The 56,995-nt window shown below is 73.6% G+C and carries 49 protein-coding genes and 1 pseudogene (2 of these 50 running past the window's edge); 29 read left to right on the top strand and 21 right to left on the bottom strand.

Going from position 1 to position 56,995, the window contains the following annotated elements; all coding sequences use genetic code 11:
- Together J421_RS06290 and J421_RS06285 are read right to left on the bottom strand one after the other, a co-directional pair.
- Nucleotides 1-520: the beginning of a M16 family metallopeptidase gene (locus tag J421_RS06290; RefSeq protein WP_025410323.1), read on the bottom strand. The gene continues 866 nt to the left of window position 1, outside the view; 520 of the gene's 1,386 nt are visible here — the first part of the coding sequence; it begins with the start codon at nt 518-520; the stop codon falls past the left edge of the window.
- On the bottom strand, nt 517-1,935 hold the full coding sequence (locus J421_RS06285) for a M16 family metallopeptidase (protein ID WP_025410322.1): 1,419 nt from the start codon (nt 1,933-1,935) through the stop codon (nt 517-519). Before J421_RS06285 ends, J421_RS06290 begins: the two co-directional genes overlap by 4 nt.
- Before the next feature lie 56 nt (nt 1,936-1,991).
- Here J421_RS06285 and murB point away from each other — a divergent pair, with 56 nt between their 5' ends.
- The gene (murB, locus tag J421_RS06280; protein ID WP_025410321.1) at nt 1,992-2,969 is read left to right on the top strand and encodes a UDP-N-acetylmuramate dehydrogenase; all 978 of its coding nucleotides are present in this window, start codon (nt 1,992-1,994) and stop codon (nt 2,967-2,969) included.
- A gap of 280 nt (nt 2,970-3,249) precedes the next feature.
- Nucleotides 3,250-3,903 carry a DUF4142 domain-containing protein gene (locus J421_RS06275; RefSeq protein ID WP_025410320.1) on the top strand — a complete coding sequence of 218 codons (654 nt, stop codon included), beginning with the start codon at nt 3,250-3,252 and terminating at the stop codon, nt 3,901-3,903.
- An 86-nt stretch (nt 3,904-3,989) separates the two neighbouring features.
- Here the strand turns inward: J421_RS06275 and J421_RS06270 are convergent, their stop codons facing one another.
- Nucleotides 3,990-4,556: a hypothetical protein gene (locus tag J421_RS06270; protein WP_025410319.1), complete on the bottom strand. Its 567-nt coding sequence runs from the start codon at nt 4,554-4,556 to the stop codon at nt 3,990-3,992.
- Nucleotides 4,557-4,728: 172 nt separating this feature from the next.
- On the opposite strand from J421_RS06270, the gene J421_RS06265 reads away from it, so the two are divergent.
- The 5 genes from J421_RS06265 (at nt 4,729) to J421_RS06245 (ending at nt 8,519) form a co-directional block, all read left to right on the top strand.
- Entirely contained in the window at nt 4,729-5,376 is a 648-nt protein-coding gene (locus tag J421_RS06265; RefSeq protein WP_025410318.1) for a HoxN/HupN/NixA family nickel/cobalt transporter, read from the top strand.
- Nucleotides 5,377-5,773: 397 nt separating this feature from the next.
- A complete protein-coding gene (locus J421_RS06260) occupies nt 5,774-6,214 on the top strand; it encodes a YciI family protein (RefSeq protein ID WP_025410317.1) in 441 nt (146 codons plus the stop codon).
- 17 nt (nt 6,215-6,231) lie between these two features.
- Nucleotides 6,232-6,594, top strand: a complete 363-nt coding sequence (locus tag J421_RS06255; RefSeq protein WP_025410316.1) for a YciI family protein — start codon at nt 6,232-6,234, stop codon at nt 6,592-6,594.
- Nucleotides 6,595-6,616: 22 nt separating this feature from the next.
- Nucleotides 6,617-7,072 carry a DoxX family protein gene (locus tag J421_RS06250; RefSeq protein WP_025410315.1) on the top strand — a complete coding sequence of 152 codons (456 nt, stop codon included), beginning with the start codon at nt 6,617-6,619 and terminating at the stop codon, nt 7,070-7,072.
- Between the two features lie 163 nt (nt 7,073-7,235).
- Complete coding sequence (locus J421_RS06245; protein WP_025410314.1) at nt 7,236-8,519, top strand: RNA polymerase sigma factor; 1,284 nt, start codon at nt 7,236-7,238, stop codon at nt 8,517-8,519.
- 9 nt (nt 8,520-8,528) lie between these two features.
- Here the strand turns inward: J421_RS06245 and J421_RS06240 are convergent, their stop codons facing one another.
- Nucleotides 8,529-9,239, bottom strand: a complete 711-nt coding sequence (locus J421_RS06240; protein WP_025410313.1) for a PEP-CTERM sorting domain-containing protein — start codon at nt 9,237-9,239, stop codon at nt 8,529-8,531.
- Nucleotides 9,240-9,434: 195 nt separating this feature from the next.
- On the opposite strand from J421_RS06240, the gene J421_RS06235 reads away from it, so the two are divergent.
- From J421_RS06235 to J421_RS06190, 10 genes are all read left to right on the top strand, one after another.
- Nucleotides 9,435-10,283, top strand: a complete 849-nt coding sequence (locus J421_RS06235) for a VOC family protein (RefSeq protein WP_025410312.1) — start codon at nt 9,435-9,437, stop codon at nt 10,281-10,283.
- Nucleotides 10,280-10,780, top strand: a complete 501-nt coding sequence (locus J421_RS06230; RefSeq protein ID WP_025410311.1) for a hypothetical protein — start codon at nt 10,280-10,282, stop codon at nt 10,778-10,780. Before J421_RS06235 ends, J421_RS06230 begins: the two co-directional genes overlap by 4 nt.
- A 36-nt stretch (nt 10,781-10,816) precedes the next feature.
- Nucleotides 10,817-11,818 carry a hypothetical protein gene (locus tag J421_RS06225; protein WP_025410310.1) on the top strand — a complete coding sequence of 334 codons (1,002 nt, stop codon included), beginning with the start codon at nt 10,817-10,819 and terminating at the stop codon, nt 11,816-11,818.
- A gap of 4 nt (nt 11,819-11,822) precedes the next feature.
- A complete protein-coding gene (locus J421_RS06220; protein ID WP_025410309.1) occupies nt 11,823-12,416 on the top strand; it encodes an SGNH/GDSL hydrolase family protein in 594 nt (197 codons plus the stop codon).
- Between the two features lie 5 nt (nt 12,417-12,421).
- On the top strand, nt 12,422-12,775 hold the full coding sequence (locus tag J421_RS06215) for a DUF4186 domain-containing protein (protein ID WP_025410308.1): 354 nt from the start codon (nt 12,422-12,424) through the stop codon (nt 12,773-12,775).
- Nucleotides 12,776-12,882: 107 nt separating this feature from the next.
- The gene (locus J421_RS06210; RefSeq protein WP_025410307.1) at nt 12,883-13,086 is read left to right on the top strand and encodes a hypothetical protein; all 204 of its coding nucleotides are present in this window, start codon (nt 12,883-12,885) and stop codon (nt 13,084-13,086) included.
- 6 nt (nt 13,087-13,092) lie between these two features.
- Nucleotides 13,093-13,662 carry a DinB family protein gene (locus tag J421_RS06205; RefSeq protein ID WP_025410306.1) on the top strand — a complete coding sequence of 190 codons (570 nt, stop codon included), beginning with the start codon at nt 13,093-13,095 and terminating at the stop codon, nt 13,660-13,662.
- A 38-nt stretch (nt 13,663-13,700) separates the two neighbouring features.
- On the top strand, nt 13,701-14,174 hold the full coding sequence (locus J421_RS06200) for a GNAT family N-acetyltransferase (RefSeq protein ID WP_148306180.1): 474 nt from the start codon (nt 13,701-13,703) through the stop codon (nt 14,172-14,174).
- A gap of 76 nt (nt 14,175-14,250) precedes the next feature.
- Nucleotides 14,251-14,550: a hypothetical protein gene (locus tag J421_RS06195; RefSeq protein WP_025410304.1), complete on the top strand. Its 300-nt coding sequence runs from the start codon at nt 14,251-14,253 to the stop codon at nt 14,548-14,550.
- 37 nt (nt 14,551-14,587) lie between these two features.
- On the top strand, nt 14,588-15,112 hold the full coding sequence (locus J421_RS06190) for a hypothetical protein (RefSeq protein WP_025410303.1): 525 nt from the start codon (nt 14,588-14,590) through the stop codon (nt 15,110-15,112).
- A gap of 4 nt (nt 15,113-15,116) precedes the next feature.
- Here J421_RS06190 and J421_RS06185 read toward each other — a convergent pair whose 3' ends face one another.
- A complete protein-coding gene (locus J421_RS06185) occupies nt 15,117-17,960 on the bottom strand; it encodes a serine/threonine-protein kinase (RefSeq protein ID WP_025410302.1) in 2,844 nt (947 codons plus the stop codon).
- Between the two features lie 19 nt (nt 17,961-17,979).
- Entirely contained in the window at nt 17,980-18,495 is a 516-nt protein-coding gene (locus tag J421_RS06180; RefSeq protein WP_025410301.1) for an ECF-type sigma factor, read from the bottom strand.
- Nucleotides 18,496-18,585: 90 nt separating this feature from the next.
- Between J421_RS06180 and J421_RS06175 the strand changes: the two genes are divergently transcribed.
- Nucleotides 18,586-19,665 (top strand): hypothetical protein, encoded by a 1,080-nt coding sequence (locus J421_RS06175; RefSeq protein ID WP_025410300.1) that lies wholly within the window; start codon nt 18,586-18,588, stop codon nt 19,663-19,665.
- 55 nt (nt 19,666-19,720) lie between these two features.
- On the opposite strand, the gene J421_RS06170 is transcribed toward J421_RS06175, so the two are convergent.
- Nucleotides 19,721-20,164: a hypothetical protein gene (locus tag J421_RS06170; RefSeq protein ID WP_148306179.1), complete on the bottom strand. Its 444-nt coding sequence runs from the start codon at nt 20,162-20,164 to the stop codon at nt 19,721-19,723.
- Nucleotides 20,164-22,209 carry a ribosomal protection-like ABC-F family protein gene (gene abc-f, locus J421_RS06165; protein ID WP_025410298.1) on the bottom strand — a complete coding sequence of 682 codons (2,046 nt, stop codon included), beginning with the start codon at nt 22,207-22,209 and terminating at the stop codon, nt 20,164-20,166. Before abc-f ends, J421_RS06170 begins: the two co-directional genes overlap by 1 nt.
- A gap of 102 nt (nt 22,210-22,311) precedes the next feature.
- Here abc-f and J421_RS06160 point away from each other — a divergent pair, with 102 nt between their 5' ends.
- The 3 genes from J421_RS06160 to thiO all read left to right on the top strand — a co-directional run bounded on the left by J421_RS06160 (nt 22,312) and on the right by thiO (nt 25,951).
- Entirely contained in the window at nt 22,312-23,007 is a 696-nt protein-coding gene (locus J421_RS06160; RefSeq protein ID WP_025410297.1) for an HAD family hydrolase, read from the top strand.
- Between the two features lie 108 nt (nt 23,008-23,115).
- Nucleotides 23,116-24,768: an ABC-F family ATP-binding cassette domain-containing protein gene (locus J421_RS06155; protein WP_025410296.1), complete on the top strand. Its 1,653-nt coding sequence runs from the start codon at nt 23,116-23,118 to the stop codon at nt 24,766-24,768.
- Nucleotides 24,725-25,951 (top strand): glycine oxidase ThiO, encoded by a 1,227-nt coding sequence (gene thiO / locus J421_RS06150; RefSeq protein WP_148306178.1) that lies wholly within the window; start codon nt 24,725-24,727, stop codon nt 25,949-25,951. The genes J421_RS06155 and thiO overlap by 44 nt, the downstream gene beginning before the upstream one ends.
- 239 nt (nt 25,952-26,190) lie before the next feature.
- On the opposite strand, the gene J421_RS06145 is transcribed toward thiO, so the two are convergent.
- The 4 genes from J421_RS06145 to J421_RS06130 all read right to left on the bottom strand — a co-directional run bounded on the left by J421_RS06145 (nt 26,191) and on the right by J421_RS06130 (nt 35,021).
- Nucleotides 26,191-28,104 carry a pyrroloquinoline quinone-dependent dehydrogenase gene (locus J421_RS06145; RefSeq protein ID WP_104023041.1) on the bottom strand — a complete coding sequence of 638 codons (1,914 nt, stop codon included), beginning with the start codon at nt 28,102-28,104 and terminating at the stop codon, nt 26,191-26,193.
- A gap of 117 nt (nt 28,105-28,221) precedes the next feature.
- Complete coding sequence (locus tag J421_RS06140) at nt 28,222-31,299, bottom strand: serine/threonine-protein kinase (RefSeq protein WP_025410293.1); 3,078 nt, start codon at nt 31,297-31,299, stop codon at nt 28,222-28,224.
- A gap of 11 nt (nt 31,300-31,310) precedes the next feature.
- The gene (locus J421_RS06135; RefSeq protein ID WP_025410292.1) at nt 31,311-34,466 is read right to left on the bottom strand and encodes a serine/threonine-protein kinase; all 3,156 of its coding nucleotides are present in this window, start codon (nt 34,464-34,466) and stop codon (nt 31,311-31,313) included.
- Between the two features lie 18 nt (nt 34,467-34,484).
- Nucleotides 34,485-35,021, bottom strand: coding sequence for an ECF-type sigma factor (locus J421_RS06130; protein ID WP_025410291.1), 537 nt, complete (start codon nt 35,019-35,021; stop codon nt 34,485-34,487).
- Nucleotides 35,022-35,109: 88 nt separating this feature from the next.
- On the opposite strand from J421_RS06130, the gene J421_RS06125 reads away from it, so the two are divergent.
- From J421_RS06125 to J421_RS06105, 5 genes are all read left to right on the top strand, one after another.
- Complete coding sequence (locus J421_RS06125) at nt 35,110-35,364, top strand: hypothetical protein (protein WP_025410290.1); 255 nt, start codon at nt 35,110-35,112, stop codon at nt 35,362-35,364.
- Nucleotides 35,357-35,755, top strand: coding sequence for a hypothetical protein (locus tag J421_RS06120; RefSeq protein ID WP_148306177.1), 399 nt, complete (start codon nt 35,357-35,359; stop codon nt 35,753-35,755). The genes J421_RS06125 and J421_RS06120 overlap by 8 nt, the downstream gene beginning before the upstream one ends.
- 80 nt (nt 35,756-35,835) lie before the next feature.
- Nucleotides 35,836-36,999, top strand: coding sequence for a sensor histidine kinase (locus tag J421_RS06115; protein WP_025410288.1), 1,164 nt, complete (start codon nt 35,836-35,838; stop codon nt 36,997-36,999).
- A complete protein-coding gene (locus tag J421_RS06110) occupies nt 36,996-37,736 on the top strand; it encodes a LytR/AlgR family response regulator transcription factor (RefSeq protein WP_025410287.1) in 741 nt (246 codons plus the stop codon). The genes J421_RS06115 and J421_RS06110 overlap by 4 nt, the downstream gene beginning before the upstream one ends.
- A gap of 37 nt (nt 37,737-37,773) precedes the next feature.
- Nucleotides 37,774-40,047, top strand: a complete 2,274-nt coding sequence (locus tag J421_RS06105) for a TonB-dependent receptor plug domain-containing protein (RefSeq protein ID WP_025410286.1) — start codon at nt 37,774-37,776, stop codon at nt 40,045-40,047.
- A 238-nt stretch (nt 40,048-40,285) separates the two neighbouring features.
- Here the strand turns inward: J421_RS06105 and J421_RS06100 are convergent, their stop codons facing one another.
- Nucleotides 40,286-41,701: a M20/M25/M40 family metallo-hydrolase gene (locus tag J421_RS06100; RefSeq protein WP_025410285.1), complete on the bottom strand. Its 1,416-nt coding sequence runs from the start codon at nt 41,699-41,701 to the stop codon at nt 40,286-40,288.
- 128 nt (nt 41,702-41,829) lie between these two features.
- Entirely contained in the window at nt 41,830-42,177 is a 348-nt protein-coding gene (locus J421_RS06095) for an arsenate reductase family protein (RefSeq protein ID WP_025410284.1), read from the bottom strand.
- Between the two features lie 98 nt (nt 42,178-42,275).
- On the opposite strand from J421_RS06095, the gene J421_RS06090 reads away from it, so the two are divergent.
- Nucleotides 42,276-44,069 (top strand): gamma-glutamyltransferase family protein, encoded by a 1,794-nt coding sequence (locus J421_RS06090; protein WP_025410283.1) that lies wholly within the window; start codon nt 42,276-42,278, stop codon nt 44,067-44,069.
- A gap of 113 nt (nt 44,070-44,182) precedes the next feature.
- Here J421_RS06090 and J421_RS06085 read toward each other — a convergent pair whose 3' ends face one another.
- From J421_RS06085 to J421_RS06060, 6 genes are all read right to left on the bottom strand, one after another.
- The gene (locus J421_RS06085) at nt 44,183-45,706 is read right to left on the bottom strand and encodes a RagB/SusD family nutrient uptake outer membrane protein (RefSeq protein ID WP_025410282.1); all 1,524 of its coding nucleotides are present in this window, start codon (nt 45,704-45,706) and stop codon (nt 44,183-44,185) included.
- A gap of 134 nt (nt 45,707-45,840) precedes the next feature.
- Nucleotides 45,841-49,011, bottom strand: coding sequence for a SusC/RagA family TonB-linked outer membrane protein (locus tag J421_RS06080; RefSeq protein WP_025410281.1), 3,171 nt, complete (start codon nt 49,009-49,011; stop codon nt 45,841-45,843).
- Between the two features lie 228 nt (nt 49,012-49,239).
- Entirely contained in the window at nt 49,240-50,307 is a 1,068-nt protein-coding gene (locus J421_RS06075) for an alpha-hydroxy acid oxidase (protein WP_025410280.1), read from the bottom strand.
- Nucleotides 50,308-50,406: 99 nt separating this feature from the next.
- Entirely contained in the window at nt 50,407-51,702 is a 1,296-nt protein-coding gene (locus J421_RS06070) for a dicarboxylate/amino acid:cation symporter (protein ID WP_025410279.1), read from the bottom strand.
- Nucleotides 51,703-51,835: 133 nt separating this feature from the next.
- Nucleotides 51,836-54,037 (bottom strand): ATP-binding protein, encoded by a 2,202-nt coding sequence (locus tag J421_RS06065; RefSeq protein WP_025410278.1) that lies wholly within the window; start codon nt 54,035-54,037, stop codon nt 51,836-51,838.
- 713 nt (nt 54,038-54,750) lie between these two features.
- Nucleotides 54,751-55,200, bottom strand: coding sequence for a hypothetical protein (locus tag J421_RS06060; RefSeq protein ID WP_025410277.1), 450 nt, complete (start codon nt 55,198-55,200; stop codon nt 54,751-54,753).
- A gap of 100 nt (nt 55,201-55,300) precedes the next feature.
- On the opposite strand from J421_RS06060, the gene J421_RS06055 reads away from it, so the two are divergent.
- A complete protein-coding gene (locus J421_RS06055) occupies nt 55,301-55,885 on the top strand; it encodes an RNA polymerase sigma factor (RefSeq protein WP_025410276.1) in 585 nt (194 codons plus the stop codon).
- The gene (locus tag J421_RS06050; RefSeq protein WP_025410275.1) at nt 55,882-56,553 is read left to right on the top strand and encodes a hypothetical protein; all 672 of its coding nucleotides are present in this window, start codon (nt 55,882-55,884) and stop codon (nt 56,551-56,553) included. The genes J421_RS06055 and J421_RS06050 overlap by 4 nt, the downstream gene beginning before the upstream one ends.
- Here J421_RS06050 and J421_RS34750 read toward each other — a convergent pair.
- A pseudogene (locus J421_RS34750) lies at nt 56,508-56,995 on the bottom strand (CHAT domain-containing protein) (it continues 1,086 nt past the right edge of the window). The gene J421_RS06050 and the pseudogene J421_RS34750 overlap by 46 nt on opposite strands.

Below are 56,995 nucleotides of genomic sequence, written 5' to 3'. Positions count from 1 at the left end.
GCTGCGACCGCACGAGCTCCACCTCGCCCGAGTCGAGCGTCGGGCGCATGACGCGGTCGGCGAAGATCGCCCACGTGGAATCGAACGTCTCGCCCGTGGCGCGGAGCGCGAACGTGGTCCAGTCCTGGTCCGCCGAGGGCCCCACCTGCGTCCCGAGCTCCGCCATGCGGCGGCGCAGCAGGTCGCGCGGATAGCCCGTCGTCCCGCGCTCGCTCGCCAGCAGCAGGAACGGCTCGATCCCCGCCTTGTCGAACCCGACGAGCCGCGTGCCGCCTAACAGATAGAGGTTCGCCGCGACGACGTCGTTCGCCGTGACGCGGCGGAGGATGACGTTCACGCCGCCGACGTCGAACGACTGCGTGCTCGTATCGGCCGCGACGGCCGAGCGTGGAGCGTGGAGCGTGGAGCGTGGAGCGCTTTCGCGAACCTGCCACGCTCCACGCTCCACGCTCCACGCTCGCTGCGCGTGCGCGACGGAGCCCGTCAGCGCGATGAGGGCGGCGAGTAGATGGCGCGTCACGGCGTCGTCCTCGACGTGGAGGCCGGCCCCACGAGGTCCGTCTCCTTCAGGCCTAACGACGCGCGCGCCTGCGGCGACAGGAGCACGCCGGCGATGCGCGGCTTGCCGACGATGTAGCGCGCCGCGTACCGGCGCAGATCCTCCGGCGTCTGCATCGCCATGTTGTCCACGTACCCCATGAAGTAGTCGAGATCCGCCACCGCCCACCAGAAGCCGACGGTGTGCGTCAGCCCGCTCGTGCGCTCCGCGCCGAACGCGCTCTCCACCGCGCGCTGCGCCTTCACGCGCTTCAGCTCATCGGCCGAGAAGTATCCGGGGTCGTCCGTCTTCGCGATCTCGTCGTAGAGCGCGGCGAGCGCGCGGCGCAGCTTGTCGGGGCTCGTCTGGCCGCTGATCGAGATGGGACCGTTCTGGTCGAGCGTGTAGTAGTTCACGACGACGCCCTGCCACAGCCCACTGTCGACGAGCCGCTTCTGGAAGCGCGAGTCCTCGCTGTTCAACGCGTCGCTGAACACGTCGGCCGCATACGTGCTCGCCGGATCCTTCCGCACGCTCGGCCCCTGCCACTGGATCAGCACCGTCACCGCGCTCACCGGCGCTTCGCTGATGACGCCCTGGCTCTGCGGGATCGCGGGGATCGGCGGAATCGGGTTCGCCACGAACGGATCGGGGCCCTTCTCCCAGTCGCCGTAGAACGCCCGCGCCCACGCGAACACCGAGTCGGGCGTGACGTCGCCGGTCACGACGAGCGCGGAGTTGTTCGGCAGGTAGTAGCGCGTCTGGATCTCGCGCATCTTCGCCGGCGTCACGGTGCGCAGCACCTCGCGGTCGCCGATGGTGTTCTTGCGGCTGAACTGCCCCGGGTAGAGCAGCTCGGTCATCTTCTGCGAGAAGGCGAACCCCGGCCCCGCCTCGTTGCGGTCGTACTCGCCGAGCACGACTTCCTTCTCCGCCGCCAGCTCGTCGTCGCGGAAGAGCGGTGCGCGCAGCGACGACGCGAGAAAGCGCATGCCGGCCTTCGCCGAGTCGGCGGGGAGCGTGAGGTAGTAGTTCACCACCTCTTCCTTGGTCGACCCGTTGAACTGCGCGCCGAGCTCCGTGGCGCGCTGGGTGAACTGCTCGGGGTCGGGGTAGTCCTTGCTCGCCTTGAAGAACATGTGCTCGTACATGTGCGCGAGCCCCGCGTAGTCCGGCGACTGGGTGAACGCGCCGTTCTTCACGTCGATCTCCACGGTGGCGATCGGCACGCCGTGGTTCTCGACGACGATGACCTCGAGCCCGTTGGGCAGCACCTGCCGACGGATCACTTTCTCGAGCTCCGCGCGCGTCTGCGCGAACGCCGGCGCGGCGAGCAGCGTGAGGGCCGCGGCGGCGAGCCGCGCGACGGCGAGCCGGCGGATGACTGACTTCCTCATGACGTGTGGATCGGACTTTGAAAGGGACCGGCCGCCGATTTCCTTACGCCGACCATATGGCCACTACAGTAGCGACACACACGATCGACGAGCTGGTCGTACGCCTCGGGCCCGCCCTCGGCGGACGCATCCGCCGAGCCGAGCCGCTCGCGCAATACACCACCTTCAGGATCGGGGGTCCGGCGGACGCGTTCGTCGACGTCACCACCGCCGACGAGCTGGCGGACGCGGTCCTCGCCGCCCGGGCATTGCAGGTCCCGTACTTCGTCCTCGGACTCGGCGCCAACATCCTGGTCGGCGACAAGGGGTACCGCGGCCTCGTCATCCACAACGTCGCCCGCCGCCACCGCTTCCTTCCCGATGCCGCGAAGACCACGTGCGAGCTCTGGACGGAGAGCGGCGCCGTCATGCAGGACCTCATCCTCGAGGCGGTCGAGCGCGGGTGGAGCGGGCTCGAACATTACATCGGGATCCCGAGCACCGTTGGCGGGGCGGTCTGGCAGAACCTGCACTTCCTGTCGCCGGCGCCCGAGCGCGAGCGGACGATGTTCATCGCCGAGGTGTTCGAGCGGTGCGACATCCTCAGCGAGGAGAACGAGCGGAAGACGGTCGACGCGGACTACGTGCAGTTCGGCTACGACGACACCGTGTTCCATCACCGGCGCGACATCGTGCTGACCGCGACGTTCCGCCTCGAGCGGGGCGACCCCGACCGGATGAACCGCATCCTCCACGAGAACCTGTCGTGGCGCGGCGCGCGGCATCCATGGCTGCAGGTCCACCCGAGCGCGGGATCGATCTTCAAGAAGATCGAGGGCGTCGGCGCCGGGCGGCTCATCGACCAGGCCGGCCTGAAGGGCTTCCGCCACGGCGGCGCCCAGATCTCGCCGATGCACGCGAACATCATCGTGAACCGCGCCGGCACGGCCACGGCGACCGATGTGCGCGAGCTGATCGCGATCGCCCAGCGAGCGGTCGAGGAGAAGTTCGGGCAGCGGCTGGAGACCGAGATCGGGATGATCGGGGAATTCTGAGGCGTGTAACGGCGCCGCGCGCGGCGCGGGCGATACGGCGCTGGCGGTACGGCGCGATGCCGCGCTAGCGACGCTCACATCGCTGAACCGCGCAGTACGGCGCCGTACCGCGGGGTGAGACGCCGTTTGCGCTTCACGGCGCAGCATCGTCAGCGCCGCATCGCCGGCGCCGCCCCGAGCGCCGTCGGATGTGCAAGCGTCTCTGTGCGAAGCGTCACAGCAGAGGGCATGGCGATTGCGCCCCGCGCGACGATGCAACACCCCCTCACAGGAGGACGAGATGCACGATCGGAACTCGATGATAGGGCGGATCCCCCGCCTCTCCACGACGGCGCTACTGCTCGTCGGGCTCGCCTGCGCGAAGGGCGACCGCGCGGCGGATAGCGCACAGGCCCGCGCGGACTCGGCCGCGGCGGTTCGCAGCGATTCGGCGGCCGGTACCGTGGCCCGGACGGACTCGGCGGCGGCGACCGGCGGCTGGACCGAGCCGTCGATCTTCGGCTACACGACGGCCGCGAACTCGAGCGAGATCGCCGAGGCGCGCCTGGCCGAGAAGAAGGCGACGAACCCCACCGTGAAGGCGTTCGCGCGTCAGCTCGTCGCCGACCACGAGGCGATGCTGAAGGACGGTCAGGCGCTCGCCGGCAAGCTGAACGCGACCGCCGACACGGCGACCGGCGCCGCGCACGACCTGCTGAACGATGCGCGCGACCACATGAAGGACCTCACCGACAAGGCCGCCGGCGCCGACTGGGACGAGGACTTCATCGAGCACGAGATCGACGGTCACCAGAAGGTGCTCGACAAGCTGCAGGACGCGGCGAAGAACACGACCAACGCCGACCTCCGCGCCGCGCTCGAGAAGGCGACCGGCAAGGTTCAGCAGCACCTCACGAAGGCGAAGGACATCAAGGAGAAGACGCTGAAGAAGTAAGAGGGCAAGAGGGCAGGAGGGCAGGAGAGCCTAACGGTTCTCCTGCCCTCCTGCCCTCCTGCCCTCCTGCCCTCGCTCCTCGCGTTCTACCGCCGCAGCGACCGCATCTCCCAGGCTTGCGCCTGCTGGTCGGGCGTGAGGACGGACAGCGCGTCGCGCAGATCGGCGCGGGCCTGGTCGCGCATGCGCTGCAGGTCGGCGGCGAGTGGGCCGCCGGCTGCGCCAGGGAAACCCGGGCCACCGGGCCGGAAGCCGCGTCGGCGGGCCGTCGTGTCGGCGCGGAGCGTGGTGCGGAGCGAGTCCATCCGCGTGCGCAGGGCGCGGCGGCGGTCGTCGGCGCGACGGGCGATCGCGGCGAGCCGCACCACCTGCTGGTCGGTGAGCCGCAGCTCGCCCGTCTGGCCGAGCAGCCGCTCGGCGAGCGACGAGGCGCCCCCCATCGGGAAGCCCATCATCCCGCCACGGGCGCCACGGCCGCCGGGGCCGCCGAAGCCCGGCCGATCCGCGGCCCGGTCGAGGCGGCGCGGCATCGGGCGCCGTTGGCGGGCGGGCGGCTGCGTGGCCGGTGGTGAACCGGCGGGCGGCTGCGCGTCGAGCGTGGGCGCCGCCGCGAGGAGACCGGCGAGTGCGAGAGCGAGCGTCGTGCGTGACATGTCGTGCTCCTGTGATGTAGCTCCAACGATGTGAACACCGCGCGGCACGCGGGCCCCGACGCGAGCCGCCCCGGTATCGTGGATGACGCCGGAGCCACGCGTTCGTGAAGGCCGGTCGGCGGCGCCCGCGTATATTCCGCGGCCCTTCGCCCGCGCCGCGCACCCTGCCCCGATGCCCGCGTTCACGCTGCTCGCCGCGTTCGTCACGAGTCTCCTGCTCGGCATGCGCCACGCGACCGATCCGGACCACGTCGTGGCGGTGACGACGATCGTGAGCCGCGAGCGCTCGGTGCGACGGGCGTGCGGGATCGGCGTGCTGTGGGGGCTCGGCCACACGGTCACGCTCCTCGGCGTGGGGGGCGCGATCATCCTGTTCCGCCTCGCGCTGACACCGCGGCTCGGCCTCTCGCTGGAGCTGGCAGTCGCGGCGATGCTCGTGCTGCTCGGCGCGATGAACCTGCTCGACGTGCGGCCGACGCCGGGACGGCTCACGGAGCTGCGGCCGCTGCTCGTCGGCGTGGTGCACGGCCTCGCCGGCTCCGCGGGCGCGACGCTGCTCGTGCTGCCCCTCATCGACGACCCGCGGTGGGCGGTGGTCTACCTGCTCGTGTTCGGCGCGGGGACGGTGGTGGGCATGGCGCTCGTGACGCTGCTCGTCGCAGCGCCGGCGGTGCTCGCGGCGCCGCGCATCCACGGGCTGCAGCGCGGGCTGCGCATGGCCTCGGGCGCGGTGAGCGTGGCGTTCGGCGTGTGGCTCGCGCACCGGGTGGGCGTGGTGGACGGGCTGTTCACGGGGGTGCCGCGCTGGACGCCGGACTGACGATCTCACGGCGGGACGTCTAGGGCGGGACGACTGACGGCGGGACGATCCACGGCGGGACGATCCACGGCGGGACGATCCACGGCGGGACGATCCACGGCGGGACGATCCACGGCGGGATGACCGGCCCGTACCTAGGTGCCAGGGGGGCTCCCCCCCCTTCGCCCAAGGTGCTATGCGCGTGAACGGCCGCGGTACCAATCCGACGCCGACCGGATCCCTCTGAACGCATCCAGATCCCGCCGTCGAACGTCCCGCCGTTGTCCGTCCCGCCGTCAGTCGTCCCGCCGTGAGATCGTCCCGCCGTAGAATTCGCCCTCCCGTGTCGATCCCGCCGTCCCCCGTTCGTCGTGTCAGTGGAAGCCACGACGAACCACCCCGATCCGAGGACCGAACGATGCGCGTCATGGTCATTGTGAAGGCGTCGGCCGACAGCGAGGCCGGCAACATGCCGAGCACCGAGCTGCTCGCGGCGATGGGCCAGTACAACGAGGAGCTCGTGAAGGCCGGCGTCATGCTCGCCGGCGAGGGACTGCAGCCGAGCAGCAAGGGCGCCCGCGTACGCTTCACCAGCGGCGAGCGCACGGTGATCGACGGGCCGTTCGCCGAGACGAAGGAGCTCGTCGCCGGCTTCTGGCTGTGGCAGGTGCGGTCGATGGCGGAGGCGATCGAGTGGGCGAAGCGCTGCCCGAACCCGATGCCGGGGACCGAGGCGGAGCTCGAGATCCGCCCCGTGTTCGAGGCCGAGGACTTCGGCGCCGAATTCACGCCCGAGCTGCGCGAGCAGGAAGAGCGGCTCCGCGCGCAGATCGAGTCGCAGCAGCCCACGAACCGCTGACCGCGAGGACCCACGCCATGCGATTCCTGTCGATCTACAAGCACGCCGAGCGCAACACGCCGCCCACGGCCGAGGAGATGGCGACGATGGGCGCCCTCATCGAGGAGGGGTTCAAGTCGGGCTGGCTGCTCGGCACCGAGGGATGCCTGCCGAGCGCGTTAGGCGCGCGCGTGCGGAAGACGAACGGCCGGGTGACGGTGAGCGACGGCCCGTTCACCGAGGCGAAGGAAGTCGTCGGCGGCTTCGCGCTCATCCGGGCGGGCAGCAAGGAGGAAGCGGTGGAGCTGTGCCGGCGCTTCCTGTCCGTGGCCGGCGACGGGGAGTGCGAGCTGCGGCAGCTCTACGAGATGCCCGCATCCGACGCGGCGCAGCCCGCCTAACGCCTTCATCGGAGATCCGACCATGACGTCCATCGGCCTCCACGCGGCCGGCGCGGCCGGCGCGGCCACCGCGAGCCGGCGGTGGGTGGGACGCGTGCTGAGCGCGCTCGCGGTGTCGTTCCTCGCGTTCGACGCGGTCATCAAGCTGGTCGTGATCGCGCCGGTGGTGCAGTCGTTCGCGCAGCTCGGCTGGCCGGTGCACCTCGCGACGACGGTGGGCGTGCTGGAGCTCGCGTGTCTCGCCGTCTACCTGGTGCCGCGCACGTCGGTGATCGGCGCGGTGCTGCTTACCGGCTACCTCGGCGGCGCGATCGCGACGCACGTGCGCGTGGAGAACCCGCTGTTCAGCCACGTGCTGTTCCCCACGTACGTCGCGGCGCTGCTGTGGGGCGGGCTGTGGCTGCGCGACGCGCGAGTGCGCGCGGTGCTCGCGTCGCGCCGGTCCTGGACTCCACGTACGAATTCCGTGGAGGACTGAAGGAGGACTGAAGAGCGACTGAAGAAGGACCCACAACACGTTTTGTGTTGGTCCCTCTTCAGTCGTCCTTCAGTCCTTCTTCAGTCCGATCAGATCTCGTACGTGGAGTCCAGCAGGCGCGCCGATCTTGCCGTCGGCGACGCGGTCGCGCTGATTTCTCGACGTGACCGTCGCCGACATCCACCGAACCATCGACGCCGTCTGGCGCATCGAGTCGGCGAAGCTCATCGCGGGACTCGCGCGCATGGTGCGCGACGTGGGCGTGGCCGAGGATCTCGCGCAGGACGCGCTGGTCGCGGCGCTGGAGAAGTGGCCCGAGACGGGCATCCCGACGAACCCGGGCGCGTGGCTCATGGCCACCGCGAAGCGGCGGGCCATCGACCTCCTGCGCCGCGACAAGCTGCTCGACCGCAAGCACGCGGAGCTCGCGCCGGAGCTCGAGGCGAGACAGGAGGCGGCCGTGCCGGAGCTCGACGCCGCGCTCGACGATCACGTGGGGGACGACCTGCTGCGGCTCATCTTCGTCGCGTGCCACCCGGTGCTGTCGACGGAGGCGCGCGTCGCGCTCACGCTGCGTCTGTTAGGCGGGCTCACGACCGAGGAGATCGCGCGCGCGTTCCTCGTGCCGGAGCCCACCGTGGCGCAGCGCATCGTGCGCGCGAAGAAGACGCTCGCCGACAAGCGCGTGCCGTTCGAGGTGCCGCGCGGCGAGGAGTTCCACGCGCGGCTCGCGTCCGTGCTGCAGGTGATCTACCTCGTGTTCAACGAGGGCTACTCGGCCACCGCGGGCGACGACTGGGTGCGGCCGCAGCTGTGCGAGGACGCGCTGCGGCTCGGGCGCGTGCTCGCCGGGCTCACGCCGGAAGAGCCGGAGGTGCACGGCCTCGTCGCGCTGATGGAGATCCAGGCGTCGCGGCTGCGCGCGCGCGTGGGGCCGTCGGGGGAGCCGGTGCTGCTGCTCGACCAGGACCGCGCGCGCTGGGACCGGCTGCTGATCCGGCGCGGCCTCACGGCGCTCGCTCGCGCCGAGGCATGCGCCGCGGCGCGCGGCGAGCCGTTAGGCGCCTACACGCTGCAGGCGGCGATCGCCGCGTGCCACGCCCGCGCGCGCGTCGCGTCGGACACCGACTGGGCGCGCATCGCGCGGCTGTACGACGCGCTCGGCGACGTGACGCCGTCGCCGATCGTGGAGCTGAATCGCGCCGTCGCGGTGTCGATGGCGGCGGGACCGGCGGCCGGGCTCGCGATCGTCGACGCGCTCGTCGCCGACGGCGCGCTCGCGAGCTACCACCTGCTGCCGAGCGTGCGCGGCGACTTCCTCATGAAGCTCGGCCGCCACGACGAGGCGCGCGCGGAGCTCGAGCGCGCCGCGTCGCTCACGAAGAACGCCCGCGAGCGCGCCCTGCTGCTCGGCCGCGCCGCCGAATGCGCGGCGAAGACCGCCTGACGCGCGCGGTCAGGCGCGGGCGCGGCGCCACGCGAGGACGCCGATCGCCGCCGCGCCGGTGAGGATGAGCGCGAGCGTCCCCGGCTCCGGCACCGTGTTCGTCGGACCGAGCGCGATGTCGGACGTGGCGATGAACTCCTGCTTGCCGCCGAGCGCGCGCCCTTCCGCGTTCACGTCGGTGAGCACCCAGTAGCGCGACATGTCCACCGCGTCGTAGTGGCGCCCCTGGTAGTCGAACGCGCCGTAGTCGTGCGACTCGGCGAGGTCGGCGAGCGCGAGGTAGCCGGGCGAGTCGGCGTCGTCCGGCGCCTCGGTCGGGGTGAACAGGTTCCACATCGCGTACTGCACCGAGCCCCACCCGGTCGTCGGCGTCGACGAGAACAGGGAGCCGAGCCACGCCGCCTTGCGATAGGTGCCGACCGCGCCCGGGTGGCGGGTGTCGCCGACCGGGTTCGACGCGCCGCCGCCGAGGCTCGTGACGTTCACCTGGTACTGGTCGCCGAGGTAGACCTCGTTCAGGAAGTCGAGGCACAGCACCGACAGCGTCCGCGCCTGCCCGACCGCGCTGACGAACGTCGCCGGCGCGTAGGGGCCCACGTAGTAGCCGCCGGCGATCGGGTTGGCGAGGCTCGACGGGAACGTGAGCGTCGCCTGGGCGCCGGCCGCGAGCGGGGACGCGACGGCGAGCAGGGCGGCGGCGGCGAGTCGGCGGAGAGACATGTCGGGGGCCAGGAGCGGGTTCCGGGGGAGCGCGCGGATCGCGGCATCCGCCCGCGGGAGTCTCGGCTGCCCGCCGCAGAACTTGACCGTCGGGTCGACGGACTGGGCCGTTCCAGGTTGACAACCGACCGCCCGGCTGCATCGTGGAGCGCCTGCACGCGTCCGTCGGCTCGACCCTCACCCGCGCCACCGCCGATGACCGCGCCCGACCCCGCGAGAGTTCAGACGGACGAGCCGGCGCTCTTCGACGCGTCCGCCGATCTCCCGGCGAGCGGCCCCTTCGTGTGGCACGACCTGATGAGCGCCGAGCCGGCCCGCTCGGTCGCGTTCTACGAGGCGCTGTTCGGGTGGACGACGGAGGCGCGCCACGTCGGGTCGGCCGGGAGCTACACGTACATCCAGGCCGGCGCGCACCCGTTCGGGGGCGTGGTGCCGCTCGACCCGCGGTTCGGGGTGCCGGCGCACTGGGTCTCGTACGTGTGCGTGGACGACGTCGACGGGACGTGCGCGCGGGCCGCGGCGGCGGGGGGGAAGACGTGCATCCCGCCGACCGATATCCCGAACGTCGGCCGGTTCGCGATGATCGAGGACCCGTTCGGCGCCGTGCTCGCGCCGATCTCCCTGCCGGAGCGCCCCGGGGTCGCGGCGGACGTGCCGCCGCCGCCGGGCACGGCGTGGTGGCACGAGCTCGCGTCCCCCGACCCGATCCGCGCGGCCGCGTTCTACCGCGCGGTGTTCGGCTGGCGCGTGCAGGAGGCGGCGTTCCTCGACGGGTCGGTCTACTGGCTGTTCCTCCGCCGCGGCACGCCGACCGCGGGCATGCTCCACGCGCCCCCGGGCGCCTCGTCGCGCCCGCACTGGCGGGTGTACGTCGCGGTGGACGACGTCGACGCGACGGTGGCGCGGGCGATCGCGTTAGGCGCCTCGCCGTCGTTCCCGTGCCGCGAGGTCCCGGGCGTCGGCCGCGTCGGCGGGTTCGTCGACCCGACGGGCGCGGTGCTCGCGGTGGGCCAGTCGCGCGACGGCGTGATGGGTGACGCGTGACGCTCACCATTCGCATGAAGAAGCACCGCGACGGATCCGCGGCGCTCACCTGCACGCGTGCCGACGGCACCGCGACGTGGCAGCGGCAGCAGGGCGCGCAGGCGCGCTTCTTCCCGCGGCACGATCTCACGCACTACGCGGTGGAGACGGTCCTCGGCCACGGGCGCGGCTTCTACGGGCTCGTCGCCGAGGGATGGGATCTCTCCGACTTCGGGACGCCGTGGCCGCGCGGCCCCATGCCCGCCGACACCGACCCGTCGGAGCTCATCGTCGGATTCCTCGACGCCGAGCGCGCGAGCGGCGTCGAGTGGACCGCCGCCGATCTGAACGACAAGATCGCGCTGCACGCGTCGCAGCACGGTCCGTTCGTCGTGGGGCCCCCGATCACCGACGAGCAGCTCGCGCGCATCCGCGAGCGGAGGCGGGAGCTGTTCGCGCGGTGGGATGCGGTGCCCGAGGGGGACACGCTGGAGCTGACGTTCGACGTGTCCCGTTAGGCGATCGAGAACGGCGAAAACGACACGAGACGGCCGATGCCTCCCACCCGCCTCGCGTTCCTCGGATTCGGCGCCGTCAACCGCGCGCTGCACGCGCTGCTGCTGCGCCGCCGCGAGGCGCTCGCGCGCGACTACGGGATCGAGTGGGTCGTCACGGGCGTCGCATCGCGGCGCATGGGCTGGCGGGCAGACCCGGGCGGGCTGGACCCGGACGCGCCGCACGGTGCGGACCTCGGCGACGTGGACGCGTGGCTGCACGCGGCGCGGCCCGACGTGGTGCTCGAGGCGATCGCGCTCGACCCGCACGCCGGGCAGCCGGCGCTCGCCTACCTGCGCGCGTCGCTGCGCGCCGGGGCGCACGCGGTCTCGGCGAACAAGGGACCGGTGGTGCACGGGTGGCGCGAGCTCGACGCGCTCGCGCGCGCGGCCGGCCGCCGCTACCTGTTCGAGGCCGCGGTGATGGACGGCGCGCCGGTCTTCTCGCTCGTGCGCGACTGCCTGCCGCTCGCCGGGCTGCGCGGCGTGCGCGGCGTGTTCACGTCGACGGCGACCGTCGTGCTCGAGGCGGTGGAGGACGGGCTGTCGGTGGCCGAGGGCGTGGCGCGCGCGCAGGCGTTAGGCATCGCCGAGTCGGACCCGCGCTACGACGTGGACGGGTGGGACTCGGCGGTGAAGCTGTGCGCGGTGGCGAACGTGCTGATGGGCGGCGACCTGCGCCCGAGCGACGTCGCGCGCGAGGGCATCGGCGCGCTCGATCCGCGCGACGTGCGCCGTGCGCGCGACGAGGGACGGCCGCTGCGCCTGGTCGGCGAGGTCGCGCGCGACGACGCGGGACGACTGCGCGCCGGCGTCGCCCCCACGCCGTTAGGCGCCAGCGACCCGCTCGGCGTCGTGCGCGGCGCGACGCTGGTGATGCACTACGACGCCGAGGTCTTCCCCGGCGGGCTCACCGTGACGTCGCACGACCCCGACCCGACGACGACCGCGTACGGCATGCTGGCGGACCTTGTGACGGCGACGGTGCAGCGGCGAGCTTGAGGCGATGGGCCACGTCGTTCTCTTGGGCGATTCCGTGTTCGACAACGCCGTGTACGTGCGTCCGGGCCCCGACGTCGTCACGCAGCTCCGCGCGGCGCTCGCGGCCGGGTGGACGGCGACGCTCGCGGCGGTGGACGGCGCGGTGCTCGACCACGTCGCGGGTCAGCTGCGGCGGGTGCCCGGCGACGCGACGCACCTCGTCGTGAGCGCCGGCGGCAACGATGCGCTCGCGCACACCGACCTGCTCGACCGACCGGCGCGCGGCAGCGCCCAGGTGCTCGGCTGGCTGGCCGACGCGGCGGAGGCGTTCGAGACGCGCTACCGGCGCATGCTCGACGCCGTGCTCGCGCGCGGGCTGCCGACGACGGTCTGCACGATCTACGAGGGCAACCTCGGGCCGCCCGTCCACCGCCTCGCGAAGACCGCGCTCGCCGTGTTCGACGACGCCGTGCAGCGCGTGGCGCGCGAGCGCGGCGCGCCGGTGATCGAGCTGCGCCACGTGTGCACCGAGGCGGCCGACTACGCGAACCCGATCGAGCCCTCGGTGCGCGGGGGCGCGAAGATCGCGCGCGCGATCGCCGCATCCGTCACGCGTTAGGCACCGTGCGCGACCTCGACGACCTGTTCCGGGCGCTCGCCGGCTCGTCGTTCCGCCGCAGCTTCCGACTCGGCGCCGCCGACCGCGAGTATCTGCGCACGCGCGGGCTCGACGTGGTGCTCGACCACGCCCGCGACTTCGTGGCGAAGCGGCTCGCGCCCGCCGAGCCGCGGAACGACGGGAAGCAGACGCCGTATCGCGGGCATCCGGTGTTCGTGGCGCAGCACGCGACGGCGACGTGCTGCCGCGGGTGCCTCGAGAAGTGGCACGGCATCCCGCGCGGCCGCGAGCTCGACGCCGCGGAGCGCGCGCACGTCGTCGACGCGATCGGCCGGTGGCTCCGCGAGCGCGGTACCTAGTATCCAGGGGGGCTCCCCCCCTTCGCCCAAGGTGCCATGCACGCGAACAGCCGCGGTATCATTCCAACGCACCCGCGCTCATTCCATTCCCTCACCGGATCCCGACCATGACCCATCCTTCCGACGCGCCGCGCCGCGAGAACGACGCACCGCCGGCGCCGCGCCGCGGCGACCAGGTCGAGCGCGCCGTCGACGAGGCGGTGGAGGAGAGCTTCCCGGCGAGCGACCCGCCGTCGTGGGAGCCGCTGCACCCCGGAACCCCGGATCCGTCGCCCCCCGCGCCCGCCTCGCCGACGACGCCGGAGCACTGAAAGAAAATGCACCCGCAGCTCGTCGCGATCGTCGACGAGTTCGAGCGCGCGCAGGAGCGGCTGCACCGCCTCGCCGACCGGACGGACGACGACGCGTGGGCCGCGCGCCCGCACGCCGACGCGTGGTCGGCCGCGGAATGCGTCGCGCACCTCAACCTCACGTCGCGCGCGTACGTCCCGCTCGTACGCGGCGCGCTGGCCGAGCGGCGCGCGTCGAGCGAGACGGCGCCGGCGCGCTATCGACGCGACCCGGTGGGGTGGCTCATCTCGACGATGTCCGGGCCGATGCCGCGCATCGCGCGCCGCCGCTTCGGCCGCGTGCGCACCGCGGCGGCGTTCGTGCCCGACGGCGACCTCCCGCGCGCGACGCTGCTCGCCGACTTCGACGCGCTGCAGGCCGAGCAGATCGCGCTCGTGCGGCACGCCGACGGCGCGCCGCTGCAGCGCATCCGCGTCACGTCGCCGTTCGACGCGCGCGTGCGCTACAACCTGTACGCCTGCCTCGTCACGCTGCCGGCGCACCAGCACCGCCACCTCGAGCAGGCGGAGGAGGCCGTGGCGGCGGCGCTGCCGTGACGGTCGATGCGTCGAGACTGCGCGCCGAACGCGCCGGGATGCACGACGCCGACGACGTCGCCCGCCTGCTCGCCGCCGCCGGCGCGCGGCTCGCCGCCGACGGGTTCCGCAACTGGATCCCGCCATACCCGATCGAGCGCGTGCGGCGCGACGCGGCGGAGCGCGAGCTGTGGCTGGTGCGCGAGGACGACGTGCCGGTCGCGACGTACACGCTCGCGACGTCGCCGCCGCGGCCGTACGACCCGTCCCCGTGGCCCGATCCCGCGCTGCCGGCAGTGTACCTGAACCGGCTCGCCGTCGACCCCGCACGGCAGGGGGCGGGACTCGGCGCGTGGTGCCTCTCGGCGATCGACGAGCGGGCCGCGGCGCTCGGCGCGCGCGCGGTGCGGTGCGACGTGCTGTGCGAGAACGGCGCGCTGCGGCGTTTCTACGAGAGGCGCGGATATGTCGCGCACGGGGAGCGCGCGCACTCGGGGTGGACGTTCACGTGCTACGAGCGGCGGCTCCGATGACCCGGCGCGCGGACTCTGGCGCGAGACGTATGGCTTCCGAATACTTGATGCGCACCCTCTCGCACGGAGCGACACCGTGACGCACGCCGTCCGCCTCCGCCCACTCGGCCTCGCCGCCGCCCTGCTGCTGGTCGGCGCGTGCGGCATTCCGCGCCTCCGCCAGATCCCGGGGACCGACCGCGCCACCCGGTCGCGCGGCCGGCCGGCCGTGACCGCCGGTCGGAACGGCACCGGCGGGTGCAACGGGCGCGTGGCGCCGCCGTCGGGCGCGGGCGTGACGGTCGGCGACCGCGGCGGCGTCTGTGCGGAGGTCACGTCGGACACGCTGCCCGATCCGAACACGGACCACACGCAGCCGCCGCGGAAGGTCCCCTGACCGGAAACACGGCGCCGCCCGCGCTCGTCGTGGGAGGATGACCACCCTTCCCGTCACCGCCGCCGTCCAGTCGCCGACATCGGCCCGCGAGGCGCGCGCCGACCGGTTCCTCGCCCGTGTCGCCGCCCTCTCGCCACGGCAGTGGGGGGAGCTCGACGCGATCGGGCAGCGATTCGAGGCGTCGGACCCGCTCGCGTGGTGGGAGCGGTCGCGTCGGCTCGCCGCGTTCGCCAGCCGGATCCCGGCCGCGGAGGACGTGCTGCGCGTCGTCGGCTTCGTGAGCATGGGGATCGGCGACCTCGCGCGCGCCGTGCTCGGCGGCGGACGCCCGCGCTTTCCCCGTCCCGCGCTGCGCGGCGCGACGGGCGAGGTGCGCGAGATCGGGAGCCGCCTCGAGACGCTGTGGGACGTGGCGGCGACGCAGCCCGGCGGGCCCGGCGCGTCGATCACCTGCCTCGCGCTCGGCCTGCTCGCGCTGTGGATGCGCGACCATCTCTCGGCGGACGGCTTCGCGGAGCTGTACGGGCTCGTGGAGCCGGTGATCCCCGCGGCGTCGGTCTGACCGCCTAACGCTTCGCGCGGAACGCGGCGAGCCGGCGCGCCGCCTCGTCGCGCGAGCGGTGCGTGCGCCAGCTCGTGTTCGTGTCGGTCGCCCACGCGCGCTCGGCCTCCACGAGCAGCGGCTCGGCCTCCGTCCGATTGCCGGACGCGGCGAGCGCCGCACCGAGCACGCGAGCGGCGCGGCGAAGCGTGGTGTCGTCCGGCACGTCGCGGGGCGCGTAAGCCGCGCGCGCCTCGCGCGCGAGCGCCGCGGCGTCCGCCGGTCGTCCCTCGTCCACGAGAACGTCGGCGAGGGAGAGCGCGGCATCCGACGTGGCGGGCGCGCGCGGACCGAGGAGCGCGCGACGCACGGTCAGCATCGCGCGGTACGCCGAGTCGGCGGCGGCGGGGCGTGCCGCGTCGCGCAGCACGTCGCCGAGCACGCTCTCCGCGCTCGCCGTCTCCAGGCTTCGCTCACCGAACGCCGCACGCATCTCCGCGACTGCCCGGCGCGCGAGCAGCTCGGCGTCGGCGAGTCGTCCTTCCAGCCGTACCGCCGCGGCGCGATTGACCAACGAGTGCAGCGTGTACACGTCGGTCGGCCCGAAGCTCTTCGCGGCGATCGCGCCGACCTGCCGGAAGCCCGATTCGGCGGCGGCGAAGTTTCCGCGCTCGAGCTGCAGCGTCGCGCGGACGTTGAGCGGCGCGATCATCCACGGATGGTCGGGGGGGAAGCGCGTGCGGTAGAGCGCGATCGCCTGCGCGTTGATCGACTCCGCCTCCGCGAGCTTGCCGAGGTGACGGAGCTGCACGGTGAGGCCGTTCATCGCGCTCACGACCTGCGTGTGCGCGGGCGGGTACACGCGGCGGCTGCGCGCGAGCAGGTCGCGCGCGACCCGTTCGGCGCTCCGGTACTCGCCGCGCGCCTCCTTCACCTGCAGGACGAGGCTGAGGGTGGCGAGCGTCTTCGGGTCGTCGGGGCCGAGCGTCGCGCGGCGGATGGCGAGCGCCTGCTCGTAGCTCGCTTCGGCACGGTCGTACGCGCCGCCCTCCTTCGCCGCCATACCCGCGCCGTCGAGATCGTCCGCGAGACGCAGGTCGCCGCGGCCCAGGCGCGTCGAGTCGATGTGCAGCGCCGCGCGGTAGAGCGACTCGGCTGGCGCGAAGCGTCCGCCGTCGAACGCGAGCTCGCCGCGGATCGACAGCGTGCGCGCGATCTCCGGGTCGTCGGGCGCGAGCGTGGCGCGGTCGATCGTCAACGCCTCACGCAGCACGGAGTCCGCACGCGCCGGCTGCTGCGCGCTCGCGAGCGCTCGTGCCCAGTCGGTGAGCCGCTTCGCGACCGCGGGGTGCCGTGGGCCGTACAGGCGGCGGGCGAGCGCGGCGGACTGTCCGAGCAGCGTATCGGCGGTCGCGAACTGCAGGAGGTTGACGTGAATCGTGCCGAGCACGTCGAGCAGCCGGCCGCGCACCTCGGGCTCCGCGACGAGCGCCGTGTCGAGGCGCTGGCGGCCGCGCGCGACGAGGTCCTTCACCGTCACGTCGCGCCCGCGCGCCGCGTGCGGGTCGGACTGCTCGAACAGCCCGACGACGAAGCCGGTCACCGCGTTCGCCGTGGCCGCCTCGCGCCGCGCCGCGCGCGCCTCCCACAGCGTGGCGGCGAGCCCGCCCACCAGCGCGAGCCCGGCGAACGCCCCCATGGCGACGGCCACGCGGTGCCGCCTAACGAACTTGCCGGCGCGGTAGCCCACCGAGTCGCGGCGCGCCTGCACCGGGAGCCCGACGGCGAAGCGGCGCAGATCCTCGACGAGCGCGTCGGCCGACGCGTAGCGCCGCGCGGGATCCTTGTGCATCGCGCGCAGCACGATCGCGTCGAGGTCGCCCCGGAGCCGCGCACGCACGAGCTCCGGCGCCACGCGGCTGGGCGGCGGCGGATCCACCTCGCACACGACGCGCTCCATCTCGCCGGGCGTGAGCCGGTCGAGCGGCTGCGCGCGGCGCCCGGTGAGCAGCTCGTAGAGCAGCGCGCCCAGGGCGTAGACGTCGGTGACGGTGGTGACGCCCTCGCCGCGCACCTGCTCGGGCGCCGCGTACTCCGGCGTGAGCAGGCGCACGCCGGTGCGGGTGACCGGCTCGTCGGCGGGCGCGACGTCGCCGCCTAACAGCCGCGCGATGCCGAAGTCGAGCAGCTTCACGACGCCGTCGGCCGTCACGAGCACGTTCGACGGCTTCAGGTCGCGGTGCACGACGAGACTCCGGTGCGCGTGCCCGACGGCGTCGGCCGCGTCGCGGAACAGCCGCAGCCGCGCGTCGATGCCCAGCGCGCGGTCGTCGGCGTGACGCGTGATCGGCGTGCCGTCGACGTACTCCATCGCGAACCACAGCCGCCCGTCGTCGCTCACGCCGCCGTCGACGAGCCCGGCGATGTGCGGGTGGTTGAGCCGCGCGAGGATCTGCCGCTCGGTGAGGAAGCGACGGCGCGCCTCGGGCGTGTCCATGCCGCGGCGGATCAGCTTCAGCGCGACGGTCTGCTCGAACTGTCCGTCGGCGCGCTCGGCGAGGTACACAGTGCCCATGCCGCCGCGCCCGAGCTCGCGCACGACGGCGAACGGCCCGATGCGCGTGCCGGGCGCGAGCGCCTCGGCATCGTGCGGTGCCGCGTCCAGCAACGCGCCGGCGTCGCCGAGCGGCGTGTGGAGGAAGTGCTCGGCGTCGTCGCACGCGCGCAGCCACTCGTCGGCCGCGGCGCGCAGCCACGGCTCGTCGCACGCGGCGTCGAGATACGCGGTGCGCTCGGCCGTCGGCAGCCCGAGCGCGGAGTCGACGACGCGCTCGACGCGCTGCCACTGGCCTCGGCTGATGGACTGCACGGTGGCCTCCTCTCGTCCGTTACGAGTGCAGCGCCTGGTACAGCCAGCCCCTCGCCTTCACCCAGTCACGCCTCACGGTGCGCTCCGTGACGCCGAGCGCGACGGCGGTCTCGGCGTCGGTGAGACCGCCGAAGAAGCGGCACTCGACGACGCGCGCGAGCCGCGGCTCGACGTCACCCAGCCGCGCGAGCGCGTCGTCGAGCTCGAGCAGCGCGTCGCAGGAGCCGACCGCGCCGGTGCCTAACGCGATCTCCTCGTCGAGGGTGACGGGAAGGCGCGCGCCGCCGCGCTTCTCGCGCGCGCGGCCGCGCGCGTGGTCCACGAGCACGCGGCGCATCGCGACGGCGGCGGTGGCGAGGAAGTGCGCGCGGTCGGCGAACGACGCGCGCGTCTGGTCGGCGAGCTTGAGGTACGCCTCGTGGACGAGCGCGGTGGTGCCGAGCGTGTGGCCGGCGCGCTCGCGCCGGAGCTGACGGTGCGCGACCCGCCGCAGCTCGTCGTACAGCACCGGCGTCAACTGCTCCACGATGGTCATGTCCGGATCCGCGAGTGGACGTCGCGTCCTCCACCACGAGGCCGAAGGTAGGGCCGGCCGGAAAACGGAGCAATCGCCGCGGAGGAACCGATGCGACGCACGTCCCTGACGCTGCCGTGCACGATCATCGTGGTGGTGCTGATCGCCGCGTGTGGCGACCCCGACCGCGTGACGGCGGTGCCCGGGCGGCCGGCGGAGCGCCTAACGGCCCCGACGCGCCCCGACACGACGGCGCTTTCGGCGTCGGCGGTCGACGTGCCGGCGCCGCCGAGCTACGTCGGCTACGTGCTCACCGACATCTCGCGGCGCATCGCGAGCACGGCGACCGACATCAACACGGCAGGCCTCGTGGTGGGGGCCTACGCGACTGCAGCTGGTCAGCACGGCTTCGTGCGACACACGGACGGCACGTTCGAGGACCTCCCGCCGCTCGCCGGCGACACGGGCACCGTCGCGACCGGCATCAACGACGCCGGCGTCGTGGTGGGATACAGCACGCGTCGCAACGGCCACACGACGGCGTGGATCCGGCATCCCGGGCTCGCGCCACGCGCGCTCTCCGAGCCGGAATTCTGCGCCGGCAGCTCGCGCGCGGACGCGATCGACTACCTCGGCGAGATCGTGGGCAGCTGCGGCCGCGATGCGGTCATCTGGCCCACGGAGACCGCCTTCGCGTGGCCGCTCGGCGGCGTCCACGGCGAGGCGCTCGACGTGTACTTCCACACGGTCGTCGGCTACGGCCTGCTCGGAAGCGGGAGCACGACGACGGCGATCGTGTGGCGTGGGGCGCCCACCACGTTCAACCTGCCGCCGGGGAGCACCGACTCGAAGGCGACGGGCATCAACGCGGGCGGCGCGATCGTCGGCCTCTTCACGCAGAACGGCGCGCAGCGCGGCTTCGTGTCGTCGCTCACGTCGGGGCGCGTGCTGCCGCACCCGGCGTACGGCATCAGCGACTACGGCCGCGTCGTCGGCTGGTACGTGTCGCTGCCTGCGGCCGCGTACACCATCGCGCCCGGCGCGGTGACCGAGACGCCGCTCCCGCCCACGACGCTCGGCCGCGTCGCGGTGAAGGTGAACCGCTGCGGCGCGATCGTCGGGCACTACTTCCCACTCGGCCTGCAGGGCGGCCCGCGCGCCGCGCTGTGGACGAAGCCGACCTGCGACTGAGCTCCTCACGGGACCCTCCACCGGAGCATCCGATGCGCATCGTCTCGCTCGGCCGTTAGGCGCCGCCGGCCGCCGTCTGGAGCCGCTGGAACAGATCGCGCACGGCGCGCGGCGCGCGGGTGTCGCTCGACGGCCAGGAGACCTCGTGCGCGCCGGAGTCGGTCCGCGCGCGCACGAAGCACGTCATGTTGCCCGGCTCGTGATGCGTGATCCCGAGGAAGCGCATCGAAGCGAGCCGGCCGAAGACGTCGGCGGCGAGCGCGGTGTCGGTGCGGACGAGCGTGCGCCGATCGTCCGCGCCGGCGCGGTCGCGGGTCCACCGGTAGAGCGTGCCGTTAGGCAGCAGCGCCGCGCCGCCGCCGCCGCCGGTGATGCCGCCGGCGCAGCCGGAGACGACCTCGCGCACGGGGACCGCGGGCGCGGAGTGCGCGGTGCGGCAGGCACCGCACGCCGCGCCGGCGGCGAGCGCGACGACGAGGCGACGGTACGTGGCGCGCATCAGACGGAGCTCGACTCCACCGCTTCGGTCGCCGCGGTCCACTCTTCCAGTGCCGCGTCGAGCGCCGCCTTCGCGGTGTCGAGCGACTTCCCGAGATCCGCCGCCTTCCGCACGCCGTCGGGGGTGCCGTAGAGCGCGGGATCGTCGAGCGCCGTGGTGAGCGCGGCGACCTTGGCTTCCAGCTCGGCGATGCGGCGCTCGCTCTGCTCCACGCGCTTCTGCGCGTCGCGCGCCGCGCGGCGCTGGTCGCGCTCGACGCCGCGCCTGTCGTTCGGCGCCACGGCCTGCGCCTCGGCCTCGCGACGCGTGCGCTCCATCCGCTCGCGCTCCTTCACGCGGCGGAGCGCCTCCTCCTCGGCGGCATGCACGGCGGCGGCGTGCTCGCGCTCCTTCGACGCCGTCTCCCACTCCTCGAACGAGCCGTCGAACACCGTGACATGACGGTCGTGCAGCACCCACACCTGCGTCGCGAGCGCGCGGAGCAGCGCGCGGTCGTGGCTCACGAGCAGCACCGTCCCCTCGTAGTCGTCGAGCGCGTCCTCGAGCGCCTCGATGCTCTCCACGTCGAGGTGGTTCGTCGGCTCGTCGAGGACGAGGAAGTTCGCGCGCGTGAGCATCATCGCGGCGAGCGCGACGCGCGCCCGCTCGCCGCCGGAGAGCGTGCCGACGCGCCGCTGCACCTCGTCGCCCGAGAAGCCGAAGCGGCCGAGGTGCCCCTGCACGAGGCGACGCTCCCAGAGCGGACGGAGGTCGGAGATGACCTCGTACAACGTGCGGTCGAGCGGGAGCTGCGCCATGTTCTGGCTGTAGTACGCGACTCGGATCGAGTCGCCGACGCGGAGCTGCCCGGCGAGCGGCCCGGTCTCGCCGACGATGACCTTCAGCAGCGTGGACTTCCCCGCCCCGTTCGGCCCGATGAAGCCGACCACCTCGCCGCGCGTTAGGCGGACGCTGAAGTCCTCGATGAGGATCCGAGATCCCTCCACGCTCCACGCTCCACGCTCGGGCCGAGCGAGCGTGGAGCGTGGTGCGTGGAGCGTGGAGGGCACTCCCACGCTTGCCTTCTCGGCAACGATGACCTGGTCGCCGCCGCGGTCGGCGATCTCGAGGCGCAGCGCCATCACGGCCTCGTCGCCGATCGGCGCGGAGAGGCGTGCCATGCGCGCGAGGCGCTTGCGGCGCCCCTTCGCCTGCTTGGAGTTCTGCCCGGCGATGTTGCGTCGGATGTAATCCTCCTCGGCGGCGACGACCTTCGACTGCTTGTCGAACTGGCGCTGCTGCGCGAGACGCCGCTCCTCGCGCTGCTGCACGAACGCCTCGTAACCGCCGACGTACGGCGTCGCCGAGCCGCCCTCGAAGTGCAGCACGTGGTCGACGACGGCGGCGAGGAACGCGCGGTCGTGGCTGACGAGGACCACGGTGCGGTCGGTGCCCTGCAGCCATCCCTCGAGCCAGCGCGTGGTCTCGAGGTCGAGGTGGTTCGTCGGCTCGTCGAGCAGCAGCACCTCGCCGGGGAGCACGAGCTGGCGCGCGAGCCCCACCCGCCCGCGCTCGCCGCCGGAGAGCGTGGCGAGGAGCCGCGTGCGCGCGCCGTCGGGATCGAAGCCGAGCCCGTCGAGCACCGCATCGACGCGCGCGGCGTAGGTGTAGCCGCCCTCGCGCTCGAACCGCTCGAGATCGCGCCCGTAGCGCTCCATCGCCGAGTCGTCGTGGGTGTGCGCGAGCGCGTCGGCCTGCTGGGCGAGCGAGCGCTCGAGCGCGAGCAGCGGCCCGAACGCGCCGGCCACCGCCTCCCACACCGTCGTCGCGCCGCCGAAGTCGCGGTGCTGCTCGAGCAGCGTGACGCGCACGCCGGGCTGCCGGGCGATCTGGCCGCGCGACGGCTGGAGCTCGCCCGTGAGGAGCTTGAACAGGGTCGTCTTGCCGGTGCCGTTGCGCCCGATGACGCCCCACCGGTCGCCGGCGCCGATGGTGAACGTGATGTCCTGGAACAGCGTGGTCGCCCCGAATTCGACGGCCACGTTGGAGATGGCGAGCTGGGTCATGCCCGAGAATCTATCGGGACTCGGGACTCGGGACTCGGGACTCGGGAACTGCTCCCCCACGAGTCCCGAGTCCCGAGTCCCGAGTCCCGATACCTTGTCGTCATGCGCTGGGACCTCGTCATCTTCGACTGCGACGGCGTGCTCGTGGACAGCGAGCCGATCGCGAACCGTGTCTTCACCGATCTGCTGAACGAGCTCGGGCTCGCGACGACGCTCGAGGAGACGATGCGCGACTACGTCGGGCGGTCGATGGCGTCGTGCATGGCGATCGTCGGCGAGCGGCTCGGGCGGCCGGTGCCCGACGGTTTCGTGGACGCGTTCCGCAATCGCACGGCCGACGCGTTCCGCGCGGAGCTGCACGCCGTGCCGGGGATCGAGGCGGCGCTCGACGCGATCGCGGACGCGTCGCTGCCGACGTGCGTCGCGTCGAGCGGCGAGCATCGGAAGATCCGCCTGTCGCTCGGCCTCACCGGCCTGCTGCCGCGATTCGACGGGCGCATCTTCAGCGCGCAGGACGTTGCGCGCGGCAAGCCCCACCCGGATCTGTTCCTCCACGCCGCGCGCGCGATGGGCGCCGATCCGTCACGATGCGTCGTGATCGAGGACTCGCCGCTCGGCGTGCGGGCGGCCGTCGCGGCCGGGATGACGGTGCTCGGCTTCGCGGCGCGCACGGATCCAGGCACGCTGGCCGAGCTGGGCGCTACGACGTTCGACGACATGACGCGGTTGCCGGAGATGCTGTCCGGGACTCCACGTACGAGCTCTCGTAGGACTGAAGAAGGACTGAAGAGAGACTGAAGAAGGACCGACACCAGTTTTCGTTGTTCTCCTTCTTCAGTCCTCCTTCAGTCCTTCTTCAGTCCTCCAGAAACACGTACGTGGAGTCCTGAACCAGCGCACCTTCCCGTGCCTTCCTCCACCACCCTGCTCTCCGCCGAAGATCTCGCCTACACGCTCCCCGATGGCCGCACGCTGTTCGACGGCGTGACGCTCGGTTTCGGACGCGAGCGCACGGGGCTCGTCGGCGCGAACGGCGTCGGCAAGAGCACGCTGCTGCGGCTGCTCGTCGGCGAGCTGCGTCCGACGCGCGGGCACGTCGAGCGTCGCGCGCGCGTGGGGTACCTGCCGCAGCACCCGGGACGCGCGCTCCCCGCGGATGCGACGGTCGCACACGCGCTCGGCGTCGCCGACGTGCTCGACGCGCTCGACCGCGTGCTCGCCGGCGAGGGAACGGCGGCGGACCTCGACCACGTCGGCGGACGGTGGACGCTGCACGACGAGATCGCGGCCGCGCTCGACCGGTTCGGGCTCGCGCGCCTCGACGCGCGGCGCGCCGTGGCGACGCTGAGCGGCGGCGAGACGACGCGCCTCGCGTTCGCCGCGCTGCTGCTGGCCGGCGCCGAGCTGCTCGCGCTCGACGAGCCGACGAACGACCTCGACGCACCGAGCCGCGACGCGCTGTACGCGTTCGTGGACTCGTGGAGCGGGGGCCTCGTCGTGGTCACGCACGACCGCGCGCTGCTCGAGCGGGTCGACCGGATCGTGGAGCTCGGACCGTTAGGCGCCCGCGTCTACGGCGGCGGGTGGGCGCTCTACGACGCGCAGCGCGCCGCGGAAGCCGCCGCCGCCGAGCGCGCGCTCTCCGACGCCCGCCGCTCGCTGCGGGGGGCCGAGCGCACCGCGCGCGAGACGCGGGAGCGGCAGCAGCGGCGCGCGAGCCGTGGGCGCAAGGACGCGGCGACGGCGAACATGCCGAAGGTGATGCTCGGCATCCGTCGCGAGACGAGCGAGCGCACCTCGGGGCGGCTCGACGCGGCGGGCGAGCGCGCGATCGCCGAGGCGCGCGAGCGCGTGGAGCGGGCGCGAACCCGCGTGGAGATCCGGGAGCGCCTGGCGCTCGGCCTGCCGCCCGCGGGCTTGCGTGACGGCAAGCTCGTCGTCGAGGCGACCGCGCTGCGCTACGCGCATCCAGGAGCCGGCCGGCCGCTGCTCGACGGCGTGTCGCTCGCCGTGGTGGGGCCGGAGCGCCTCGCGATCGTCGGGCCTAACGGAAGCGGGAAGACGACGCTGCTGCGCCTGCTCGCCGGCGAGCTCGCGCCGGACGCCGGCACCGTGCGGCTCGGCGTCGAGCGCGACCGCGTGGCGTACGTGGACCAGCATGCGGGGTCGCGACTGCCGACCGAGCTCACCGTGCTCGACGCGATGCGCGAGGCGAACCCCGAGCTCGAGGAGGAGGCGAGTCGGCACGCGCTCGCACGGCACCTGTTCCGCGGCGACGCGGCGCTCACGCCGGTGCGCGCGCTGAGCGGCGGCGAGCGCGTGCGCGCCGCGCTCGCCATCGCCCTGCACGCCGCGCGTCCGCCGCAGCTGCTGCTCGTCGACGAGCCGACGAACCATCTCGACCTCGACTCGCTGCGCGCGGTGGAGGAGATGCTCGCCGCGTACGACGGCGCGCTCGTCGTGGTGTCGCACGACGCGACGTTCCTCGACGCGGTCGGCGTGGAGCGGCGGCTCGGTGTGCACGGGCACGACTCCACGTACGAGTTTCGGCAGGACTGAAGGAGGACAGTCCCTCTTCAGTCCTTCTTCAGTCCTCCAGAGACACGTACGTGGAGTCGTGCGCGGCGCCACGCCGGTGCCGCGGACACAATGGCCCGCGCAGATTGCGCGCATGACAGTGTCTCCACGTCGGGTCGCGATCGTCGGCGCCGGCGCGATCGGGCTCTCGATCGCGTGGCGGCTCCTCCAGCGCGGCGCCCGCGTCACGGTCTACGACCGCGGGCCGTTGGGCCGCGGCGCCTCCTGGGCGTCGGCGGGGCTGCTCGCGGCGACGGCGGGGCACGGCGGCCCCGCGGGGACGCCGCTCGACGCGCTGTGCCGGCGCGCGCTCGGGCGATGGGACGCGTTCGCGCGCGAGCTCACGGATGCCGCGGGCATCGACGTCGTGCCGCGCTCCGAGGGGACGCTCGTCGTCGCGCTCGACGCCGCGGAAGCCGAGCGGTTAGGCACCGCGTACGAGGCGTGGCGCGCGGCGGGCGACGACGCGCAGCGGTGGCTCGCGCGCGACGTGGTGGCGCGTCTGGAGCCCGCACTCGCGGGCACCGTCGTCGCCGCCCGGCTCTGCCCGAACGACCGCCAGGTCGATGCGCGCCGGCTCGTCGCGGCGCTCGCCGAGGCCGTGCGGCGCGCCGGCGGGGCGGTGCGCGAGCACACGGAGGTGGACGTCGAACGCGTCGACGCGGACGTCGTCGTGCTCGCGGCGGGCGCGTGGTCGGGCAGCGTGCCGGGCGCGCCGTCGATTCCCATCGCGCCGCTCAAGGGGCAGATGGTCGCGCTCCGTCCGACGCCGGGCGTGACGCCGCTGCGCCACGTCGTGTTCACCCGCGACGTCTATCTCGTGCCGCGTCCCGGCCGGCTGCTCGTCGGCGCGACGTCGGAGGCGCGCGGGTTCGACACGACGGTCACGGCGGGGAGTGTGCGTTTGCTGCTGGATGGCGCACGCCGCGCCGTGCCCACGCTCGACGACGCCCCACTCGACGACGCGTGGGCCGGCGTGCGGCCGATGACGCTCGACGGGGCGCCGCTGTTAGGCAGGCTCACCGAGCGCATCGTCGTCGCGACGGGGCACGGGCGCAACGGGATCCTGCTCACGCCCGTCACCGCGGAGGCGATCACCGCGCTCGTGCTCGATGGGGCGCTACCGTCGTGGGCTCTGGGGTTCGGGATGGAGCGATTCGGTTAGGCCGCGCGTCGAGTCGTGGGTCCCATGGGACGACATTTGAGCCGCAGAGGGTCGCGGAGGGCCGCAGAGGACTGCCTCTTCGTGTTGAACCACGGAGGACACGGAGGACACGGAGGAGAACCACGTCTTGTTCGTTTCCTCCGTGTCCTCCGTGTCCTCTGTGGTAAGAAGGCCGTTGTCGTTCTCGGCGGCCCTCTGCGGTTCAATGCCGTCCCCGCGTGAACCGAACGAGCTGCATCTCACCGCTGCGGCAGCGCGAACACCACGATCTCGTCGCCGCGCCCGAACACCTCGTTGTCCCCGCCCGCCGCGATCGCGACGAACTGCCGACCGCCCACCGCGTACGTCATCGGCGTGGCCTTGCCGGCGGCGGGCAGCGGTGCCCGCCACAGCTCGCGTCCCGTCTCGACGTCGAACGCGCGCAGCATGCGGTCGAGCGCCGCGCCGACGAACGCGAGCCCGCCCGCGGTGACGATCGGGCCGCCGAGGTTCGGGGAGCCCAGCGAGCGGAGCATCGTCGAGTCCATGCCGGCGGGGGCGAGCGGGCCCGGAGTGCCTAACGGCACGCGCCACGCCACGCGGCCCGCGGCGAGGTCCACCGCGACGAGCTCCCCGAACGGCGGCGGCGTGCACGGCACACGCTTCGGTGAGAGCAGGATGCGGCGCCGCATGACGTACGGCGTGCCGCGCATCGCCGCGTACTCCCAGCCGTCCTCGTGCGCGCCGACCGAGTCGCGCGGGATGAGCTGCACCACGGCGGCGACCGTGTTCACCGGCACGACGGCAAGACCGCGGCCCGCGTCGACCGCGACGCCGCCCCAGTGCGCGCCGCCGATGTTCGACGGCACCACGAGCGTCCCTTCGCGGCTCGGCGGCGTGAAGATGCCCTCGTTGCGGAGCGCGGCCATCGTCGCGCGGCACCACGCGCGGTCCGCGTCGTCGGCGCCGAACGCGTCGGCCGCGCGCGCCGCGTGCGGGCTGAGCACGATGCCGAACGGCTGCGTCGGCGACGCACGCTCGCCGGGCACCGTGCTCGTCGGCACCGCGCGCTCCTCGACGGGAACGAGCGGCTTGCCCGTCACGCGGTCGAGCACGAACAGCATGCCGGTCTTCGTCGCCTGCAGCACCGCAGGCACGCCGCGTACGGTGGCGAGCGCCGGCGGAGAGGCGTTGTCGTAGTCCCACAGGTCGTGGTGCACCGTCTGGAACGCCCACGCGACGGCGCCCGTGGCCGCGCGCAGCGCGACGAGCGAGTTCGCGTGGCGGTCGTCGCCGAGTCGCGCGCCGCCGTAGTAGTCGGGGCTCGGGCTCGACGTGGGCACGAACACGAGTCCGCGCGCGGTGTCGGCGACGAGGACGCTCCACGCGTTCGCCGCACCCGTGCGGTGCGCGCCGGGCCCTTCCCACGTCGCGTACGCCGCGTCGCGCGGGTCCTGCGGCACGGGATCGAACGTCCAGCGCAGGGCACCGGTGCGCGCGTCGTAGCCGCGCACCTCGCCGCTCGCCATGTCGACGCGCCCGTTGTCCGCCACCGCCGACCCGACGACGAGCACGTCGCCGACGACCGCCGGTGGCGACGTCACCTCGTATTCGGCGAACTCGCCCGGCGCGTTGCGCAGGCCGCGGCGCAGATCCACGGTGCCGTGCGCGCCGAAGCCGGCGCACGGCGTGCCGTGCGACGCATCGAGCGCGATGAGCCGACCGTCGATCGTCGCGACGACGACGCGCGCGGCGCATTCGGTGCCGTCCGCGGCGCGCGCGGCGCGCGCGTCGACCCAGTACGACACGCCGCGGCTCGTGAAGTCGCCGAACCCCGTCGCGGGATCGACGGCCGCATCGAAGCGCCACCGCTCGCGCCCCGTGGCGGCGTCGAGCGCGAACACCTTGCCTAACGGCGTGGAGACGAACATGGTGCCGCGCACGACGAGCGGCGTCGCCTCGAGCGAGATGCGCCGCCCCGGACGCAGCGGGACGTCGGCCTCGCCGGTGCGGAAGCGCCACGCGACGGCGAGACGCGAGACGTTCGCGCGGTCGATCTGCGCGAGCGGCGAGTAGCGGGCGCCGCCCGGATCGCCGCCGTAGACGGGCCAGTCCTGCGCGGCGGCGGCCGCGCACGGCAGCAGGAGGGCGAGATAGAGCGAGGGTGCGCGCATGAGCGTGTGGGCGGGGGTCACGCGGCAAGCTGGCGCGCGCGGCCCGCCGGATCGACGAACCGGGGACGAGCGGGACTGGGGCGGGACCGGCGTCCGGACTCGCCGCCCCTCCGGCGCCTAACGCGCCACGGGGATGCCCGTGTGCTCCGCGCCGAGTCGGGCGAGCGCGGCGCGCGCTTCCGCGGCGTACGGAGCGAGCTCGGGGTCCGCGTTTCGCCACGCGGCCGCGACGGACGCGTACGCGTCGGCCGCCGCGCTTCGGCGGCCCAACCGCTCGGCGGCGCGCGCACGCAGCAGCATCCAGTAGACGTCGGCGAAGCCGCGGGTCGCGAGCGCGACGCCCAACGGCTCGTCGAGGCGCCGCGCCGCCTCGGCGGCGCGCCCCGTCGCCAGGAGGAGCTCCGCACGCGCGACCGCGGCGAGCGCGCAGCGGCAGCGGGCGTCGTCGAGCGCGAGCAGGCGCCGCAGCGCGTCGGCGCTGTCGCCGCGGGCGAGCGATCGGAGCGCCGACGCAGCCGCGGCCCGCGAGCGGGCGGCCGCGCGCTCCGGCTCCGAGCCGGCGGCGCGCGCCATCGAGTCCGCCGCCGTGGCGAACGCCTCGAGCGACGCCAGCTCGCCGCGCGCCGCCCAGAACGTCAGCATCTCGCTGCCGTGGCCCGTGAGCTCGCGCCGCGCCAGCCACCGCGCGAACGTGGATCGCGCGGTGTCCAGCGGCACGATGCCCAACACCGCCAGCTCGGTGAACGGCGCCCGCAGCTCGTCGCGTGGCTCCGCGGCGCGCAGCGCCTCGCGCAGGTGGCCACGTACCATGAGCGGGTACGTGAGCGTGCGTCGCATGGCGACGTCGAGCTTCACGCCCGCGTCGGCCTCGACGCGGGCGCGCACCAGGCGCCCGAGCCGCACGGCCGTCTCCGCGGAATCGAGCGTGCGGCTGAACAGCTGCACGCCGAACATGACGGTGCGTACCGGGAGCGCGTCGGTGAGGGCATGCAGCACGCGGTCGCTCGGCCGCGGGTCGTCGAGCAGCGCGAGCGTCAGGCGCGAGACGTCGGCCACGTCACCGCCGCCGTGCGTCTGTGCGAGATACGCTCGCATGTACGGGCGCGCGGCCCGCGCGCCGTCGGCCGCGGCGAGAGCGATCGTGTGGACGTAGGCCGGCGCGAACGACGAGTCGAGCGCGATCACGCGGTCGAACATGCGCTGGACCTCGCGGTCGCTCTTCGGCATCGCCCACATCCCGTCGTGGTACCAGGCCTCGGCCCGCGCCATCCACGCGTCGGGGTCGTCCGGGTAACGCTGCACGAGCGAGTCGGCGGCGGCGACGTACGGTGCCACGACCCCATACCACCGCGCTCGTGTCGGAGCGGCCATCGCCGCGCGCTCGCGCAGCGCGACGTCGAGCTGCGCGCTGTCGCGCGGCGCGAGCTGCGCGGCGTACGCCTGGGCGCGGCGCAGGTACGTCACCGGCGCGTCGCCGATCGACGGGTCGGTGCGCTCGAGCCACTCGTCGGCGCGCGCGAGGCGCAGGTAGGCGAGCGCGAACGTGGAGTCGAGCGCCACCGCCCGCCCGTAGGCCGCACGCGCCGAGTCCCACGCCGTGCGGCGCAGGAACTGCTCGCCCTGCAGGAACGCACGCAGCGCCGGGAGCGACGCCGCGCGGATGGCGGTGTGCCGCGTCGCGGCGATCGGCCGCGTGCGCCCGAGCTCCGTGAGGATCGCGACGGCGAGGGAGTCGGCGAGGCGGTCCATGCGCGCCGCGACGTCGACGCGCTCGGCCTCGCCTAACGCTCGGCCGGCGCGCGCGTCGTAGATGGTCACCCTGGCCCGCGCCGAGTCGCCGGCGCGAACGACGCCGCCGTAGACGACGAGCCCCGCCCCGGTGCGCGTCGCGAGCGCGCGCGCCGACGCGGCATCGCCCCGCCCGGCCCAGCGGCGCACTACCGTCGTCGGTGCGGCGGCGCGCAGTGGGCCAGCGCCGTCGAGCGTGCGCGACAGCACGTCGACCATGCCTTCCTTCCACAGCGCGAGCGACGGGTCGAGCACGTCGAACGGCGCAACGGCGATGACGTCGGCGTCGAGCGCGACGGGGGCGGCGCGACTGCCTAACGCGAGGACGGCCGCGACCGCCGCGGCCACGGTCGCTCCCGCCGCGATCCACGCGCCCACCCGGCGCCGCCGACTGCCGCGGACCGGGGCGTCGGCCGCCGTCGCCCGCGACGCGTCGAGCGCGTCCGCCATCGCGCCGGCCGTCGCGAACCGGTCGGCGGGATCGTCGGCCGTCGCGCGCGCGACCAGCGATGCGAGCGCGGCGGGCACGCGGGGCCCCGGCGAGCCTGCCGCGCGTGTCGGGAGCGCGCCCGTCAGCATCTCGTGCAGCACGCAGCCGAGCGCGTAGACGTCGCTCCGCCCGTCCAGGTCGCGCCGACCGAGCGCCTGCTCGGGGCTCATGTACGCCGGCGTCCCGATCACGGGGCCCGTGGCCGCGCGCGTGTCGAGCGCGGTGCGGGACAGCGCGTGCGCGATCCCGAAGTCGGCGACGACCGCCTGACCGTCGGCGAGCAGCACGTTCTCCGGTTTCACGTCGCGGTGTACGACGCCCTCACGGTGCGCATAGTCGAGCGCGAGCGCGATCTCGCGCGCGATGCGCACCGCGTCGACGACCGGAAGCCGCTCGTCGCGACGCAGCCGATGTCGCAGCGTCTCGCCCGCGACGTACGGCATCACGTAGTACAGCAGCCCCGACGCCTCGCCGGAGTCGTGCAGCGGGAGGATGTGCGGGTGCGACAGCCGCGCCGCGAGCTCGATCTCCCGGCGGAAGCGCCCCGCGGCCACGGCGTGCGCGAACGCGGCGTGCAGCACCTTCACGGCGACGGGGCGGCCGTGCTTCTCGTCGTCGGCCAGGTAGACCGTGGCCATGCCGCCTCGGCCGATCTCGTGGCGCACCCGGTAGCGGCCGCCTAACGTCTCGGGCACCGCCGGCTCGGCAGGCAGCACGTACGCGAGGGCGGGACGCGTCAGCAGCCGCTCGGCGGCCTCGCAGTCGCCCAGCAGCGAGTCGATCTCGGCGCGCAGCACCGGATCGTCGCCGCACGCGCGGTCGAGATAGGCGGCGCGCTGCTCCGGCGCGAGCGTCAGCGCGCCGTCGAGGAGCGGCTCCAGCGCCCGCCAGCGCTCGAGCGGGATGCGGCGCGGCATCGCACGCCTGCCTAACGACCCGGCGGCCGGGCCGGCACCACGCTGCCGGCGGGCCGCTCCGGCGTCAGGCGCGCGAGCGCGGCGCGCGACTCGGCCGCGTACGGCGCGAGCTCGGGATCGGCCGTGCGCCACGCGGTGGCGACGAACGCGTAGTCGTCGGTTGCCTCGCGCGCGCGACCCAGGCGCTCGGCGGCGCGCGCCCGCAGCAGGACCCACAGCACGTCGCGCGTGTTCGTCGTGACCGGGAGCCGCGCGTGGCCGTACGCGGTGGCCATCAGATCGGCCGCCTCGCGGTCGCGCCCGGCCGCGAGCAGGAGGCGCGCGCGCTGCATCCCCGCCCAGTCGCACGTCGGACACGTCGAGTCGGCGAGCGCGCGGAAACGGCGGAGCGCGTCGGCGCTGTCACCGCGCGCGAGCGACGCGTACGCACGGGCCGCCGCCCCGGTGTACGTCGCGAGTCGGCGCAGCACCGGGCTCCGGTCGGCGCGGCCGACCGAATCGGCGGCCGCGGCGTATGCGCCGAGCGCGGCCGCGTCGCGGCGCTGCGTCCAGAACGCGAGCATCGACAGGCCGCTGAGCACCTCGCCGCGTCGCACCCACGTGCGGAACCGGCCGTCGGCCGAGTCGGCGTTCACCACGCCGTACGTCGCCAGCTCGGCGTAGTCGGGACGGTCGAGGAACGGCAGATCGTGCAGCAGCTTCGCGGACTCGCGCAGGTGACCGCGGAACAGCAGCGCTCTGAGAAGGAAGATGCGCGCGCCGAACAGATCCTCCGCGTCGAGCGTCGTCGCGTGCCGCTCGAGCAGCGCGCGTCCGAGCTGCACCGCGGTCTCGGTCTGGTCGGGCGTGGTGTGGAACACGAGCATCGCGCGCAGGACGACCGCAGGCGGCAGCGAGTCGACGAGGCGCCGCGCCTCGGCGGTCGAAAGCGGTCGGTCGAGCAGCGCGGTCACGAGGCGCGTGAACTGCGCCAGGTCGCCGGTCGCGCCGCGCGCCGTGAGCGCGCGCAGATACCGACGCGTGGACGGCGCGCCGTCGACCACGCCCGAGAGATCGATCGCGGATTCGTAGGCCGGCTCGAACGAGGAGTCCGCGGCGATGGCCTGGTCGTAGAGCGCGAGGATCGAACGATCCGCCTTCAGCTCGACCGCGCCGGCGACGTCGCGCCACACGTCGCCGTCGTAGCGCCACGCCTCGGGGTCGCTCGGATAGCGGCGCACCAGCTCCGCCGCCGTCGCGACGAGCGGGCGGGCCGCGTCCACGAGCGCGCTGGGTGTCGCGGGGTGCACGGCCGACAGGTACTGCGAATCGAGCGTGAGAAAGAGGCTGTCGCGCGGCGGGAGGCCGCGGCGGTGGGCGAGGGCGAGCCGCGTGAGCGCGGCCACCTTCTCGTGCACGTCCGGTCCCTGTTCCCGGAACACCGACTCGGCGAGCCGCGTGTAGGCGATGCCCAACGACGAGTCGAGCTCGATCGCCTGCTCGTAGTGCACGCGGGCCGAGTCCCACAGCGCCCGCCGATAGAACTGCTCCGCGACGAGGAACGCGCGCAGCGCCGGCAGCGACCGTGCGCGCATCGCCTCGAGCCGCGTCGCGCCGACGGGACGCGACCGGCCCAGCTCGCGGAGCACGGCGACGGCGATGGAGTCGGCGAGGCGGTCCATGCGCGACGCGACGTCGACGCGCTCCGCCTCGCCCAACGATCGCCCGGCCGCGGCGTCGTAGACGGTGATCGTGGCGCGCGCCGAGTCGCCGGCGCGCTCGATGCCGCCGTAGACCACGAGCGCCGCGCCCGTGCTCGCGCCGAGCGCGCGCGCCGACGCCGCGTCCGCACGCCCGTGCCAGCGCCGGACGACGGTGCTGGGCGCGACGGCGCGCAGCGGCCCGGCGCCGTCGAGCGTGCGCGACAGCACGTCGACCATGCCCTCCTTCCACAGCGCGAGCGACGGGTCGAGCACGTCGAACGGCGCGACGGCGAGGACGTTCGCGTCGAGCGCGGGCGACGACGCGCGCCGGCCCAACGCGGCGAGGGCCGCGACGCCCGCGGCGACCGCGGCCACCGCGACGACACCGACGCCCAACGTCGTTAGGCGCCCGTTCACGCGCGGCCGCGCGCGGGCCGCCGAGATGCCGCGCGACGCGCCGTCGAGCGCGGCGGCCATCTCGGCGGCGGTGGCGAACCGGTCGCCGGGGTCTGTGGCCATGGCGCGGGTGACCACCGATGCCAGCGCCGCGGGCACGTCGGCGCGGAGCGCGCGCGGGTCCGGGGGCGGCGCGGTGAGGCGGCGCGCGATCACGGTCTGCGCGGTCGCGCCGACGAACGGCGCGCGGCCGGTGAGCAGCTCGTAGAGCACGCAGCCGAGCGAGTACACGTCGCTCCGGCCGTCGAGGTCGTGCGCGGCGGTGGCCTGCTCGGGGCTCATGTAGGCCGGCGTGCCGAGGACGAGCCCCGTCGCCGTCACGCGGTCGCCGACGCCGCGCGCGACGGCGTGCGCGATGCCGAAGTCCGCGACCACGGCGTGCCCGTCCTGCAGCAGCACGTTCTCCGGCTTCACGTCGCGGTGTACGACGCCCTCGCGGTGCGCGTAGTCGAGCGCGAGCGCGACCTCGCGCGCGATGCGCACCGCGTCGACGACGGGAAGCCGCTCGTCGCGGCGCAGCCGGTCGCGCAGCGACTCGCCGGCGACGAACGGCATGACGTAGTACAGCGATCCGGCGTCCTCGCCGGAGTCGTGCAGCGGGAGGATGTGCGGGTGCGACAGCCGCGCGGCGACGTCGATCTCGCGGCGGAAGCGCTCCGCGCCGATGGCGTGCGAGATGTCGGCGGACAGCACCTTCACGGCGACCGGACGGCCGTGCTTCTCGTCGTCGGCCAGGTAGACCGCGGCCATGCCGCCGCGCCCCAGCTCGCGGCGCACGCGGTAGCGATCCGCGAGCAGCGGCGGCACGGACGGCTCGGGCAGCGGCGTGTACGCGGCGGCGGGGCGCGTGAGCAGGGACTCGCCGGCCTCGCAGTCGCGGACGAGCCCTTCGAGCTCCGCGCGCAGCGCCGCGTCGGCGCCGCACGCGCGATCGAGATACGCGGCGCGCTGCTCCGGCGCGAGCGTGAGCGCGCCGTCGAGCAGCGGCTCCAGCGCGCGCCAGCGCTCGGGCGGGATGGTGCGCGCCACGCGCGGATGGTGTGGCGGTCAGCCGCGCAGCGCGCGGTGCAGGAGGCCGCGCGCCTTCACCCAGTCGCGGCGCACGGTGCGGGCGGTGACGCCGAGCGACGCCGCGGTCTCCTCCTCCGAGAGGCCGCCGAAGAAGCGACACTCGACGACGTGCGCCAGGCGCGGCTCGGTCGCGGCGAGCCGGGTGAGCGCCTCGTCGAGCGCGAGCAGCGACTCCGCCTGCTCGTCGACCGCGATGCCGTCGTCGTCGAGGGTGACGGCGCGGCGGCCGCCGCCGCGCTTCACCGCGCACCGTTCGCGCGCCTGGTCGACGAGGATGCGGCGCATCGCGACGGACGCGATGGCGAGGAAGTGCGGGCGATCGCGCCACACCGCGCCGTCGGCGTCGGCGAGCTTGAGGTACGCCTCGTGAACGAGCGCGGTGGTGCGGAGCGTGTCGTCCGGGCGGCGACGCAGCTCGCGGCGCGCGATGCGACGCAGCTCGTCGTAGGCCGCGGGCATCAACCGATCGAGCTCGTCGTGGCCGCGGTCGTCCGGCATGGTCCGCTCGCTCATCGTGCGGCCAAGATGGGGCGCGGTCGACGCGCGTGGCAAATGTGCGCGCCGCTTGACGGGAATGTTACCGTGGTACCATTGTACCATTATGGCCGTCGACGTGGAGCGGGTCCAGACGGGGGTGCGCCTCGAGAAGCGCACCCTGAAGGTCCTCAAGGGGCTGGCCGAATACCTCGATCTGTCGCTCGGCGACCTGCTCGAGGGGATCGTGCTGCACGCGTTCGAGGGGCAGGCGCCGTTCGGGCCGGCCACGCTGGAGCAGATCGAGCGGCTCAAGACCGTCTACGGGCTCACGCTGACCGCCGCGGACAGCCACCAGCTGCGCGAGGCGCCCGATGTCTGACGCCGACGCGGTGGACGCGGAGCTCGCGGCGTTCGAGGCGGGGCTGCGCGACCCGGCGACGTTCCCGCACGCGGCGCACGTGCGCCTCGCGTACGAGATGCTCGCCCGCCACCCGTTCGACGAGGCGCTCGCCCGCTACGCGGCGGGGCTGCGGCGCATGGCCGCGCGCGCGGGCGTGCCGGAGCGGTACCACGCGACGATCACGGTCGCGTTCCTGGCGCTGGTGGCCGAGCGCCGCGTGTGCACCGGCGCGGCGACGTGGGCGGCGTTCGCCGCCGCCGCGCCGGAGCTGCTCGACCGGCGGTGCCTCGCGCGGTGGTATCCGGCCGAGCTGCTGGAGAGCGACGTCGCGCGCCGCACGTTCGTGCTGCCGCCGCCGCACGCCGCCTAACGCGGTGCCGCTCGTCCCGCGCTGGTCCCGCTCGTCCCGCGCCCCTCACGACGCGGCGCGCGCGTGATACACTCCCGGGCATGAGCGCCGCCGGATCCCGCAGCCTGCTGAGCACCCGCGCCCTGCGCCGCGGCGTCGCGCTCGGCGTCGTCGGCGTGTTCGTGGTGCGGCTGACGTACTTCCTCTTTCTCGACCTCGCCGACGGGCGCGCGGGGCACGTGGCCGAGCGGCTGTTCAACGAGGTCACGGGCGGGCTGCTCGCCGCGATCCCGCTCGCCGCGATGGCGTGGCTCGCGCATCGCTGGCCGCTCGCGCGTCCGCTGCGACGCGGCACGCTCGCCGTGTACCTCGCGGGGTTCGTGCTGCTCTCCGCGGTGCACACGACGCTCATGATCGCGGTGCGCGCCGCGCTCGCCCCGCTGCTCGGGCTGACCGGGTACGAGTACGCGTTCTCCGCGGCGCGCTACGCATACGAGGGCGCGAACGACGTGCTGGTGTTCGTCGCGGCGGTCGCGCTGCTCGCGCTGGCGGAGAGCGTGCTCGCGGAGCGCGACCGCGAGCGGCGCGCGGCGTCGCTCGAGCGCAGCCTGCTGCGCGCGGAGCTGAGCAACCTGCGCCTGCAGCTCCAGCCGCACTTCCTGTTCAACGCGCTGAACACCATCTCGTCGACGATGTACGACGACGTCGACGCCGCGGACGCGCTGCTGGGTCGCCTGTCGGATCTGCTCCGCACGTCGCTGCGCACGACGCACACCCACGAGGTGCCGGCGCGCGACGAGCTGGCGATCCTCGCGCAGTACCTCGAGCTGATGCGCGCCCGCTTCGGCGACCGGCTCGACGTCACCGTCGACGCGCCCGACGACGTCGGCGACCTGCTCGTGCCGTCGATGGTGCTGCAGCCGCTCGTGGAGAACGCGGTGCGCCATGGCGGCGTGTCGCGCATCGGGCGCGGGCGCGTGGCGGTGGCATTGCGGCGCGAGGGGGCGACGCTCGTGCTCACGGTTCGGGACTCGGGACTCGGGACTCGGGACTCGACGCCCTCACGAGTGCCGAGTCCCGAGTCCCGAGTCCCGACGCCCGACGGCGGCACCGGCCTCTCCGCCACCGCCCGCCGGCTGCAGCTCCTGTACGGCGACGACGGATCGATGCGTGCCGGCCCCACGCACGACGGTTGGGAGGTCGTGATCCGCATTCCCGCGCGCGCCGCGGTGCCTAACGACCTGCGCGCGGAGGCGCTCGCGTGACGCTCCGGGTGCTCGTCGCGGACGACGAGGCGCCGGCGCGGCGGCGGCTCGTGCGGCTGCTCGGCGCGATGGGCGACGTCGCGGTCGTCGGCGAGGCGGCGGACGGACGCGAGGCGGCCGAGCGGATCGACGCGCTCGCGCCCGACCTCGTGCTGCTCGACGTGCGCATGCCGATCATGGACGGCTTCGAGGTCGTCGGCGCGGTCGGCGTCGACCACATGCCGGCCACGGTGTTCGTCACCGCGTACGACGAGCACGCGCTGCGCGCGTTCGAGGTGCGCGCGCTCGACTACCTGCTGAAGCCCGTCGCGCCGGCGCGGCTGCGCGAGGCGGTGGAGCGCGCGCGCACGCGCCGGGCCGCCCCGTCGGCGCTCGCCTCGCTCGTCGCCGCGACGGCGGGCCGCTACCTGCGGCGCATCCTCGTGCACGACGACCGCGGCGCCCATCTGCTGCCGGTGGACGCGATCGCGCTCGCGCGCGCGGAGCGCAACTACGTCGTGCTGCACACGGCGCGCGGCGCGTTCCGCGTGCGCGGCACGATCGGCGCGCTGGCGGAGCGGCTCGATCCGGCGACGTTCCTGCGCGTGAACCGCTCCGACGTCGTGCGGCTCGACGCGATCCGCGAGCTGCAGCCGTGGTCGCACGGCGACTATCGCATCGTGCTCGGCGACGGCTCGGCGCTGCTGTGGAGTCGGCGATACCGCGCGCAGACGGCGGGGGCGTTCGAGCTGGGGTAGCGCGTCCCGAGCGGCTGTGTGGTTTATTCAACGCACGATGTTCACGCTCCGTCACGTCGCCGCTCTCGCCATCGTCACGCTGCACTCGGCCGCCGCGCGCGCCGCCGCGCAGTCGCCCGACTCGCTCGCCACGCTGCGCGTCGGCGTCACGCACGACTCGCTGCCGGTCGAGGGAGCGCTCGTGCGCAGCGGCCGCGTCGGCGCGTCGACGGACGCGTCGGGGAGCGCGACGCTGCGGCTCGTCGCCGGCGCGCACGTCGTGGTCACCGCGCGGCTCGGCTTCCGCCCCGACACCACGCGGCTCGTGCTGCGCGCGGGACAGGACACGCTCGTCACGGTGCGACTCGCCGACCAGTCGGCCGAGGTCGAGGCGCTGGTGGTGACGGCCACGCGCGCCGAGCGCCGCGTCGAGGACACGCCGCTCCGCGTCGAGGTCATCGACGAGGAGGAGGTGGCGGAGAAGGTGAGCATGACGCCGGGCGACATCGCCATGATGCTGAACGAGACGAGCGGCCTGCGCGTGCAGTCGACGAACCCCGCGCTCGGCGGCGCGAACGTGCGCGTGCAGGGGCTGCGCGGACGCTACACGCTGCTCCTCGCCGACGGGCTGCCGCTCTACGGCGGGCAGTCGGGCGGGCTCGGGCTGCTGCAGATCCCGCCCGTGGATCTCCAGCGCGTGGAGGTCATCAAGGGCACCGCGTCGGCGCTGTACGGCAGCGCCGCGTTAGGCGGCGTGATCGACCTCGTGTCGCGTCGCCCCGACAGCACACGCACGGTGCTCGTGAACGGGACGTCGCGCGGCGGCACGGACGCGGTGTTCTTCGGCGGTGCGCGGGCGACGGGCTGGGGGTACACGCTGCTCGCCGGCGCGCACGGCCAGCGCCAGAACGATCTCGATGGCGACGGCTGGACCGACATGCCGGGGTACGAGCGCGCCGTCGTGCGTCCGCGGCTGTATCTCGACGGCGCGCACCGCTCGGCGTTCCTCACGGCCGGCGTCACGATGGAGGACCGGCGCGGCGGGACGATGGACGGACGCGTCGTGCCCGCGGGCACCCCGTACGTCGAGGCGCTGCGCACCCGTCGCGCCGACGTCGGCGGGCTCGCGCGCTGGGTGCTGCCCGACTCCGGCGCGCTGCGCGGCGCGATCGTCACCGTGCGCGGCTCGGCGATGGAGCAGCGGCACGGCCACCGCTTCGGCGACGTGCGCGAGCACGACCGCCACCGCACCGCGTTCGGCGAGGCGGCGCTCGCCGTGCCGCGCGGGCGCGCGACGTGGGTGGTCGGCGCCGCGTTCCAGCGCGACGCGTACCACGCGGCCGACGTCGCGGGGTTCGACTACGCGTACGACGTGCCCGCCGCGTTCGCGCAGGCGGACGTGGACCCCGCGCCGTGGCTGTCGCTCTCGACGAGCGCGCGCGTCGACGCGCACAGCGCGTACGGCACGTTCGTGAGCCCGCGCGTGTCGCTGCTCGCGCGCCGTCCCGCGGCCGATGCCGCGCTCGCCGGATGGACGACGCGGCTCTCCGGCGGCACGGGCGCGTTCGCGCCGACGCCGTTCACCGAGGAGACGGAGGCGGTGGGCCTGACGCCGCTCGTCCCGCTCAGGGGTCTCGTCGCCGAGCGCGCACGCAGCGCGTCGCTCGACGTCGGCGGCCCGATCGTCACGCCGTTAGGCCGCCTGGAGCTGGACGCGACGGCGTTCGGATCGCGCGTGAGCCACGCACTCCAGACGCGCGAGCTGGCCGTCGCCACCGTCGGCGACCCGCGGCCGATCGCGCTCGTGAACGCGCCCGCGTCCACGCACACGTGGGGCGGCGAGCTGCTCGCGCGCCTCGTGCGCGAGCTGGGCGCGCCCGAGAGGTCGCTGCGCGTGACGGCGACCTACGCGTATCTGCGCGCCACCGAATGCGACCCCGACGTGGTGTCGGTCGCCGGATGCCTGCGGCGGCGCGAGGTGCCGCTCACACCGCGCCACGCCGCGGGGCTCGTGGCGAGCGTCGAGCAGGAAGCGAAGAGCCGCGTCGGCGTGGAGCTGTACTACACCGGCCGTCAGTCACTCGACGACGACCCGTTCCGCACGCGCAGCCGCCCGTACGCGGTGGTGGGCCTGCTCGCCGAGCGCGCGTTCGAGACGAGGGCGGGTGTGGCGCGCGTGTTCGTGAACCTCGAGAACCTCGGCGACGTGCGTCAGACGCGCGTCGATCCGCTCCTGCGTCCGACACGCGGCCGCGGCGGTCGCTGGACGACCGACGTCTGGAGCCTGCTCGAGGGGCGCACCGTCAACGCGGGTGTCCGGCTGGCGTTCTGAGACTGGCCGGGTCTCACGCGGAGCCGTGGAGGACGCGGGGGCCGCAGAGAACATCGATAGGGCGAGGGATAGACGAGTACCTGGGGATCCACGTGCGAAAGGATCTCGAGATCCTCTTCATCGCCGTTGGATCCCCGGAGTACTCGCCTGTCACCTCGAACCTGTGGTTCTATCAAAGAGGACAGTCCTCTGCGGCCGTCTGCGTCCTCTGCCGTTCAAAGGTGTACTCCGTGCCCGATCACGCCTTGGGCGATCCGGCGACGCGCCTCACGAGCTGGTCGAGGAACGACAGCCCGTCGTAGAACGACTTCACGCGCAGCTTCTCGTCGCGGCCGTGCGCGTTGCCCTCGCCCGGCACGGAGAACAGCCCGCTCACGCCGTACGTCGGGATGCCGGCGGCGCGCAGCGGACGGCCGTCGGTCGCGCCGGTGGACATCGTCGGGATCACGGGGATGTCGCCCCACGTCTGCTTCGTGAGCGACGTGACCGCGCCCAACAGCCCGGGGTCGATCGCGCTCGGCGTCGCCCCGACGCGCGGGGCGCCGACGATCTCGATCTTCACGCCGGTGTCACCCACCGCGCGCTGCAGCGCGGCGAGCGTCTCGAGCGACGTCGACGTCGGCGCGATGCGGCAGTTCACGTTCGCCGTCGCGCGCTGCGGCAGCGCGTTGTTCGCGTGCCCGCCGGCGAGCCGCGTCGCGACGCACGACGTGCGCAGCATCGACGCGTAGCGGTCGTCCTTCGACAGCGTCGCGGCGGCGGTGGCGTCGGCCGGGTTCGCGGCGAGCGCGCGCATCGCGGCGGCCATCTCCGGGCGCGTCTCGACCTTCGCCGTCTGCTCGAAGAAGCCGCGCGTGATCGGGTTCAGCGCGACGGGAAACGTGTAGTGCTGCACGCGGCCGAGCGCCTCGGCCAGCTGGTAGATCGCGTTGTCGGGGCGCGGGACGCTCGAGTGGCCGCCGGGATTGGTGACGGTGAACGTGTAGTCGGTGTAGACCTTCTCGGTCGCCTGGATCGAGTGGAAGAGCGGCTTGCCGTCGGGCGTCAGCGTGCCGCCGCCGCCCTCGTTGATCGCGTACGCGGCGTCGATGAGCGGCTTGTGCTCCGTGGCCAGCCACTCGGCGCCGTTCGCCGGACCTCCTTCCTCGTCCGCGGTGAGCGCGAGCACGACGTCGCGCTCCGGCACCCAGCCTTCCTTCTTCCAGTCGAGCATGTTCGCGACGAAGATCGCCGCCATCGCCTTGTCGTCGCTCGTGCCGCGGCCGAGGAAGTAGCCGTTCTCCTCGTGCAGCGTGAACGGGTCGCGCGGCCAGTCGGCGCGGTTCGCGGCGACGACGTCGAGATGCGCGAGGAGCAGGATCGGCTTCGATCCGTTAGGCGCGCGCCCGTGGTAGCGCACGACGAGGTTCCCCTTGTCGGGATGATTCGGCGGCACGAGCACCTGCACGTCGCTCGCCGGGAAGCCCGCGTCGCGGAACCGCTTCGCCATCGCGCGCGCCGCGGTCGTCACGTTGCCGACGGAGTCGACGGTGTTGATCTCGACGAGCTCCTCGTAGACCGAGCGCGCGAGCTGCTGGTGCGGCGTGAGGGGCGATGACTGCGCGCCCAGGGGGGCGGCGAGAAGCAGCGCGACTGACGCGAGGGAACGGCGCATGAGACTCTTGGGGAAGCGTGGCGGGGCTGGCTCGTCGTTCGTCACGGCTCCGGGTCCTCTTCACGTGAAGCCGTAGCTACTCCTGGAGTACGCGCCGGCCGCGACCAACGCTGTCGACGGGAGCCGCTTCATTTCCCCACCCACGCTTTCCACTCCGCCTCGTTCGCGCCTAACGTGAGCTTGTGCTGGAAGCGCACGAGCGGCGTCTTCAGCAGCAGCGGCTCGTCGGCGAGGATCTGCAGCCAGCGCTCGTCGCCGTAGAGCGCGGTGCGGAGCCCCATCTCGGCGAAGCGCTTCCCCTCGCGGTCGACGAGCGCCTGCGCGCCGAACTTCTGGGCGAAGCGCTTCAGCTCTCCGAGGCTCGCGGCGCGCTCGTTCAGGTCGACGAAGTGGGTCTTCACGCGGCGCTCGGCGAAGAAGCGCAGCGCCTTGCGGGTGTCGGCGTCTTTCTTCGTGCCGAAGATCTGGACTTCCATGTCGGCGGTGGGCGAACGTCCGGGCGCGGCCCCACGTATTCCGGTGGGTACGACCCCGGAAACGTAGCACGCCTCGCCCAACGCTCGCCCGCTGCGACATGTCCCTCGCCCGCTCCCTCCCCCTCGGCGCGCTCGCCCTCGCCGCCTGCACCACCCCGAGGCCCTCGCCCATCGCCGTCCCCGACCTCGGCAAGCGCGCCGTCGCCGAGCGCGGCATGGTCGCCGCGGGCAGCGCGTACGCCGCGGAGGCGGGCGTCGAGATGCTCCGCCAGGGCGGCAACGCCGTCGACGCCGCGGTCGCCGCGACGTTCGCGATCGGCGTCGTCGAGCCGTCGATGAGCGGCATCGGCGCCGGCGGCGGGATGATGATCTGGAACCAGCAGGCGCACCGCGCGGACTACGTCGACTTCTACGGCACGGCCGGCGCGAGCCCCGACACCGCGCTCCGGTCGCGCGGCACGGGGCGCATCGCGGCGGCGCGCGGCGTGGCGATCCCCGGGGCGGTCGCGGGGCTGCTCGCGGCGCACGAGAAGTACGGCAAGCTGCCGCGCGCGACCGTGCTCGGCCCGGCGATCCGCCTCGCCGCCGACGGCTTCATCGCGAACTCGATCCTCATCCGCGAGCTGCAGTCGGACTCGACGAAGGTGCTCGGCCCCGCGCCGGTGGCGCGCATCTTCTTCCCCGGCGGCCACATGGTGCGCGTCGGCGACCGCGTGGTGCAGTCGGAGCTCGCGGCGACGCTGCGCCGCATCGCGGACCAGGGGCGCGACGGCTTCTACACCGGGCCCGTGGCGGCGGAGATCGTCTCGACGCTGAACGCGGGCGGCAACCCGGCGACGCTCGACGACTTCGCGCGCTACGCGCCGCGCTGGAAGCGGCCGCTGTGCACGACGTACCGCGGGCGCGTGGTGCTCTCCGCGCCGGCGCCGCAGGGCGGCATGCAGGTGCTGGAGACGCTCAACCTGCTGGAGCCGGTGCGCCTAACGACGTTGGGCGCGCCGCACCGCGACGTCGCCGCGTTCCGCGCGCTCGCCGGCGCGATGCGCGCCGCGGTGACGGACCGTGACGCGTACGTGGGCGATCCGGACAAGGCGGCGGTGCCGCAGGCGGGGCTCACGAGCAAGGCGTACGCGGCGGAGCGTGCCGCCGTCGCCGCCGACACGACGCCGCGCGCGCGCCTCGCCGCCGGCGACCCGTGGGCGGAGGACCGCGCCGCCGCGCCGGAGAGCGGGTGCGCGGAATACCAGCCCGTCGGCCCCGCGCGGGTCGCCGCCGTTCGGGACTCGGGACTCGGGACTCGGAACTCGTCCCCCCCGAGTCCCGAGTCCCGAGTCCCGAGTTCCGAATCGTCCGAGACGACCCACCTCTCGATCGTCGACGCCGACGGCAACGCGGTGTCGGTGACGAACACGAACGGCCTCGCGTTCGGCACCGGCACGTGGGCGGCGGGGGCGTTCTTCAACTCCGCGATGCTGAACTTCGCGCGGAGCGAGACGAGCGCGAACGCGATCGGGCCGTGGCGCGTGCCGTCGTCGACGATCGCGCCGACGGTGGTGCTGGAGCACGGCCGCGTGCGCGAGGTCGTGGGCTCGCCCGGCTCGGCGGCGATCCCGCCGGCGGTCGTGGAGACGATCGTCTACACGCTCGACTACGGCCTCGACCCGCTCGCCGCGCTGCGCGTGCCGCGCGTGATCCCGTCGTCGAACGCGCAGCTCCGCGTCGAGATGGGCTTCGCCGAGCCGGTGCTCGACGCGGCGCGCCGCATGGGCTTCGAGACGATCATGTCGCCGATGGACATGGGCTTCGGCGGCGTGCACGTCATCGAGCGTGTCGGCGGGCGCTGGGTGGGCGCGGCGGATCCGCGGCGCGACGGCGAGGTGCGGGGCTACTGAATTTGAACCGCAGAGGACGCAGAGGGCGCAGAGGAAACCACTTTCTGTGGGTCTCCTCTGCGCCCTCTGCGTCCTCTGCGGTTCAATCGATCAGCCGGACGTCCAGCCGGACGTCACGGGCACCGCGCGAGCCCCGTCACCGGGCACTTCTCCGGATCCGGCGCCGGCGCGATGGACTGGCCGCCGGGGCCACCGAACGTGTACAGGTCGAGCTGCAGGGTGCCTAACTCGCGGCCGGGCACCGGCAGCTGCGTGAAGCTGTTCTCGGCCAGCGTCTGCCAGCCGCGCGCGTCGAAGAACGCCGTCACGCCGCTCATGCCCACGAGCTCGATCCCCTTCTCGTAGCGCAGCGCGTCCCACAGCGAGCCGCACCCGCCGTTCAGCTTGCGCGGCACGCATCCCGGCTCGTTAGGCGGCCCGTCCACCGTCACCGGCGGGAGCTGGCCGTTCGCGACGCGGGTCTTGTTGATGAGCGGCACCGCCTCGGCGGCGCGGCCGAGTCGGATGAGCGCCTCCGCCTTCAGCAGGTCCATCTCCGTCGTCGTCATCGCCGGCTGCGGGCCCGACTGCCACGAGTTTCCCGTGCCCCAGCGCAGGAAGTAGTAGTACGAGTAGCGGTACGTGCCGCGGCTCGCGGCGAAGATCGTCGCCTGCTGGTAGCCGACGTACTTGCCCGGCGTCGCCGGCCCGCCGGCGCCCTGGATGCGGCGGTCCTTCGTGCGGATCTGGAACGGTTGCCGGCTCTCGAGCGGCGTGTTCATCCAGTTGATGAAGCCGTTCGTCGAGTCGGCGGGGCCCAACAGCCAGTAGCTCGGGCGCCCGTAGTCGCTCGGCGGGCCGCTGCGCACGCGCGCCACGAGTCGCTTCCAGTCGTCCCACAGGATGTCCGTCTGCGCGACCGGCGCGAAGTCCGTCTGGATGCCGGCGTCGATGCGGCGGATCACCTCGTTCCAGTCCACCTTCGCGCGCTCGTCGCGCGAGCGCGGCGAGTAGGCGAGGAGGCGCGCGGCGAACGAGTTCGCGAGGCGCACGAACTGGTCCTTCGTCATCGCCTGGAACAGCCACGCGTCGACCGGCAGCGTGAACGACGGCGCCTTGTTCGCGTCGGCGATCGACTGGTCGAGCTCCGACACGGCGGCCTTGATCACCTCGGGGTACGGATGGAACTGCGGCTTGGTGATCGTGTCGAGCGCGAGCTTCTCGTCGACGATGAACGCCTTGTCGTAGTACAGCCCGAGGTAGCCGTGCGAGATCCCCTGGATGAACTTGCCCACGGCCTGCGTGCGCGTCGTGCGCGCCGCGTCGCCGATGACGAGCCCCGAGTCGATCGAGATGAGCGCGTCGTTCACCGACGAGATGGTGCGATAGAGCCCGTACCAGGGATCCTGGTTCACCTGGTTGCGCGAGTTCGCCGGGCTGTTGTTCCACGCCGAGCGCGGCTCGGCCGACGGCTCGAGCTGGCCGAAGTCGGCGAAGCCCGACGTGATCTCGTGCGCGACGGTGGACAGCGCCCACGCCGGATAGTCGTCGTGGCCGGCCACCGGCCACCACGTGCGGAACGCGCTCGCCACGAACGACTCGGCCGACGTCGGCTGCTGCGTCGCGCGCGCGCGATCGGGCTCGTTCGGGTTCGTCACCGCGAGGTCCTGGCAGCCCGCGAGCAGGAGAGCGCAGAGCGTGGAGCGGAGAGCGTGGCGAGCGAAGTGCGCTCCACGCTGCCCGCTCCACGCTCCATGCTCGGTGTCTCGAACGACAATGGATGTATGACGCATCAGAACTCCACCTGCACGGAGCCGGTAATGGTGCGGTAGCGGGGGTAGCCGAACGAGTCGAGCTTGATGACGGTCGGGCGGTTCGACGCGCTCACCTCGGGGTCGTAGCCCTTGTAGTCGGTGAACGTGAGCAGGTTGCGCCCGATGAGCGACAGCGACGCGCCGCGCGCGCCGACGCGCGACAGCGCGCCCATCACGTTGCGCGGCAGCTTGTAGCGCACCGACAGCTCGCGCAGCTTCACGAACCCGCCGTTCTCCACGAAGTAGTCCGTCGGCGCGTTCGCCGCGTACAGCGCGACGTAGTAGTCGATGGGCTTCTTCAGATCCTGCGGCTTGCCCGTCTGGTCCACGTCGGCGCTGCGGCCGTACTGGTACATGCGCTGGTTCGTCTGGTTGTAGACGTTCCCGCCGGCCTGGACGTCGACGAGCCCGAAGAACGTGAAGTCGCGCCAGCCGACGTTGTTCGACACGCCCCAGTGGAAGCGCGGCGTGCCGTCGCCGATCTGGACGAGCGCCGCGTTCCCGGCCGCGTCCTTCGCCGTGATCGGCATGCCCCAGCCGTAGTTGCTCGTGCCGATCGTCGTCGACGTGCCCCACAGCTTCTTCGACTCACCCTCGGTGAACTGGTTGCCCGGGCCGACCCACACGAGCAGCCCCTCGTCGTTGCGCTGGAACTCCGTCGCGCGCGACGCGGCGTCGGCCGGCAGCTCGCCCGCGCCCTTGATGAAGCGGAAGCCGTACATGCTGCCCAACGTCGTGCCTGCGCACCGGTACGCGATCGTCTGCGTCGTGTAGCACGGCACGTCGAGCTGCGTGATCTCGTTGCGCGACCGGTCGGCGACGAGGCCCAGGCGCCAGTTCAGGTTCTTGCCGCGGAAGATCTGCGCCTCGATCGTGCCCTCGATCGTGTTGCCGTCCACCGTGCCGGCGTTGCGCCACTGCGTGGTGTAGCCGTAGAAGCCGGCGAGCGGCACCTGCAGCAGCTGGTCGGTGACGTGGTTCTTCGCGTACGAGAGCTGGAGCGAGTAGCGCTCCTTCCAGATCGCGTCGAGCCCGATCTCCGTCTCCCGCGCCAGCTCCGGCTTCAGGAACTTGTTGCCTAACGTGACCTTGCGCAGACCGCCGCCGGTCGTGAACTCGAGCGTCTCGAACTGGTCCTCGAAGTCGGGGCGTCCGCCCGCGGTGCCCTGCGAGGCGCGCAGCTTGAACTCGCTGAACCCCTTGATCGGGAACCACTTCTCCTCGGCCAGCCGCCACGCGGCGCTGGCGCGGTAGTACGTGTTCCACCGCTCCTCGGGGCCGAACAGCGACGAGCCGTCGCGGCGCACGAGGCCGTCGAAGATGTAGCGCCCCTTGAGGTCCGCGCCTAACGTCCCGAAGTAGCCGTTCGAGCGGATCTCCTCCACCGTCGCCGTCGGGAAGAAGCGCTGCGTCGCGTTCTCGAGGCTCTTCACGCCGGGGACGGCGAGGTTGGTGCCGTTCGCCGTGAGCACGTTGTTGTTCTCGCGCTCCATGAGCGCGCGCAGCGTGCTGCGCAGCGTGAGCGCGCCGAACTTGTGCAGCAGGTTCGCGCTCACCGCCGCGTTCAGCGCGTCGGTCGTGCCGTTCGTCTGCGTGATCTCACCCGGGCCGCCGCTCGCGAACCCCTCGGTCTTCACGCCCTGGTCGAGGAAGAACGTGTTGAGCCGGTCGGAGCGGTCGTAGCTCACGTTGCCGTCGACCGTGAGGAAGCCCAACGGCGAGTAGTGCGCCTCGATGCTCCCCTGCGTGCGCGCGCGCTTGCGGCGGCGCTGCTCGGTGGCGAGCACGTACAGCGGGTTCTCCTCGCGCCCCTCCGTTGGATCGCCCTGGAACAGGTACGGCGTGCCGTCCGGATCGGGCGTGCGCAGGTCGACGTCGGGCGCCTGGTTGATGAGATCGAAGAACGTGTCGCCGTAGAGATCCGCGCGGTTCGACCGGCTGTGATAGCCGCTCACCGACAGCCGCAGGTTGTCGAGCGGCCGGTGGTCGAGGTTGAGGCGGATGTCGTTCTGCGCGTACTGCCCGCTGTTCAGCACCACGCCCCCCTCGCGCGAGTTCACGAACGAGAGGAACCAGTTCGTCTTCCCCGTGTTCTGCGCGAGGTTGACGGAGTTGCGGTACGTGTTGCCCGGGTGGAAGAAGCGGTTCACCTGGTCGAACACCGGGTCCGCGTACGCGACGTCCTGGAAGCGCTGGTACACGGGGCGCGCGACGCGGTGCGCGCGGTCGGTGACGTTGCCGGCGGCGTCGACGTACTGCCCCTGCGCGTTCGTCAGGTAGTAGTGGTCCTGCGCCCAGTGCATCTTGCCACCGAGCTCGTTCGAGCCGAACTCGGAGCGCACGGTGATGCGCGTGGCGCCGTTCGCGAGGTTGGAGCCGCGGCGCGTGCGGATCTGGATCACACCGCTCGACGCGCGCGAGCCGTACAGCGATGCGGCCGCGGCGCCCTTCACGACCTCCATGCTCTCGATGTCCATCGACTCGAGGTCCGCCGTCGAGCCGTCGAACGACTGGCTCAGGATCACGCCGTCGACGACGATGAGCGGGCTCGTGGACTTGTTGATGCTCGTCGGCGAGCGGAGGAGGATGTTCGTGCCGCTCCCCGGCTGGCCGCTCGGCACGATCGTGACGCCGGCGATCTTGCCCTGGATGGTCTCCACCGCGTTCGACGCCGGCACGGGCGCATTCTCGGCGTCGACGCGGCCGACGGTGAACGGCACGCGGGTGCCGCTGGTCGGGTCGACGAGGCCGGTGACGACGACGGCCTGCAGGTTCAGCGTGACGGCGCCGAGCCGCACGTCGAGCGTGGCGACGGCGCCGGCGCTCACGCGCACGGCCGCGGTCGTCGCCGGGCGGTAGCCGAGCCGCCGCACCTCGAGGATGTGCGTGCCGGCGGGAACGCCGTTGATGGTGTAGCGGCCGGCGTCGTCGGTGGCGGCGCCGAAGCGCGTGCCGGAGACGCTGACCTGAGCGGCGGCGAGCGGCCGGCCGGTGGCGGAATCGGTGACGGTGCCGCTGATGCGGCCGGTCGACGCGGGCGTCGTGGCCGGCTGCGCGGCGGCGGGCGTGGCGAGCGGCGGCGCCGCCACGGCGGCGCCGGCCGCGACGACGGCGAGGGGCAGGAGCGCGCGAGCGCGCGGGCGAGACATCGGACCTCCGTAGGGCAGGGGCGGACAAAGACACGCCGGCGGGACGGGGATCCTCTCGGACCCGTCCCGCCGGCACCCTGCTTACGGGTGAGCCCCCCGAAGCGTTCGATGTGCCCAGTACGGCGCGCCCGGCATGGCTCCGCTACGGCGTTTTCAATTCGAGGAACTTCGTGAGTTCAAGGAATTCCCTGAATTGAAAACCAAGTCCGTGGAGTCGTGACGGGCGCGTCACACCACGAGATCCCGCGCCACGTCGCCCACGCCGCCGCACCCCGCGAGCGCCAGCGCGAGCGCGAGCTCGTCGCGCAGGATGCGGAGCGCGGTGGAGACGCCCGCCTCGCCGTCGGCGGCGAGCCCCCACAGCACCGGCCGCCCGACGAGCACCGCGCGGGCGCCCAACGCGAGCGCCTTCAGCACGTCGGTGCCGCGCCGGATGCCGCCGTCGACGTAGACCTCGCCCCGCCCAGCGACCGCGTCGACGACCGCGGGGAGCGCGTCGGCGGTGGCGATCGTGGTGTCGAGCTGGCGGCCGCCATGGTTGGAGACGATCACGGCCGAGGCGCCGTGGTCGACCGCGCGCGCCGCGTCGTCGCCGCGCACCACGCCCTTCACGACGATCGGCAGGCGCGTCGACGCGCGGAGCCACTCCACGTCGCGCCAGGTGATGCGCTGGTCGAGCATCGATGCGATGTACGCGGAGAGCCCCGAGTTGCCGTCGACCGCGCCGACGGTGCCCATCCCCGCCGTGAGGTTCGCGACGGTCATCCCGTCGGGGAGCGCGAAGCCGTTGCGGACGTCGCGCAGCCGCCGCCCGAAGTACGGCGCGTCGACGGTGAGCGCGATGGCCGAGTACCCGGCGGCCTCCGCGCGCTCGAGGAACGCGCGCGTGATGCCGCGATCGCGGTACACGTAGAGCTGGAACCACCGGCCGCCGTCACCGTTCTCGCGCGCGACGTCCTCCATGAGGCACGTCGACAGCGTGCTCAACGTCATGATCGTCCCCGCCGCCGCGGCCGCGCGCGCCGTGGCGCACTCGCCATCGGGGTGCGCGAGCTTCTGGAACGCGGTCGGCGCGACGAGCAGCGGCATCGACACCGGGGTGCCTAACACGGTCGTCGCGAGGTCGCACGACGACACGTCGACGAGGCACTTCGGCCGGAGCCGGATGCGCCGCCACGCGTCCTGGTTGTCGCGGAGCGTGTGCTCCCCGTCCGCGCCGCTGTCGTAGTAGTCGAACGCCATCTTCGGCAGGCGCTCGGCGGCGATCGCGTACAGGTCGTCGATGGTGAAGATCATGGTGCGGCGGTTCTGATACGGCGGTTCTGGAACGGCGGTTCTGATGGGGCGGTTCTGGTACGGCGGGAGGTTCCGAACCGCGGCATCAGACCCGCCGTGTCAGACTTCAGCGTGCGCCGCCTCGTCCAGCGCTTCCATCGTGTCCTCGTGCGCCGGCGACTCGGCGACGAGGCGCTTCGCGTCGTCGAACGCCCGCTCGTGGCGCGAGATGACGACGGTGGCGACGGCGTTGCCGATGAGGTTCGTGATCGCGCGCGCCTCGCTCATGAAGCGGTCGACGCCGAGGACGAGCGCGATCCCCTCGACCGGCACGACGCGCATGGCGGAGAGCGTGCTCGCGAGCACGATGAACCCCGAGCCGGTGACGCCGGCGGCGCCCTTCGACGTCACCATGAGCACGGCGAGCACCGAGAGCTGCTGGCCGAGCGACAGGTCCACGCGCATCGCCTGCGCGATGAACAGCGTCGCCATCGCGAGGTAGATCGAGGTGCCGTCGAGGTTGAACGAGTAGCCGGTCGGCACGACGAGCCCCACGACCGACCGCGAGCAGCCGTACGCTTCGAGCTTCGCGATGAGGCTCGGCAGCGCGGCCTCGCTCGACGAGGTGCCCAGCACGAGGAGGATCTCCTCCTTGATGTAGGCGAGCAGCTTCCGCAGGCTGAACCCCGACGCGCGCGCGATCAGGTTCAGCACGACGAAGACGAACAGCGCCATCGTCACGTACACGTCGAGCATGAGGCGGCCTAACGGCAGCAGCGCGCGCAGGCCGAAGTTGCCGATCGTGTACGCCATCGCGCCGAACGCGCCGATCGGGGCGACCTTCATGATGATCGCCGTGATGCGGAAGAACACGCGCGACAGCCGCTCCAGCCCCGTGAGCATCGGCGCGCCCGCTTCGCCGATGCCGGCGAGCGCGGCGCCGAACAGCACGGCGAAGAACACGACCTGCAGCACGTCGCCGTTCGCGAACGCGCCGACGACGCTCGACGGCACGACGTGCGTCACGAAGTCGACGAACGACATCTCCTTCCCCGCCGTCGCGTACTTCGAGATGTCGCCCTTCGCGAGCGCGGTCGCGTCGATGCCGGCGCCGGGGCGCGTGACGTTCACGACGACGAGCCCGATCGCGATCGCGAACGTCGTCACGATCTCGAAGTAGAGCAGCGCCTTGCCGCCGACGCGTCCCACCGCCTTGAGGTCGCGCATGCCGGCGATGCCGAGCACGATCGTGAGGAAGATGATCGGCGTGATGATCATCTTCACGAGGTTCACGAAGGTATCGCCCACCGGCTTCATCGCCTTTCCCGCGTCCGGGGCGAGCGCGCCGAGCAGTGCGCCGAGCGCGATGGCGGTGAGGACCTGCGCCGTCAGGTTCTTGTAGAGGGGGCGACCCATGGAGGGATTCTAACGGCGCGCTCTTCACGGCGCGGGCGATACTGCGCTGACGATGCTGCGCCATGCACCGCAAGCAGCGCGCACAGCGCACGACTGCGCAGCACGGCGCCGTCACCAGCGTCGTTGGAAGCGGTCAGCCGGCCGTCGTCACTCGCAGGATGGTGATGCTCTCCTCCTCCGCCCGCGCGAGCATGTGGTTGATCACCTCGATCGCGCGCTCCTCGGCCGTCGCCTCGGCGCGTCGGGAGCGGCGCACGGCGGCGTGGATCTCCTCGCGCAGGATCGCGTACTCGCGCCGCATCTCCGACTCCTGCCAGCCGAGCCGCGCGCGCTGCGCGCCGTGGCGGGCGGCGATGAGGTGCTGGATCGCCGACCCGTCGCGCAACATCTCCGCCGCCTCCGGCCCGTCCTGCCCGATGACCAGCAGGCACTGCGCGACGTCGACGAGGAACGTCGAGCCGTGGTCCTCGAGCTGCGCGTCGGCCTGGCCGTGCGCGTGCGGCGTCCCGAGATCGGCGCGAAGGCGCGCGGCGTAGGTGGCGAGGATGCGCTCCGTCTCCGACACGAGCGCCTCGGAGATGTGGGCGAGCCCCGCCGCGTCCGTCGGCGTGACGTCGCTGAGCGCCGCCATCGGGTCCGTCTCCGCGACCGCGACGCTGGGCACGGGCTCCGGTGCCGTGCTCCCGCCCGGCCCGACCTCCGCCGGATCCGCGGCCGGGAGCCAGAGCACGAACGACGAGCCGAGTCCCGGCTCGCTGCGCACGGTGATCTCGCCGCCCATGAGCCGCGCGAGGTGCCGGCTGATGGTGAGGCCGAGCCCCGACCCGCCGAACTTGCGCGTGCGGCTCGCGTCCGCCTGCTCGAACGCCTCCCACACCTTGTCGAGCTGCTCACTCGCGATGCCGATGCCGGTGTCCTCGACCTTGATGAACGTCCATCCCGTCGCCGGCTCCGGCACGGCAGGCGTCCGTGCGCCGGGGCGCGGGCCCGAGCCGCACGTCACGGTCACGCGTCCACCGGCTTCGGTGAAGCGCACCGCGTTCGACAGCAGGTTGACGAGGATCTGCCGCACGCGCTCGTTGTCGCCGAAGAACGCGCGAGGCTCGCGGCCGCACGCGTTGGTCACCGCGACCGCGCGCGCGCGCGCCTGCTCCTCGACGATCTGCAGCGCCGCGGCGATGGCGGGCGCGACGAGCCCCGGCTCGCGCGCGGTGTGCATCTGCCCGGCCTCGATCTTCGCCAGATCGAGCACGTCGTTCACGATGCCGAGCAGGTGGCGGCTCGTCGCCTGGATGCGCTCGACGTAGCGGCGCGCCTGGTCGGTCAGCGCGCCGCCCATGCCTAACGCGAGCAGCTCCGCGTAGCCGATCACCGCGTTCAGCGGCGTGCGGATCTCGTGGCTCGTGTTCGCGAGGAACTGCGACTTCGCGGTGTTCGCCGCCTCGGCCGCGGCCATCGCGTGCGACAGCGCGGCCTCGCGCTCGCGCTCCCCGGTGAGGTCCTGCGCGATGTTCGAGAAGCCGACGAGCTGGCCGCCGCGGCGCAGCGCGGTGAGCACCACGCGCGCCGGGAACGCGGCCCCTCCGCGCCTAACGCGCATCCCCTCGCCGATGTACTCGCCGTGCGCGGCGGCGTGCGCGAGGTGCTCCGCGGGGGTGCCGTCCTCCGCCGAGCCCCCGTCCGGGTACAGGAAGCGCAGGTGCTCGCCGATCGCCTGGCCCGCCGTCCATCCCGTGATGCGCTCGGCGCCCTGCCCCCACTGCGTGACGATGCCGTCGGGGTCGAGCAGGAACACCGCGTAGTCGCGCACGCGCTCGACGAGGAGTCGGAACTGCACCTCCGCCGCGAGCGCGCGCTCGTGCGCGTCGGCGACCTCGCGCACGCGCTCGACGCGCTCGCCCTCGAGGCGCTTCTGCGCCGAGACGTCGCGGTAGAACACCGCGAGCCCGCCGTCGTCGGCGGGGTACGCCCGGATGTCGTGCCAGACGTCCGCGTCCTCGTAGTAGTGCTCGAACTGCACGGGCACGCGCTCGGCGACGACGCGTCGGTACTGCCGCTCCACCTCGCTGCCGACGGTCTCGGGCCACACGTCCCAGTGCACGCGGCCGACGAGCTGCGCGGAGGTGACGCCGTTCAGCCGCGCGACCTCGCGGTTCGCGTACGTGATGCGCCACTCGGCGTCGAGGGCGAGGAACGCGTCGGACATCCCCTCGATGACGGCGGTGACCCGGCGGTCGATGTCCCGCCGGTTCGCCGCCCGGCGCTCGTCGTGCCGCTCGCGCTCGTCGTCGTCGGGCTCGGAAATGGGCGTGGAACGGCTCTCGTGCGGGGCCATGCGGCGCGAAGATCCAAGTTTCGCACCAGTGCTGGGACGGCGGGGCGATGTACTGCGGGACGATGTACTGCGGGACGATCTACGGCGGGACGATCTACGGCGGGACGACCTACGGCGGGACGATCTACGGCGGGATCGGGGCGCGTTCGGAGGGATCCGATGCGCGTCGGATTGGTACGGCGGTCGGTTGCGCGTGTAGCACCTTGGGCGAAGGGGGGGGGAGCCCCCTGGGACCTAGGTACCGCGTCCGCAGTCGATCGTCCCGCCGTCAGGCGTCCCGCCGTCAGGCGTCCCGCCGTCAGGCGTCCCGCCGTCAGGCGTCCCGCCGTCAGGCGTCCCGCCGTCAGGCGTCCCGCCGTCAGGCGTCCCGCCGTCAGGCGTCCCGCCGTCAGGCGTCCCGCCGTCAGGCGTCCCGCCGTCAGGCGTCCCGCCGTCAGGCGTCCCGCCGTCAGGCGTCCCGCCGTCAGGCGTCCCGCCGTCAGGCGTCCCGCCGTCAGGCGTCCCGCCGTCAGGCGTCCCGCCGTCAGGCGTCCCGCCGTCAGGCGTCCCGCCGTCAGGCGTCCCGCCGTCAGGCGTCCCGCCGTCAGGCGTCCCGCCGTCAGGCGTCCCGCCGTCAGGCGTCCCGCCGTCAGGCGTCCCGCCGTCAGGCGTCCCGCCGTCAGGCGTCCCGCCGTAGATCGTCCCGCCGTCACTCGTAAGCGCGTCGCGCCCTTTCAGTCCCTCCGGCACCCCCAGTCCGCCACCGCGTCCACCGACACCCCGCGCTCCCGCTCCACCCCGCCCACCCCGTTCGTCACCCGCACCACCAGCTGCGCCCCCCGCCCGCGCAGCCGCTCCGCGACCTCCACGTGCAGGAACGTGAACGTCGTCGTCGCGCCGGTCGCCGGCATCGGCGCGCTCCCCTCGGCGATCAGCGTCCCCGCCGGCGGGCCGCCCGGCAGCACGAGCGCGAGACGGAGCGTCGCGATCGCGGCACGCGGCGGGGGCGCCGCGCCGCTCCAGGCGAGCGTCACGCGCAGCGCGTTGTCGCCGGGACAGAGCCGCGCCGGCGCGCCGGCACGCACCGGTACCACCTCGCGCACCGCCAGCTCGGCGGGCGCCTGCGCGCGCACCGCGGCGAGGCACAGGGGGGTGAGAAGGAACGTGCGGGCCGTGCGTTCCATGGACTGGCCGTCCGGGAATGCGGGGGGTACGGTTGACGGCGTCGACCACGTGGAGAACGCAGGGACACGCGATGCCTTCTCACCGAACGAGAGCGTGGCCATGACGACGCGACTCGGCACCGGGGCCTATGCGCTGCCGGGGCCCGACGACGCGGGGACGGCGTCGACCGCCATCGAGCGCGTGCTCGCGCGCTTCGGTGAGGTCGCGCGGCGGGCGGGTTCGGCGCACGGGTTGAGCGGGGACGACCTCGACGAGGTGCTGCAGGAGGTGCGTATCCGTCTCTGGCGCGCCGGCGCCGCGATCGGGAAGCTCGAGACGCTGACGCCGTCGTACGTCTATCGCGCCGCCGCATCGGCGGCGATCGACCTGCTCCGCCGCCGCCGAGCGCGCCGCGAGGAGCGGATCGACGACGACGCGACCACCACGTCGCTGCGGCTCGCGTTGTCCACCGACCAATCGGGCGACGACGCGCTCGTCGCCGGCGAGGTCGCGCGGGCCGTCGAGGCGTGTCTCCTCGAGCTCGTGCCGAACCGGCGGGCGGTGGTGCGCATGTACCTCAAGGGCTACGACCGCGAGGAGGTCGCCGCGCTGCTCGGCTGGAGCGAGGCGAAGACCCGCAACCTGCTGTACCGCGGGCTCGACGATCTGCGGCGGCGCCTCCTCGCGCGGGGGATCCATCCATGACTCACGACTTCACCGACGATCGCCTGCGACGCGAGTACGACGCGCTCCTGCGAGCGAGACGCACGACGCACGCGGCGCCCGCCGTCCCGCTCGACCACATCCTCGCGCTCGTCGAGGGACGCGGCGCCGAGTCGGAGCGGCTCGCGACGCTCGACGCCGTGATGGCCGACGAGGCGAGCGCGCGCGAGTTCGAGCTGCTGCGCGCGGTCGCCGCGAACCGACCGGCCACCACTACCACGACGTTCACCGCGCGGTGGTGGACGACCTACGCCGCCGCCTCGCTCGCCGCGGCGGCGGTGCTCGCCGTCGTCGCGCTCCCCGCGGCGCGCACGATGCTGGGCAACGGCGGCCGCGACGCCGGACCCGACGTCGTGCGCGAGGTCGCGCAGGGGGCCGTGCTCATCGACCCGCCGGTCGACGCGACCGCCGCGGCGAGTCGCACGTTCCGCTGGCACGCCGTCCCCGGCGCGCAGCGCTACGCGGTGGAGATCCTCACCGCCGCCGGCACGCCGGTCTTCACCACGCGCGTCGCCGACACGACCGTCACGCTCCCCGTCGACGTGCGGCTCGCGCCCGCCGTCGAGCATCGCTGGTGGGTCGCCGCGGAGATGGCCGACGGTACTCAGCGCCGCTCGCCGTTCCGCCGGCTCCGCGTGCGCGAGCGGTAGACGAGCCGCACGATCACGGCGCCTAACGCGAGCGGCGCGAGCAGCGCGCCCGCCACGGCGACGTCGGGCCCCGGCTCGCGCAGCGCGGTGCGCGAGCGGCCGTCGCCGGTGAGCGTGAACGCCGCCCACACGGCCGGCGACGTGCCGTCGGCGCGCGCGGCGACCTTCGCGCGGTGCAGCGCGTCGTCCACCCGCGCGCCGCGCGCCAGCTCCCGGTAGAAGCGCTCCACGAACGGCGCCGCCGCGCGGTCGCCGATCTGCCACAGCGTCGCCACCACGGACGCGGCTCCCGCCTCCAGGAACGGCGCGGTGAGCCCGCGCAGCCCCTCGCCGGCGAGCACCGCGCCGCCCCCGAGCGGCACGCCGACAGCACGACGAGGCTCGCGCCCACGCGCATCCCGACCAGCTCGTCCACGCCCACGCGCCCGTCGTCGCCGCCGCC

Origin of the sequence: Gemmatirosa kalamazoonensis, from assembly GCF_000522985.1 — a bacterium.
In the GTDB taxonomy this organism is placed as follows: domain Bacteria; phylum Gemmatimonadota; class Gemmatimonadetes; order Gemmatimonadales; family Gemmatimonadaceae; genus Gemmatirosa; species Gemmatirosa kalamazoonensis.
This window is presented reverse-complemented; position numbering and strand designations above follow the sequence as displayed.

Excerpts from the sequence above, each read along its gene's own strand:
- J421_RS06050 (WP_025410275.1), top strand. The coding sequence starts at position 55,882 with ATGACTCACGACTTCACCGACGATCGCCTGCGACGCGAGTACGACGCG.
- J421_RS06270 (WP_025410319.1), bottom strand. The coding sequence starts at position 4,556 with ATGTCACGCACGACGCTCGCTCTCGCACTCGCCGGTCTCCTCGCGGCG.
- J421_RS06160 (WP_025410297.1), top strand. The coding sequence starts at position 22,312 with ATGCGCTGGGACCTCGTCATCTTCGACTGCGACGGCGTGCTCGTGGAC.
- J421_RS06100 (WP_025410285.1), bottom strand. The coding sequence starts at position 41,701 with ATGCGCCGTTCCCTCGCGTCAGTCGCGCTGCTTCTCGCCGCCCCCCTG.
- abc-f (WP_025410298.1), bottom strand. The coding sequence starts at position 22,209 with ATGACCCAGCTCGCCATCTCCAACGTGGCCGTCGAATTCGGGGCGACC.
- J421_RS06180 (WP_025410301.1), bottom strand. The coding sequence starts at position 18,495 with ATGACCATCGTGGAGCAGTTGACGCCGGTGCTGTACGACGAGCTGCGG.
- J421_RS06060 (WP_025410277.1), bottom strand. The coding sequence starts at position 55,200 with ATGGAACGCACGGCCCGCACGTTCCTTCTCACCCCCCTGTGCCTCGCC.
- J421_RS06250 (WP_025410315.1), top strand. The coding sequence starts at position 6,617 with ATGACGTCCATCGGCCTCCACGCGGCCGGCGCGGCCGGCGCGGCCACC.
- J421_RS06235 (WP_025410312.1), top strand. The coding sequence starts at position 9,435 with ATGACCGCGCCCGACCCCGCGAGAGTTCAGACGGACGAGCCGGCGCTC.
- J421_RS06240 (WP_025410313.1), bottom strand. The coding sequence starts at position 9,239 with ATGTCTCTCCGCCGACTCGCCGCCGCCGCCCTGCTCGCCGTCGCGTCC.
- J421_RS06130 (WP_025410291.1), bottom strand. The coding sequence starts at position 35,021 with ATGAGCGAGCGGACCATGCCGGACGACCGCGGCCACGACGAGCTCGAT.
- J421_RS06125 (WP_025410290.1), top strand. The coding sequence starts at position 35,110 with ATGGCCGTCGACGTGGAGCGGGTCCAGACGGGGGTGCGCCTCGAGAAG.
- J421_RS06055 (WP_025410276.1), top strand. The coding sequence starts at position 55,301 with ATGACGACGCGACTCGGCACCGGGGCCTATGCGCTGCCGGGGCCCGAC.
- murB (WP_025410321.1), top strand. The coding sequence starts at position 1,992 with ATGGCCACTACAGTAGCGACACACACGATCGACGAGCTGGTCGTACGC.
- J421_RS06105 (WP_025410286.1), top strand. The coding sequence starts at position 37,774 with ATGTTCACGCTCCGTCACGTCGCCGCTCTCGCCATCGTCACGCTGCAC.
- J421_RS06205 (WP_025410306.1), top strand. The coding sequence starts at position 13,093 with ATGCACCCGCAGCTCGTCGCGATCGTCGACGAGTTCGAGCGCGCGCAG.
- J421_RS06275 (WP_025410320.1), top strand. The coding sequence starts at position 3,250 with ATGCACGATCGGAACTCGATGATAGGGCGGATCCCCCGCCTCTCCACG.
- J421_RS06075 (WP_025410280.1), bottom strand. The coding sequence starts at position 50,307 with ATGATCTTCACCATCGACGACCTGTACGCGATCGCCGCCGAGCGCCTG.
- J421_RS06065 (WP_025410278.1), bottom strand. The coding sequence starts at position 54,037 with ATGGCCCCGCACGAGAGCCGTTCCACGCCCATTTCCGAGCCCGACGAC.
- J421_RS06265 (WP_025410318.1), top strand. The coding sequence starts at position 4,729 with ATGCCCGCGTTCACGCTGCTCGCCGCGTTCGTCACGAGTCTCCTGCTC.
- J421_RS06220 (WP_025410309.1), top strand. The coding sequence starts at position 11,823 with ATGGGCCACGTCGTTCTCTTGGGCGATTCCGTGTTCGACAACGCCGTG.
- J421_RS06210 (WP_025410307.1), top strand. The coding sequence starts at position 12,883 with ATGACCCATCCTTCCGACGCGCCGCGCCGCGAGAACGACGCACCGCCG.
- J421_RS06080 (WP_025410281.1), bottom strand. The coding sequence starts at position 49,011 with ATGTCTCGCCCGCGCGCTCGCGCGCTCCTGCCCCTCGCCGTCGTCGCG.
- J421_RS06095 (WP_025410284.1), bottom strand. The coding sequence starts at position 42,177 with ATGGAAGTCCAGATCTTCGGCACGAAGAAAGACGCCGACACCCGCAAG.
- J421_RS06190 (WP_025410303.1), top strand. The coding sequence starts at position 14,588 with ATGACCACCCTTCCCGTCACCGCCGCCGTCCAGTCGCCGACATCGGCC.
- J421_RS06145 (WP_104023041.1), bottom strand. The coding sequence starts at position 28,104 with ATGCGCGCACCCTCGCTCTATCTCGCCCTCCTGCTGCCGTGCGCGGCC.
- J421_RS06175 (WP_025410300.1), top strand. The coding sequence starts at position 18,586 with ATGCGACGCACGTCCCTGACGCTGCCGTGCACGATCATCGTGGTGGTG.
- J421_RS06200 (WP_148306180.1), top strand. The coding sequence starts at position 13,701 with ATGCACGACGCCGACGACGTCGCCCGCCTGCTCGCCGCCGCCGGCGCG.
- J421_RS06255 (WP_025410316.1), top strand. The coding sequence starts at position 6,232 with ATGCGATTCCTGTCGATCTACAAGCACGCCGAGCGCAACACGCCGCCC.
- J421_RS06090 (WP_025410283.1), top strand. The coding sequence starts at position 42,276 with ATGTCCCTCGCCCGCTCCCTCCCCCTCGGCGCGCTCGCCCTCGCCGCC.
- J421_RS06170 (WP_148306179.1), bottom strand. The coding sequence starts at position 20,164 with ATGCGCGCCACGTACCGTCGCCTCGTCGTCGCGCTCGCCGCCGGCGCG.
- J421_RS06140 (WP_025410293.1), bottom strand. The coding sequence starts at position 31,299 with ATGCCGCGCCGCATCCCGCTCGAGCGCTGGCGGGCGCTGGAGCCGCTC.
- J421_RS06285 (WP_025410322.1), bottom strand. The coding sequence starts at position 1,935 with ATGAGGAAGTCAGTCATCCGCCGGCTCGCCGTCGCGCGGCTCGCCGCC.
- J421_RS06115 (WP_025410288.1), top strand. The coding sequence starts at position 35,836 with ATGAGCGCCGCCGGATCCCGCAGCCTGCTGAGCACCCGCGCCCTGCGC.
- J421_RS06120 (WP_148306177.1), top strand. The coding sequence starts at position 35,357 with ATGTCTGACGCCGACGCGGTGGACGCGGAGCTCGCGGCGTTCGAGGCG.
- J421_RS06070 (WP_025410279.1), bottom strand. The coding sequence starts at position 51,702 with ATGGGTCGCCCCCTCTACAAGAACCTGACGGCGCAGGTCCTCACCGCC.
- J421_RS06260 (WP_025410317.1), top strand. The coding sequence starts at position 5,774 with ATGCGCGTCATGGTCATTGTGAAGGCGTCGGCCGACAGCGAGGCCGGC.
- J421_RS06225 (WP_025410310.1), top strand. The coding sequence starts at position 10,817 with ATGCCTCCCACCCGCCTCGCGTTCCTCGGATTCGGCGCCGTCAACCGC.